This is a genomic window from Wolbachia endosymbiont of Armadillidium vulgare str. wVulC (assembly GCF_001027565.1).
Taxonomy (GTDB): Bacteria; Pseudomonadota; Alphaproteobacteria; order Rickettsiales; family Anaplasmataceae; genus Wolbachia.
Window position 1 is genome coordinate 403,700 of record NZ_ALWU01000001.1, and the last position, 57,671, is coordinate 461,370.

The 57,671-nt window shown below is 34.5% G+C and carries 54 protein-coding genes, 3 tRNA genes and 6 pseudogenes (2 of these 63 running past the window's edge); 23 read left to right on the forward strand and 40 right to left on the reverse strand.

Going from position 1 to position 57,671, the window contains the following annotated elements:
- Together cysS and wVul_RS10160 are read left to right on the forward strand one after the other, a co-directional pair.
- Nucleotides 1–420, forward strand: the final stretch of a protein-coding gene (gene cysS / locus wVul_RS02040) for a cysteine--tRNA ligase (protein WP_047758946.1). 945 nt of this gene lie to the left of the window's left edge; the window shows 420 of its 1,365 coding nt (coding positions 946–1,365); its start codon lies off the left edge, out of view; its stop codon occupies nucleotides 418–420.
- A gap of 6 nt (nucleotides 421–426) precedes the next feature.
- The gene (locus tag wVul_RS10160) at nucleotides 427–840 is read left to right on the forward strand and encodes a YqaA family protein (protein ID WP_114517227.1); all 414 of its coding nucleotides are present in this window, start codon (nucleotides 427–429) and stop codon (nucleotides 838–840) included.
- Nucleotides 841–1,069: 229 nt separating this feature from the next.
- Here wVul_RS10160 and wVul_RS02045 read toward each other — a convergent pair whose 3' ends face one another.
- From wVul_RS02045 to hemJ, 7 genes are all read right to left on the reverse strand, one after another.
- On the reverse strand, nucleotides 1,070–3,997 hold the full coding sequence (locus wVul_RS02045; RefSeq protein ID WP_047758947.1) for a YhdP family protein: 2,928 nt from the start codon (nucleotides 3,995–3,997) through the stop codon (nucleotides 1,070–1,072).
- On the reverse strand, nucleotides 3,990–4,427 hold the full coding sequence (gene rnhA / locus wVul_RS02050) for a ribonuclease HI (RefSeq protein WP_047758948.1): 438 nt from the start codon (nucleotides 4,425–4,427) through the stop codon (nucleotides 3,990–3,992). Before rnhA ends, wVul_RS02045 begins: the two co-directional genes overlap by 8 nt.
- A 175-nt stretch (nucleotides 4,428–4,602) precedes the next feature.
- Nucleotides 4,603–5,490: a heme o synthase gene (locus tag wVul_RS02055; protein ID WP_047758949.1), complete on the reverse strand. Its 888-nt coding sequence runs from the start codon at nucleotides 5,488–5,490 to the stop codon at nucleotides 4,603–4,605.
- A 1-nt stretch (nucleotide 5,491) separates the two neighbouring features.
- The gene (gene ctaD / locus wVul_RS02060; RefSeq protein WP_047758950.1) at nucleotides 5,492–7,042 is read right to left on the reverse strand and encodes a cytochrome c oxidase subunit I; all 1,551 of its coding nucleotides are present in this window, start codon (nucleotides 7,040–7,042) and stop codon (nucleotides 5,492–5,494) included.
- 15 nt (nucleotides 7,043–7,057) lie between these two features.
- A complete protein-coding gene (coxB, locus tag wVul_RS02065) occupies nucleotides 7,058–7,822 on the reverse strand; it encodes a cytochrome c oxidase subunit II (protein WP_047758951.1) in 765 nt (254 codons plus the stop codon).
- Between the two features lie 532 nt (nucleotides 7,823–8,354).
- Nucleotides 8,355–9,869: an HlyD family type I secretion periplasmic adaptor subunit gene (locus tag wVul_RS02070; RefSeq protein ID WP_047758952.1), complete on the reverse strand. Its 1,515-nt coding sequence runs from the start codon at nucleotides 9,867–9,869 to the stop codon at nucleotides 8,355–8,357.
- 182 nt (nucleotides 9,870–10,051) lie between these two features.
- Nucleotides 10,052–10,480, reverse strand: a complete 429-nt coding sequence (hemJ, locus tag wVul_RS02075; RefSeq protein WP_047758953.1) for a protoporphyrinogen oxidase HemJ — start codon at nucleotides 10,478–10,480, stop codon at nucleotides 10,052–10,054.
- Nucleotides 10,481–10,545: 65 nt separating this feature from the next.
- On the opposite strand from hemJ, the gene pdhA reads away from it, so the two are divergent.
- Together pdhA and gatB are read left to right on the forward strand one after the other, a co-directional pair.
- A complete protein-coding gene (pdhA, locus tag wVul_RS02080; protein WP_047758954.1) occupies nucleotides 10,546–11,526 on the forward strand; it encodes a pyruvate dehydrogenase (acetyl-transferring) E1 component subunit alpha in 981 nt (326 codons plus the stop codon).
- Nucleotides 11,527–11,724: 198 nt separating this feature from the next.
- Nucleotides 11,725–13,149, forward strand: coding sequence for an Asp-tRNA(Asn)/Glu-tRNA(Gln) amidotransferase subunit GatB (gatB, locus tag wVul_RS02085; protein ID WP_047758955.1), 1,425 nt, complete (start codon nucleotides 11,725–11,727; stop codon nucleotides 13,147–13,149).
- Nucleotides 13,150–13,351: 202 nt separating this feature from the next.
- On the opposite strand, the gene radC is transcribed toward gatB, so the two are convergent.
- Nucleotides 13,352–14,047 carry a RadC family protein gene (radC, locus tag wVul_RS02090; RefSeq protein ID WP_047758956.1) on the reverse strand — a complete coding sequence of 232 codons (696 nt, stop codon included), beginning with the start codon at nucleotides 14,045–14,047 and terminating at the stop codon, nucleotides 13,352–13,354.
- A 283-nt stretch (nucleotides 14,048–14,330) separates the two neighbouring features.
- Between radC and wVul_RS09425 the strand changes: the two genes are divergently transcribed.
- Nucleotides 14,331–14,525 carry a hypothetical protein gene (locus tag wVul_RS09425; RefSeq protein WP_047758957.1) on the forward strand — a complete coding sequence of 65 codons (195 nt, stop codon included), beginning with the start codon at nucleotides 14,331–14,333 and terminating at the stop codon, nucleotides 14,523–14,525.
- Here wVul_RS09425 and wVul_RS02100 read toward each other — a convergent pair.
- The 8 genes and pseudogenes from wVul_RS02100 to wVul_RS02130 all read right to left on the reverse strand — a co-directional run bounded on the left by wVul_RS02100 (nucleotide 14,466) and on the right by wVul_RS02130 (nucleotide 22,574).
- Nucleotides 14,466–15,543: pseudogene (locus tag wVul_RS02100) on the reverse strand (IS256 family transposase). The gene wVul_RS09425 and the pseudogene wVul_RS02100 sit on opposite strands and share 60 nt — an antisense overlap.
- 428 nt (nucleotides 15,544–15,971) lie before the next feature.
- Complete coding sequence (locus tag wVul_RS02105; protein WP_153295441.1) at nucleotides 15,972–16,250, reverse strand: transposase; 279 nt, start codon at nucleotides 16,248–16,250, stop codon at nucleotides 15,972–15,974.
- A 21-nt stretch (nucleotides 16,251–16,271) separates the two neighbouring features.
- A complete protein-coding gene (locus tag wVul_RS08330; protein ID WP_153295409.1) occupies nucleotides 16,272–16,409 on the reverse strand; it encodes a hypothetical protein in 138 nt (45 codons plus the stop codon).
- Nucleotides 16,410–16,446: 37 nt separating this feature from the next.
- Nucleotides 16,447–16,794 (reverse strand): hypothetical protein, encoded by a 348-nt coding sequence (locus tag wVul_RS02110; RefSeq protein WP_179943845.1) that lies wholly within the window; start codon nucleotides 16,792–16,794, stop codon nucleotides 16,447–16,449.
- A gap of 76 nt (nucleotides 16,795–16,870) precedes the next feature.
- Entirely contained in the window at nucleotides 16,871–17,092 is a 222-nt protein-coding gene (locus tag wVul_RS02115; RefSeq protein WP_255351234.1) for a diacylglycerol kinase, read from the reverse strand.
- 313 nt (nucleotides 17,093–17,405) lie between these two features.
- A complete protein-coding gene (carB, locus tag wVul_RS02120; RefSeq protein WP_047758958.1) occupies nucleotides 17,406–20,702 on the reverse strand; it encodes a carbamoyl-phosphate synthase large subunit in 3,297 nt (1,098 codons plus the stop codon).
- A gap of 305 nt (nucleotides 20,703–21,007) precedes the next feature.
- Nucleotides 21,008–21,772 carry an SDR family oxidoreductase gene (locus tag wVul_RS02125; protein ID WP_047758959.1) on the reverse strand — a complete coding sequence of 255 codons (765 nt, stop codon included), beginning with the start codon at nucleotides 21,770–21,772 and terminating at the stop codon, nucleotides 21,008–21,010.
- Nucleotides 21,759–22,574 (reverse strand): YihY/virulence factor BrkB family protein, encoded by an 816-nt coding sequence (locus tag wVul_RS02130; RefSeq protein ID WP_047758960.1) that lies wholly within the window; start codon nucleotides 22,572–22,574, stop codon nucleotides 21,759–21,761. Before wVul_RS02130 ends, wVul_RS02125 begins: the two co-directional genes overlap by 14 nt.
- Before the next feature lie 135 nt (nucleotides 22,575–22,709).
- Between wVul_RS02130 and wVul_RS02135 the strand changes: the two genes are divergently transcribed.
- From wVul_RS02135 to wVul_RS02145, 3 genes are all read left to right on the forward strand, one after another.
- Nucleotides 22,710–23,057 carry a TrbC/VirB2 family protein gene (locus wVul_RS02135; protein WP_047758961.1) on the forward strand — a complete coding sequence of 116 codons (348 nt, stop codon included), beginning with the start codon at nucleotides 22,710–22,712 and terminating at the stop codon, nucleotides 23,055–23,057.
- A 115-nt stretch (nucleotides 23,058–23,172) separates the two neighbouring features.
- Nucleotides 23,173–23,499 (forward strand): TrbC/VirB2 family protein, encoded by a 327-nt coding sequence (locus wVul_RS02140; RefSeq protein ID WP_047758962.1) that lies wholly within the window; start codon nucleotides 23,173–23,175, stop codon nucleotides 23,497–23,499.
- A 753-nt stretch (nucleotides 23,500–24,252) separates the two neighbouring features.
- A tRNA-Asn gene (locus wVul_RS02145) sits at nucleotides 24,253–24,324 on the forward strand.
- A 35-nt stretch (nucleotides 24,325–24,359) separates the two neighbouring features.
- Here the strand turns inward: wVul_RS02145 and wVul_RS02150 are convergent.
- The gene (locus wVul_RS02150; protein ID WP_047758963.1) at nucleotides 24,360–25,100 is read right to left on the reverse strand and encodes a leucine-rich repeat domain-containing protein; all 741 of its coding nucleotides are present in this window, start codon (nucleotides 25,098–25,100) and stop codon (nucleotides 24,360–24,362) included.
- 196 nt (nucleotides 25,101–25,296) lie between these two features.
- Between wVul_RS02150 and wVul_RS02155 the strand changes: the two genes are divergently transcribed.
- The 4 genes from wVul_RS02155 (at nucleotide 25,297) to wVul_RS02165 (ending at nucleotide 28,887) form a co-directional block, all read left to right on the forward strand.
- The gene (locus wVul_RS02155) at nucleotides 25,297–26,931 is read left to right on the forward strand and encodes a 2,3-bisphosphoglycerate-independent phosphoglycerate mutase (protein ID WP_047758964.1); all 1,635 of its coding nucleotides are present in this window, start codon (nucleotides 25,297–25,299) and stop codon (nucleotides 26,929–26,931) included.
- A 44-nt stretch (nucleotides 26,932–26,975) separates the two neighbouring features.
- Entirely contained in the window at nucleotides 26,976–27,152 is a 177-nt protein-coding gene (locus tag wVul_RS08335) for a hypothetical protein (protein WP_153295444.1), read from the forward strand.
- A complete protein-coding gene (locus wVul_RS02160) occupies nucleotides 27,145–27,819 on the forward strand; it encodes a JAB domain-containing protein (RefSeq protein ID WP_047758965.1) in 675 nt (224 codons plus the stop codon). Before wVul_RS08335 ends, wVul_RS02160 begins: the two co-directional genes overlap by 8 nt.
- A gap of 129 nt (nucleotides 27,820–27,948) precedes the next feature.
- On the forward strand, nucleotides 27,949–28,887 hold the full coding sequence (locus wVul_RS02165) for a hypothetical protein (protein WP_047758966.1): 939 nt from the start codon (nucleotides 27,949–27,951) through the stop codon (nucleotides 28,885–28,887).
- A 365-nt stretch (nucleotides 28,888–29,252) separates the two neighbouring features.
- Here the strand turns inward: wVul_RS02165 and wVul_RS08340 are convergent.
- The 6 genes and pseudogenes from wVul_RS08340 to wVul_RS08345 form a co-directional block, all read right to left on the reverse strand.
- Nucleotides 29,253–30,363: pseudogene (locus tag wVul_RS08340) on the reverse strand (IS256 family transposase).
- A 98-nt stretch (nucleotides 30,364–30,461) separates the two neighbouring features.
- Entirely contained in the window at nucleotides 30,462–31,805 is a 1,344-nt protein-coding gene (locus wVul_RS02180) for a hypothetical protein (protein ID WP_047758968.1), read from the reverse strand.
- Between the two features lie 88 nt (nucleotides 31,806–31,893).
- Nucleotides 31,894–32,391, reverse strand: a complete 498-nt coding sequence (locus wVul_RS02185; RefSeq protein ID WP_153295446.1) for an ankyrin repeat domain-containing protein — start codon at nucleotides 32,389–32,391, stop codon at nucleotides 31,894–31,896.
- A 348-nt stretch (nucleotides 32,392–32,739) separates the two neighbouring features.
- Nucleotides 32,740–33,621: a glycine zipper 2TM domain-containing protein gene (locus wVul_RS02190; protein ID WP_161794184.1), complete on the reverse strand. Its 882-nt coding sequence runs from the start codon at nucleotides 33,619–33,621 to the stop codon at nucleotides 32,740–32,742.
- Nucleotides 33,602–33,793, reverse strand: a complete 192-nt coding sequence (locus wVul_RS02195; protein ID WP_047758970.1) for a hypothetical protein — start codon at nucleotides 33,791–33,793, stop codon at nucleotides 33,602–33,604. The genes wVul_RS02190 and wVul_RS02195 overlap by 20 nt, the downstream gene beginning before the upstream one ends.
- Nucleotides 33,794–34,433: 640 nt before the next feature.
- Nucleotides 34,434–37,439, reverse strand: coding sequence for a leucine-rich repeat domain-containing protein (locus wVul_RS08345; protein WP_153295448.1), 3,006 nt, complete (start codon nucleotides 37,437–37,439; stop codon nucleotides 34,434–34,436).
- Nucleotides 37,440–38,064: 625 nt separating this feature from the next.
- Between wVul_RS08345 and wVul_RS02205 the strand changes: the two genes are divergently transcribed.
- The 5 genes and pseudogenes from wVul_RS02205 to wVul_RS10245 form a co-directional block, all read left to right on the forward strand.
- Nucleotides 38,065–38,271, forward strand: coding sequence for a hypothetical protein (locus wVul_RS02205; protein ID WP_047758971.1), 207 nt, complete (start codon nucleotides 38,065–38,067; stop codon nucleotides 38,269–38,271).
- A gap of 20 nt (nucleotides 38,272–38,291) precedes the next feature.
- Nucleotides 38,292–38,507, forward strand: a complete 216-nt coding sequence (locus wVul_RS08350) for an IS110 family transposase (RefSeq protein ID WP_153295449.1) — start codon at nucleotides 38,292–38,294, stop codon at nucleotides 38,505–38,507.
- Nucleotides 38,508–38,550: 43 nt separating this feature from the next.
- Nucleotides 38,551–38,865 (forward strand): transposase, encoded by a 315-nt coding sequence (locus tag wVul_RS08355; RefSeq protein ID WP_153295451.1) that lies wholly within the window; start codon nucleotides 38,551–38,553, stop codon nucleotides 38,863–38,865.
- A 4-nt stretch (nucleotides 38,866–38,869) separates the two neighbouring features.
- Nucleotides 38,870–39,052: a hypothetical protein gene (locus wVul_RS08360; RefSeq protein WP_153295453.1), complete on the forward strand. Its 183-nt coding sequence runs from the start codon at nucleotides 38,870–38,872 to the stop codon at nucleotides 39,050–39,052.
- Between the two features lie 754 nt (nucleotides 39,053–39,806).
- Nucleotides 39,807–39,899 (forward strand): annotated as a pseudogene (locus wVul_RS10245) (IS630-like element ISWpi11 family transposase); the annotation flags it as partial.
- 125 nt (nucleotides 39,900–40,024) lie between these two features.
- Here the strand turns inward: wVul_RS10245 and wVul_RS02215 are convergent.
- A complete protein-coding gene (locus wVul_RS02215; protein ID WP_047758972.1) occupies nucleotides 40,025–40,408 on the reverse strand; it encodes a TraR/DksA family transcriptional regulator in 384 nt (127 codons plus the stop codon).
- A 106-nt stretch (nucleotides 40,409–40,514) separates the two neighbouring features.
- Here wVul_RS02215 and wVul_RS02220 point away from each other — a divergent pair, with 106 nt between their 5' ends.
- A complete protein-coding gene (locus tag wVul_RS02220) occupies nucleotides 40,515–41,162 on the forward strand; it encodes a heme exporter protein CcmB (RefSeq protein ID WP_047758973.1) in 648 nt (215 codons plus the stop codon).
- Nucleotides 41,163–41,325: 163 nt separating this feature from the next.
- On the opposite strand, the pseudogene wVul_RS08370 reads toward wVul_RS02220, so the two are convergent.
- Nucleotides 41,326–42,445 (reverse strand): annotated as a pseudogene (locus tag wVul_RS08370) (transposase).
- 114 nt (nucleotides 42,446–42,559) lie between these two features.
- On the opposite strand from wVul_RS08370, the pseudogene wVul_RS02225 reads away from it, so the two are divergent.
- Nucleotides 42,560–42,745, forward strand: a pseudogene (locus wVul_RS02225) (IS110 family transposase); the annotation flags it as partial.
- A 29-nt stretch (nucleotides 42,746–42,774) separates the two neighbouring features.
- On the opposite strand, the gene pth reads toward wVul_RS02225, so the two are convergent.
- On the reverse strand, nucleotides 42,775–43,341 hold the full coding sequence (gene pth / locus wVul_RS02230; protein ID WP_047758975.1) for an aminoacyl-tRNA hydrolase: 567 nt from the start codon (nucleotides 43,339–43,341) through the stop codon (nucleotides 42,775–42,777).
- Entirely contained in the window at nucleotides 43,341–43,952 is a 612-nt protein-coding gene (locus wVul_RS02235) for a 50S ribosomal protein L25/general stress protein Ctc (RefSeq protein WP_047758976.1), read from the reverse strand. The genes pth and wVul_RS02235 overlap by 1 nt, the downstream gene beginning before the upstream one ends.
- Before the next feature lie 142 nt (nucleotides 43,953–44,094).
- Between wVul_RS02235 and wVul_RS02240 the strand changes: the two genes are divergently transcribed.
- On the forward strand, nucleotides 44,095–44,394 hold the full coding sequence (locus wVul_RS02240) for an ETC complex I subunit (RefSeq protein WP_047758977.1): 300 nt from the start codon (nucleotides 44,095–44,097) through the stop codon (nucleotides 44,392–44,394).
- A gap of 826 nt (nucleotides 44,395–45,220) precedes the next feature.
- On the opposite strand, the gene rsmH is transcribed toward wVul_RS02240, so the two are convergent.
- Nucleotides 45,221–46,105, reverse strand: coding sequence for a 16S rRNA (cytosine(1402)-N(4))-methyltransferase RsmH (rsmH, locus tag wVul_RS02245; protein WP_047758978.1), 885 nt, complete (start codon nucleotides 46,103–46,105; stop codon nucleotides 45,221–45,223).
- Between the two features lie 213 nt (nucleotides 46,106–46,318).
- On the opposite strand from rsmH, the gene wVul_RS02250 reads away from it, so the two are divergent.
- Nucleotides 46,319–47,530 (forward strand): MFS transporter, encoded by a 1,212-nt coding sequence (locus tag wVul_RS02250; protein WP_153295493.1) that lies wholly within the window; start codon nucleotides 46,319–46,321, stop codon nucleotides 47,528–47,530.
- Nucleotides 47,531–47,561: 31 nt separating this feature from the next.
- On the opposite strand, the gene map is transcribed toward wVul_RS02250, so the two are convergent.
- Together map and ftsA are read right to left on the reverse strand one after the other, a co-directional pair.
- Nucleotides 47,562–48,344 (reverse strand): type I methionyl aminopeptidase, encoded by a 783-nt coding sequence (gene map, locus wVul_RS02255; RefSeq protein WP_047758979.1) that lies wholly within the window; start codon nucleotides 48,342–48,344, stop codon nucleotides 47,562–47,564.
- A 117-nt stretch (nucleotides 48,345–48,461) separates the two neighbouring features.
- On the reverse strand, nucleotides 48,462–49,700 hold the full coding sequence (gene ftsA / locus wVul_RS02260; RefSeq protein WP_047758980.1) for a cell division protein FtsA: 1,239 nt from the start codon (nucleotides 49,698–49,700) through the stop codon (nucleotides 48,462–48,464).
- A gap of 130 nt (nucleotides 49,701–49,830) precedes the next feature.
- Between ftsA and def the strand changes: the two genes are divergently transcribed.
- On the forward strand, nucleotides 49,831–50,367 hold the full coding sequence (gene def / locus wVul_RS02265; protein WP_047758981.1) for a peptide deformylase: 537 nt from the start codon (nucleotides 49,831–49,833) through the stop codon (nucleotides 50,365–50,367).
- Nucleotides 50,360–51,142, forward strand: coding sequence for a uracil-DNA glycosylase (locus wVul_RS02270; protein ID WP_047758982.1), 783 nt, complete (start codon nucleotides 50,360–50,362; stop codon nucleotides 51,140–51,142). Before def ends, wVul_RS02270 begins: the two co-directional genes overlap by 8 nt.
- 38 nt (nucleotides 51,143–51,180) lie before the next feature.
- Here the strand turns inward: wVul_RS02270 and wVul_RS08380 are convergent, their stop codons facing one another.
- The 10 genes and pseudogenes from wVul_RS08380 to hemF form a co-directional block, all read right to left on the reverse strand.
- Nucleotides 51,181–51,336, reverse strand: coding sequence for a hypothetical protein (locus wVul_RS08380; RefSeq protein ID WP_153295455.1), 156 nt, complete (start codon nucleotides 51,334–51,336; stop codon nucleotides 51,181–51,183).
- Nucleotides 51,333–52,181, reverse strand: a pseudogene (locus wVul_RS10435) (transposase). The gene wVul_RS08380 and the pseudogene wVul_RS10435 overlap by 4 nt, the downstream one beginning before the upstream one ends.
- Nucleotides 52,182–52,441: 260 nt before the next feature.
- Entirely contained in the window at nucleotides 52,442–53,326 is an 885-nt protein-coding gene (gene sucD, locus wVul_RS02285) for a succinate--CoA ligase subunit alpha (protein ID WP_047758983.1), read from the reverse strand.
- Between the two features lie 3 nt (nucleotides 53,327–53,329).
- Nucleotides 53,330–54,490 (reverse strand): ADP-forming succinate--CoA ligase subunit beta, encoded by a 1,161-nt coding sequence (gene sucC, locus wVul_RS02290; RefSeq protein WP_047758984.1) that lies wholly within the window; start codon nucleotides 54,488–54,490, stop codon nucleotides 53,330–53,332.
- A gap of 30 nt (nucleotides 54,491–54,520) precedes the next feature.
- The gene (rpsU, locus tag wVul_RS02295) at nucleotides 54,521–54,721 is read right to left on the reverse strand and encodes a 30S ribosomal protein S21 (RefSeq protein WP_047758985.1); all 201 of its coding nucleotides are present in this window, start codon (nucleotides 54,719–54,721) and stop codon (nucleotides 54,521–54,523) included.
- Nucleotides 54,722–54,903: 182 nt separating this feature from the next.
- Nucleotides 54,904–54,977, reverse strand: a tRNA-Pro gene (locus tag wVul_RS02300).
- Nucleotides 54,978–55,098: 121 nt separating this feature from the next.
- Entirely contained in the window at nucleotides 55,099–55,794 is a 696-nt protein-coding gene (locus wVul_RS02305; RefSeq protein WP_047758986.1) for a 16S rRNA (uracil(1498)-N(3))-methyltransferase, read from the reverse strand.
- A gap of 32 nt (nucleotides 55,795–55,826) precedes the next feature.
- Nucleotides 55,827–55,898: transfer RNA gene (locus wVul_RS02310), tRNA-Glu, on the reverse strand.
- Between the two features lie 82 nt (nucleotides 55,899–55,980).
- Complete coding sequence (locus tag wVul_RS02315; protein WP_238580367.1) at nucleotides 55,981–57,222, reverse strand: hypothetical protein; 1,242 nt, start codon at nucleotides 57,220–57,222, stop codon at nucleotides 55,981–55,983.
- An 80-nt stretch (nucleotides 57,223–57,302) separates the two neighbouring features.
- Nucleotides 57,303–57,671 carry the 3' portion of an oxygen-dependent coproporphyrinogen oxidase gene (hemF, locus tag wVul_RS02325; RefSeq protein WP_047758987.1) on the reverse strand. The gene runs 456 nt beyond the window's last position, so 369 of the gene's 825 nt are visible here — the last part of the coding sequence; the start codon falls outside the window, past its right edge; its stop codon occupies nucleotides 57,303–57,305.

Here is a 57,671-nt window from a genome sequence, read left to right on the forward strand (position 1 = left end):
GAGTCGCAAGAAACTTTAAACAAGTTTTATCGATTATTACGTGGTACATGTGTTGAGGAAAGTAATGCGGAAGTCTCTAAAGATTTTATAGAGGCTTTAAAAAATGATTTAAATATTCCTGAAGCTTTGGCTACATTGCATGAAATGGCCACAGAGATCAATAAAACGAGTAATGAAAATGAGAGGCTAAAATTAACTGAAAGTTTTATCAAGACTGCACGATTTATTGGTCTTCTCGAATCAAGTTATCAAGAGTGGTTCACTGCTGGTGTGAGTCATCAAGAAATAGAAAGATTGATAGACTTAAGAAAAGTAGCAAAACAAAACAAAGATTATGATACTGCAGATAAAATAAGGGAGCAGTTGAAACAAATGGGGGTTACAATTTCTGACAATGAAGACGGTACAACGACTTGGTAAATTCATATGGAAAATTATCTGCTGTTGTTCACAGATAGACTAGTATCATCGCTTATCTTACCCATACATCAAGGTTTTGTACTTTACACTATGTTATGCTTTAGGTCACATTACAATCCACTACTTATATTACTTTTTGGAGTATTGGGATCCAGTCTTGGTGGAATAGCTAACTGGTATTTAGGTAGAATAACAATTTTTATCAGGAGATCATACCACAAATTAGAGAACGAAGATAAAACACCAAAAATCGTAAGGAATCTACTGATCTGTACAGTTGCATTATTTTCGTGGACACCAGCGCTTGGAAGTGTGATTGAGATTTTATCCGGTTACTTCAAGTTAAACCTTTATATTCTTGTTCCCTTAATTATTTTATCTAACTTCCTCTGTTTGTTGTATCTAATATTTACCATTTAGCGTAGTGATCAACTCGCTTGTAAACATATAGCTTCCTAATAAACATTTAAGAATTATTGAACAATCGAAAACATAATCAATAGCACAACTCAGCATCCTCCTACTTTATATGTTAAATTAAGTCTTACAAAGTAGTAATATAAAAACGTATAGAAAAAGAGGAACCGTTTTCTCCTACCTTTTATTATTTAGTGCATATCAAATCTACAACAAACAAATTTCCTTCCGGTCATATCGAGCTAAGTTTCTTTTTCACACTACCTTTTAAAATGCTTTCATTAGTTTTTGTCATAATACGATCAAATACTCCTAATAATCTCTTAAGTAAGCTTGGAGTTAGCGAAGAGATAGGATTAACAGATACGTTATTGTTCTTATCATCACCATTTGCTTTGTAGTCTATTGAAATAATCCCCCTACTTTTCCCACCAGTAAGAAGTTTTCCGATTATAGGGATTTTTAACAAAGATTTGTTAATTGAGTATGCTGGTATTACTTGTCCTTCAACCTGGAATTTATAATCCTTAATATCGAGCCTGCCACTAGTGCTAATGCCCAATTCCGCTCCTTCAAGCCAAGACTCTTCAATTTCAATAGTGCCATCTTTATATGAAAAAGGTGCATTACACTTATAAAAATGCACACCTTCGTTTTTTATAGCATTTACAATACCAGGCAGCGAAGACATCGATAGTAAAGTAGTAAGCAGTGAAGCATCTTTGATATAGAAATTGCTGATAGATAGCATGCCGTAATGTTCCCCTTTTTCTCTCTGAGAAGATAGATAAAAAGATAATTTGCCGTCTTTAATTGATTTACCAATACCTAAAGAACGCAAAAGCATACCCGAATTATCCGAATATATTTCAAGCCCTATTTCACTATATTCTGCTAGTATATTACTGTTATCTTCCAAAAACTGTCCTATAAATTGACTTCCATTGCAATTACCTTTAGTGCAGGTTACATTCAGCTTAGCATTTTTGATCACAATGCCTTCTTTCATGATGACATTGTCAACATTCATATTAATTTCTACATCTTTGTTTAATCCATGATTGTTTTTGCCAAGCAAACCTAAAATATCACTTAAGTTGATTTCCTTGCCATAAATAGTTACGGCGTTTTTCTCTTTACCCAGCTCAATTTCTACATTAAGATCGTTGCCTGGCAATTCAAATTTGCTAGAACTTAAATACAAATTTCCATCCTCTACTTTTCCGCTGAACTTCATGTCTAAGTCATTTCCTACAACGTCTAGTTTGTCTATTAACAACTCACTTGCTCCTTTTAACTTTACAGAGAACAAAACTTTATTGTGATCTTCAAAGCGATTTTTCCACCCTAAATAACTTGAACGTGATTTAAGCTCTGATAAATCTATACTACCATTAATATATCCCGTTTTATCTTGATTTACCACTGATTCTATATTTACATTGATGTAGCCATTATCGAAATTAAGTACTTGAGCAGGTAAATCTCCGATTAAATTCCAGGCGAAACTTTCATTTTTGTTGCTACTTTTCAGGTCAAATAATAGCTGTGTGTTATTCACCATGCCGCTACCATTTAAATCTATAAAGTCACTACCAAAATCGAGCTTAATATCATATTGACCAAGACTTTCATTATAAGCAACCAAATTGTCAATTTCAGAATGAAATTTGGCCAAAAAATCTACCTTTTTGTCACTAGAGTTTAGATTAAAGATGCGAAAATTAAATACAGATTTTGCTATTCCATCTATCTTGTCCCTTGTAACCTTAATCATGTTGTCCAGCTTAAATCTTATAGGCTCATACAACCCGTAAGCATCACTTGTGACCTTACCATTGATAACTAGAACTGACTCTTCCTTATCGAGAAAGTTCATTTCAACACTACCACCATCAATAGTGAAATTCTGAAACTTAGCGCTATTTACAGCAATTGTGAGGTTGTTATTTTTGAGAATTAGATCACCATTTAATTCTCTCACTTGCTCAAAATCTTCATCAAATCTGACGCTGCCGTTTTCTATATCGGCAACAATTACGACGTCTGATAGATCATCATTAACTAAGCTGTTAATTTTGCCGTTGAAACTTATGATTGTATTTACAATATCCCCATCAATATTATCACAATACCATTTTTTAAATCTATTGTTCACTATACCATCTGGTACATAAGTACATAAATCTTTTGCAACAAGTCTACTAATGTTAACTCTAAACAAAGCATGATTTGTACTAAAGTTCATTTTGCCCATTAAAGAGAGATACGTGCCGTTTAAGTTAAAATGAAAGTTTTTTACACTAATTACTCCATTACTATATGTCAAATTTACATTTACATTAGTTATAGCTAAGTTTTTATTCTGATGATTATCTGTGTTTAATATGTATATGTTCCCATCTACAACTTCATCCTTTCCATTAATTTTCATTGAAAAGCTTCCTTTGAAGCCTACATCTTTGTCTAAGTTTTGAACTAATGTGGAAAACTTGCTAAATAGTTTCAGTTTTAGGTTATAAAATCTCCCATACACATTCAGTAAATTATTGCGATTTTTTATCGTAATAGATAAATCATCTAGAAATCCCTTTTCACCTTTTGTATAAACACGAATGTCTAAAATATTAAAATCTTCTCTTTTTCCGATATATAATTTATCAATAAAAAATTCATCTTCTGTGTTTTCGTTGATAGCAATGTTAGTGATTTCAATTCTTGAGTCTGCATTTAAGTCAAAAAAGAATTTCCTTATTGTTTTTACTGAGTTTTGCAGATTGAAGTTTACTGCTTTAAAGTCAGCTTTTTTCTGATTGATACATACATGCACATTATCAGCTGAAACTTGAGAGAAATTTATGCTAGTTTTAAATAGAGAACTTAACTTAAAATGTGCGGAAAGCTCAGGTATTTTTATAGTAAAATCAGGATTTGTTATTTTTAAATCTGTAATGACTAGTTTGCCATCTTTCTGCCAAATAACCGAGGTACTCTCCATGTTGACATCCGAATTGGCAAATATTTTCGATATTTTTTTCTTTGTGTAAAAATTAATATAACTAATATTAATTTCTAAAGAATCCTCACCTTTAAAAAAGATAAAGAAGCAAAATATGAATAATAAAATTATAGAAAATGATATAGTGATTTTTTTAAGCATCGATTATTGCTTTTCTTGCTAAACTGTCGGCCTCCTCGTTATATTTATCACCATTATGCGCTTTCACCCACTTCCAGTTAATCTCGTGTTGCAAAGCAACATTGTCCAATTTTTTCCATAATTCAATATTTTTTACTGACTTCTTATTACTTGTCTTCCAACCGTTCATTTTCCACTTACTTATCCACCCTGTTATACCATATTTAACATAAAGGCTATCCGTATACAAACTGATATTACAAGGAAATTTTAATACCTTCAGTCCATTGATCACCGCTGTTAACTCCATTTTATTATTTGTGGTATTTTCTTCTCTACCATAAATATCCTTTCTATGATTTTGAAACAATATGATCGCTGCCCACCCTCCTGTCCCTGGGTTACCAGAACATGCTCCATCTGTGTATATTGTCACTTCCTTTTTATTCATCTTTAACTGTAATGAATTAATAAAGTATAACGTTGCTTCTATAAAATCACAATTTTTATAGATATAGAGGCAATTTAAGCCTAACCTTTAAATTTTATTGTAGAAACAAAAAAAAGTGCTACAACGAGCATTATTAGAAGAGAAAGTAAAAGATAGTTTTTGTGTTCTTTCATAATCAAAATAAGTCAATAGAACAAAAAATAATACTAGCAAACAGAAAAAATAGATAAGAAATTGAGTAAGAAAACATTTTTTTCTGCGAGCTATGACTCTTAAGCCTTATAACGGATGCAGCAAACCAAATAAAAACACAACCTTCAATAATTGCCATACTTAGGTAAATCAGGGTCTTTTTCAAAAATAATGCTGGAAATAAGCTAATTAATACCAGCAACACGCTGTAGATTAATATATACTTTCTTGTTTTTTCCGGGCCATGGATAACATTAAACATTGGAATCGATGCTTTTGCATAATCCTCAGATCTATTTAAAGATAGAGCCCAAAAATGTGGTGGAGTCCACATAAAAATTATTAAAAATAAAACGAAACTTTCCCAACTTACAGAGTTAGTCACAACTGCCCAACCTATCATTGGAGGAAAAGCACCTGCTGCACCACCGATAACAATATTTTGTGAAGTGCGCCTTTTGAGCCAAACTGTATACACGAAAACATAAAATAATATGCTAATTGCAAGCAGAGTAGCAGAAACATAGTTCACTGCTATTGCCATGATAAATACTGACAATATCCCAAGAGTTATACCAAACTCAAGCGCGCTCTCTGCAGAAACTCTACCTGAAGGTATAGGGCGATTTTTTGTTCTCTCCATAAGTAAGTCTATGTCTCTGTCATACCACATATTTATCGCACCTGCAGACCCTGAGCCAAGAGCAATGCATATCAGAGATATTAGTGCAAGAAAAGGATGAATGCTACCTGGCGCAGCAATGATTCCAGCAACTGCAGTAAATACTACAAGGTACATTATCCTTGGCTTCAGCAAATGCCAAAAGTCCAATATTGTCGATTCAACGCTTAACAAAGCACTTATGTACACTTTATTTTACCACTGGTGGCTTTTCAAAAGTATGAAAAGGTGGTGGTGAAGATACCGTCCATTCCAAGGTATCACCTCCCCAAGGATTATTTCCAGTTTTTTTACCCCATTTAAAGAGATGTATAACTATAAATATAAAAAACATAACTGAAACAAAGGACATATATGAGCCAATTGAGGATATATAATTCCAAGGAATAAACGCATCAGGATAATCTGGTATACGCCTTGGCATACCAGCTAAACCAAGAAAATGCTGAGGTAAAAAGGTAATGTTAGTGCTAATGAAAGTGAGCCAAAAGTGGATTTGACCTAAGCGCTCATCATATTGTTTACCTGACATTTTGCCTATCCAATAATAAAAGCCAGCGAAGGTTCCGAATAAGGCAGCCAGTGACATAACATAATGGAAGTGAGCAACAACATAATAGGTATCGTGCAAAAGCTTATCTATTCCACCATGAGCAAGAATTATTCCGGTTATGCCACCACCAACAAACATAAAAATAAAACCTAGTGCAAATAGCATTGGTGTCTTAAATTCAATCGCCCCACCCCACATAGTTGCAATCCAACTAAAGACTTTTACACCAGTTATAACACCAATGAAAATTGTGCTGGTGCTAAAAAATATAGCAGCATCTTCGCTAAGCCCAACAGTAAACATATGGTGAGCCCAAACCATGAAGCCAAACGCTGCTATGCCTATCATTGCATAAACCATTCCTTTATAGCCAAATACTGGCCTATGGGAAAAAGTTGATACGACTTGGCTTATGATGCCAAATGCAGGAAAAATAATTATGTAAACTTCTGGATGACCAAAAAACCAAAACAGATGTTGAAATAACACAGGATCACCGCCACCAGCAGGATCAAAAAAGGAAGTACCTATATTACGATCAGTGAGCAGCATAGTTATAGCACCAGCAAGTACCGGTAAGGCAACAATTAACATAAATGACGTTAGTAAAACAGACCAAACAAATAGTGGCATCTTAGTGAGTGACATGCCTTTTGCACGCATATTGAATATAGTGACTATAAAGTTGATCGCCCCAACAATTGATGACATACCAGCAACATGAAGTGCAAGTATAGCAAGATCAACTCCTGCACTTGGGTGAGACATAATTTGCGACAAAGGTGGATATAAAGTCCATCCTGTTCCAGGACCTTCACCTGCAAACACCGAGAGGATGAGCAAAATAAAAGATGACACTAATAACCAAAAACTTAAATTATTCATACGAGGAAATGCCATGTCTGGCGCACCAATCATGAGAGGCACAAACCAATTACCAAATCCTCCCATTAGAGCTGGCATTATCATAAAAAACACCATTATTACTGCATGTCCTGTAACCATCACGTTATATAATTGATAGTTACTGTTAAGTATATTAATGTGCATTAGTTGAGTACGAATAATCACTGATAATAATCCACCAATAATTCCAGCTAATATGGAGAAAACAATGTACAGTGTTCCTATGTCTTTATGGTTAGTAGAAAATAGCCAACGTCTTATACCTTCTGGTACATCACTCATATTTATACTCCAAATTTAACTCACTAATTTTTTATTTTCGATCCACTTATTAAAATCCTCTTTACTCACTGCCTCAACAACAATTGGCATAAACCCATGGCCTGGACCACACAATTCATAACATTGCCCATAATAAATACCGCGCTTTGTAACATTAAACCATGCCTCATTTAGCCTACCTGGTATTGCATCAATTTTTACACCAAAAGCCGGTACTCCCCAGCTATGTATTACATCTCCTGCTGTCACTTGCAAACGAACGTTAGTATTGACAGGTAAAACAACGTTATTATCAACAGAGAATAGTTTCAAATCCCCTTCGATAAAGTCGTCTTTTCCTTTAATATAGCTGTCAAATGAAACACCTTGATATTCTGGGTACTGATAACTCCAATACCATTGATGGCCAATAACTTTCAGTGTAATGTCAGCTTTTGGCACTTTCTCCTGTAGTTTAATTAATTCAGCATTTTTAAAAGCCAGTACTCCAACAATAATCGTTGGTATAACAAACCAGACAATTTCTAAAAAGATATTATGACTCGTTTTACTTACATTTTTCACTTTACTCTTACGAAAACGAAATACTACATAAGCAAGCAGTGTCCATACAAAAAGCATGATTGCAATCATTACACTCATCACAAACGAATGTGACTTAACTACAACCTCCATTATCTCAGTTGCAGGTGCAGGAAATCCAAATTGCCAAGAAATAGGAGCAGAAGCAGCTGATATGTTTGAGTAAAACATTATCAATAATGCAAATAACTTCACCATATTTTTTGCTGTAAAACTAACTATATAATAGTATATATAAACTTACTATGCAAATAGAGATTAATGATGATTAATGTTTTTTTAGCATTTAATAAGTATAATAATACAATACTAACTTGAGGAAAAAAGCATTTACATGAATCTATTTTAAGTTAAAATATTATAATGTTTTTGATTAAGTATTTACTTTAAGGAAATTCTATAATAAGTTTAATAGTGTCTGTTACTGCTAATAACCCTCTAGCCTCACACCTAAAAGCAGTAACAGACACTATTAAACTTTATTGCAAATTTACTTATCTATAATTTATTGAGATAAAAACCTTAATAACCCCTTTTAATAACATTATTCCTTAGTTATATTATATACTTGAGTTTACTAACTAACCTTTAATATTCACGTTAGCATCTACATCTTGAACCAAAGTTTTACATATTATAGAAAATAATTATAAAAGGATACACTACTTGTATATAATTTTTTTTTGCATATTAAACTGTGTAAGCAAACTTTTTAGAAAAGCCAAATAAACTACCTCTCTATGAAAGACTTGTCGACTGTTGCAAGTATAGGCGTAAACAAGAATGATAAAAGAGTACGAGATTGAGTAACTATGTACACTTCTGCTGGCATACCAGGGTATAGGTATACATTTTTAAATTGAGCAAGCTCTGACTTCGGTATCACTACGCGCACTGAATAATAACGCCCTAGTCTTGGGTCATCAAGAGCATCAGGAGAAATATGACTTACTATACCACTAATTAAACTTAAACGACGTGCACTGTAAGCACTCAGCCGGACTTTAACCTTTAGTCCTTCTAGCCCATCAATAGAGACTATGTTGCTATCTTTCTTTTGTGCTGACAGTATCTCTTCTATGTTTCTGGTCTGAATTTTAGCATCTATTATTAGGTCATCATTCGATGGCACTACGCTCATGATCGGAACTCCAGATTGTATAACACCACCTTCAGTATGGTATCTTATATCTGTAACTATCCCATCTTGAGGAGATTTAATTATCGTACGTGCTAATGAATCTTCAGCAACCATCAGCCTCTCTTTCAAGTCTGCAATAGATGTGCTAACTTCCTTAAGTTCAGCGTTTGCTCTTTCTTGAGAATCGTTTGTCACGTTTATAATTTCTAATTCTTTCTCTCCAATTTTTTGCTGCGCTTGAGATATTAGAGTACGGTAATGCCCGACTCTGCCCTCAATTTCAGCAAACTGCTTTTCTAAAGCTAAAATGTGCGGTTTGCTTATATGGCCACTATCAAGTAATTGTCTTTTTGTTTCCAACTCCTCAGTTATCAAGTCATATTGCTTATGAGCTGCATTTAGTTGAAAGTTTAGCCCTGCCAATTCGTCATTTAACTGCTTTATACGCTGTTGTAATATATCTGTTTTTCCTAATATGCTCTTTCTCTGAGAGTTGAATAACTTCACTTGATTTCTTATCACTTTATTTACAAGCTCATCGTCAGATAATCTTTTAACCTCATCAGAAAATTCGAGTGTGTCTAAATCTACTCTGATTGCAAGAAGCCTTGCCTCGGTTGCCAAAAATGATAAAAGCTTTTCTTTGATAATACTTAAATTCGCCTTCTCATTAACATCGCTTAATAAAACTAAAGGCTCATCTTTTTTAACTGCTTGGCCCTCTTTTACTAAAATTTTGCTTATTATTCCTCCACCCAAGTGTTGAACTATTTTCCTATTTGAAGATACAATAACTTCTCCACTTGCATGCACTGCCCCGTCAATTGGAGCTATAGCCGACCAAATACCGCCTATTCCAAAAAAGATGAGTATCACCACTAAACCAAAAAACAGTGGTCCCCATGTGACTTTCAGTACTTCATTTACGTTATTACTTTCGCGTTTAAAAATAAAATTTACTATTGCATCGATCCATGCAAACGTCTTATCCAAAAATTTTGGATATTTTTTCTTTCTATTTCCTGCTCCTTGCATATCTATATCATCACTGCCAATCAGGCCTGTCAAAGAAAATCCAGCACCAAGCTTTTTTAACTTACTCATTATAATACTACTGTGAATTCGTGTTAACTAGGATAACACACAAAAACAAAGAATCTATAATTTAAGCACTTTACTTAGACTGTGAAACATCAGAATAAACTATTTAGTAACAATTATTATGTTAGCGTTCGAGCTCTTATTAAGCTAGCACAAGCTAGGCTAGTAAACGTAAAGAGTAAAAATCAAAACGGTTTTACAACAACCATAATAACTATAACTATTATTAACACTGTAACTGCCTCATTTAAAACGCGAAAGTAAACGTGGGTTTTTTCATTTGAACCCATTACAAAACTTTTCCTATGCATTGCAAGTAGCCCATGAATAGCAAACATAAAGAGTAATGCTAGTGCTTTTACATGGAACCACCCTTCGCGGTATGCTTCCCTGATAACCATTAGTGTAATTCCAAGACCAAGTGAGAAAAGCATTGCAGGGTTTATGATATATCTAAGTAGTCTCTTTTCCATTGTTTGAAGCAAGCTATCATTTTCTGACCCTGGTTTTACAGATGCATGATAAACATAAAGTCTTGGCAAATAAAGCATACCTGCCATCCACATAATGACGGAGATAATGTGAAAAGCTTCAAGCCAGTGGTAATAACCCATTGAAATTTATTACAAAATGTTAAAAACTTCTGATATTATTTTAGTTTAATGAAAAAGAAACCAATATGAAAGCAGAAAATTTCACTAAAGAACAGATAATTGGATTCTACAGGAAAATGCTACTCATACGCAGATTTGAAGAAAAAGCAGGACAATTATATGGAATGGGATTAATAGGCGGGTTCTGTCACCTATCAATAGGGCAAGAAGCAGTTGCAGTTGGGACTCAAGCTGCATCAAAACCTGGTGATGCTTTTATCACAAGCTATAGAGACCATGGCTTAATGCTCGCATGTAATTCTGATCCGAATGTCGTGATGACGGAGCTAACTGGCAAAGAAACGGGATGCTCAAAAGGCAAAGGTGGTTCTATGCACGTATTTGACGTTGAAAAAAAATTCTTCGGTGGGCATGGAATAGTAGGAGCGCAAGTTCCAATTGGCACAGGAATAGCATTTGCTAATAAATATAAGAAAAAAGATAACGCGGTATTCACGTATTTTGGTGACGGTGCTGCAAATCAAGGACAAGTATATGAATCATTTAATATGGCAGCTTTATGGAAATTACCTGTAATTTACATCATAGAAAATAATGAATATGCAATGGGAACTTCTGTGCAAAGATCAACTTTAGTAACAGAGCTGTATAAAAGAGGAGAAAGTTTTGGTATTCCTGGAAAACAAGTTGATGGAATGGATTTTTTCTCTGTTTATGCGGCTACAAGCGAAGCAGTTGAATACACACGCAGCGGAAAAGGGCCTATCCTGCTTGAAATGAAGACATATCGATATCGTGGCCATTCAATGTCAGACCCTGCTACTTATCGCTTAAAAGAAGAAGTTGAAGATATGAAGCAAAATCATGACCCTATAAGCACTTTAAAAAAGTACATGATAAATAATAAATTTGCTTCAGAAGAAGAATGCAAAGCTATTGATAAGGAAATACGAGATTTAGTGAAAAAGTCAGAAGATTTTGCTAAAAATAGCAAAGAGCCAAGCATTGATGAATTGTATACTGATGTTTATAAATTTATTAGCTAATCAGTTGCCCTCAAAATTATGTTTTGGCCTACTATAGATAGTTTTTGACAGCGTGTAACTTTATCCTAGCCAATAGAACCTGTAAAGTAATTTTTGTATTCTTGATATACACTGCTCTTAAATCATAGGCTGAATGAGTTTTATTTGACTTTTTGTGCTAGTTTGCAGAATATAGAGGTTATTGCTTGAATCAAATACATGACAAAAGAGGATTGGGAAACAGTAATTGGACTTGAGGTGCACGCTCAAGTTTCTTCTAAGACTAAGCTATTTTCTAGTTCACCGATGGAGTTTGGTGCTGAACATAATACTCAAGTTTCTCTAATTGATGCAGCAATGCCAGGTACACTACCAATATTAAATTATCGCTGCATAGAGCAAGCAATATGCACTGGACTTGCACTTTCTGCAGAAATTAATAAATGCTCTTACTTTGACCGGAAAAATTATTTTTATCCTGATTTACCACAAGGTTATCAAATAACCCAGTTCTTTGAGCCAATAGTTAAAAATGGCAAAGTGTTTATCAATAATAATGAAAAAGAAATAAGAATCGCAAGAATTCACTTAGAGCAAGATGCAGGAAAGAGTATTCATGAAGAAAGCAAAACTTACATAGATTTAAATCGTGCAGGTGTTGCTTTAATGGAAATTGTTTCAGAGCCAGATCTTCGTTCATCTGCAGAAGCTGCAGAATTCATGAAAAAATTGAGGCAGATTTTGCGTTACATCGGTTCATGCGATGGTGATATGGAAAAGGGCTCACTTCGCTGCGATGCAAATGTTTCTGTTCGTCCAAAGGGTAGTAGTGCATTTGGTACCCGCTGTGAAATAAAAAACTTAAATTCAATACGTTATATCGTACAAGCTATAGATTATGAAACACAAAGGCAGATCAAAATTTTGGAAAGCGGAGGAGAAATAAGTCGAGATACCTTACTGTTTGATGTCACTTTAGGAAAAACAAAAGTGATGAGAAGCAAAGAAGATTCAAGTGACTATAGATATTTCCCTGAGCCTGATTTGTTACCTGTTGAAATAAGCCAAGACAAAATTGATTCTATTAAATCATCTTTACCCGAGTTGCCAGATCAAAAAAAACTGCGATACATTGAGGAATTAGGTATCAATGAATACGATGCAGACGTTATCACTTCTGATAAAGAAATTGCTGATTATTTTGAAAAATTGGTAAAAAAGCACGATTCAAAGATTGCAGTTACCTGGTTAACCGTCGAGCTTTTCGGTCGTTTAAACAAAGCAAATATTGATATTGTTAGCTCCCCAATCAAAGCAGATGCTTTATCCGAGCTCCTCGACTTTATCGTCGATGGAACGATCTCTGCTAAACTTGGTAAACAAGTTTTTGATATTATGTTTAAAACTGGAAAGTCTGCATCCGTTATTATAGAAGAGCAGGACCTAAAACAAATAACCGATAGAGGTCAAATATCAGAAATTATCGACAAAATCATCAATAGCAATCAGGATAAAGTTCAAGAATACAAAAGCGGTAAAACAAGATTATACGGATTCTTTGTCGGCGAAGTCATGAAATTCACCAAAGGAAAAGCCAGCCCTGATGTCGTGAACTTGGTTTTGAGTGAAAGATTAAGTAATTAGTCACATTTTTTTATTCGCATCGGTAGTACATCTTGTAGATATTCTCAGATCTATTCTATGATATATGTGTGTAATAACATAAAAGAAACCCTGTTAGCCAGTTATTCACTATCTATTTTTTAAATTGGCGTTTTTTATTGTCTTAAATGCTTTAACAAGCGCATTTTAGCTTAACCTTCATAATAAGGAAGTATAGCTACATTTAGATCTGTTTCCCCTGCTGTAACAACAGCCTATTTTCCTTGAAACTAAAATAGCTACTGAATGTAATAATAATGTGATCTATTAATTCTATCCCTACATTTTTGCAAGCTTCTGCTAATTGTTTGGTGAGAGAAATATCGTTGCTTGAAGGCTGTGCATCTCCGCTTGGGTGATTGTGGGATATTACAATGGACGTTGAGCCAATTAAAAGTGCACGTTTTATGATCTCTCTAACATAAAGAGGAGTTTGATCTACTGTACCAAAGTTTTGCAGATCTTCCGCTATTAGACGATATTTTTTATTCATGTAGATAACGCGAAAATTTTCTTTATTGAGGCTTCCTATACTTACTTTTAAATAATCAAGGAGTTTTTTCCAATTATTGATTATAGGTAGGTCCTTTATTTCTTCTCGTGCAGAGCGAACAAAAGCCTGTTTTACACAAAAGATAGCCGATATGGCTGCATTATTAACTCCTTCAATATTCTGCAGTGTTTCTAAATCGGCATTAAAAACTTTATTCAAACTGCCAAAATTTTCTATCAAACTCTTTGCCACTGGCTTTACATCAATTCTACTGTATGCTGAGTATAAAATGTGTTCTAAAACCTCATAATCAAGCAACGATTGTCCATTATCTGAAATGATTCTCTCTCTTAAGCGCTTTCTATGCCCTTTTTTGTAATCTTTCATTGTTTATAATAAGAAATAAAGATGCTGGGCCCAAAATTTACACCATTATCTTTAGATTCGGCATGTCTGGTAACTTGAAATATTTTAATTATATAGAATGAAGTGCATTAAAAGTCAATCGAAGATCTTTAAAGACATGATATAAAATATATATTGCAGAATTGGATGGTTAAGTATATATGACATAGAATATTTAAATGTTTATTAGGTATGGTTAAAACCCAAGATAAAAAAAGTAATTAATACAGTATCTAAGTTTGGCTTAGGAGTTACTATAGCGTTAATGACAATAGTAGTAACAACAACAGCAGCTATTGAGCCATTAGTGGATAAGCGCTATTATTGGTTGGTAGAAGTCATAGTCCTATCCCCCTTGTTTGAGTTGGGAGTGTTAAATAAACTGTGTCAAACCGAATTTTTAATTCAACTCGATTTTCAATCTACCAGGAAAGAAGATGTCAAGTTGAGACATAGTTAAAAGGCAAAGCTGTAGTTCACTTTTGCTCTACTTTTTTTATAGCACAATATACCTGCTTATACAAGGCATTTGTGTTGGTAAATTTTCTGATCTGCCTATGCAGCCCCTCAATAGGATTAGTAGTATAAATTAGCTTCCTAACTGGCCCAGAATATTTGAAATAACTGGACAAATTTTCCCAGTTGTTCTGCCAAAACTAGAGGATACTTTTCTCCCCATTTTTCTTCCAACTCAAGCAAATAATTCTCGGCAATTTCTCTGCTTGCAGCACGGTATACTTTTTTCAGATCATTCATGAAAACTTTTACATCTTTGCTCGATACATATTTTAGAGAATTTCTTATCTGGTGTACTATACATTTCCGTATTAGCTATTTATCGCTGTAGGAAAGCTTTTTAATACATGCAATCCTCTACTCCTCTCTCTTTAAGGTCATTTAGCACTCCCAACCAAAACTTCGCTTTCAGCCAAATAAAACTTCTTTTCTGCCATTTTGCTAATATGTTATACATACATTTACTTACACAACTCCTTAAAAAACCATAAACACTATTGGATATACAGATTGCAGCAGACGACTGCGCCATTCATTGATTACTGGCAGTAGTAATGTTTGATATTTCTACTAGCGATATTTTATGATCATAGATTTCTTCTATATGTGATACTATATCTCCATGCCGCTTGCAAATGTGCTTAAGACCTTTGCTTCAAGTTCGGTTGTTTGTCTTTTTCTAACTATTTGGGGTTCAAAGCTTCCTTCTCTGTCCCTTGGTGTTAACAGTTCAAATGAACCTGCACTCGTGCGTAAAGTTTTTCCCATTTCTTCGGTTATTTTCTTCACTTTTAGCTGACATGTGGCTTTCTATTTCACCTTCCAGGCTTGCCTCCAGCAGCTTTTTTATCAATGGTGTTATCTCTTCCTGTTAGTGGTCTTCCTTCTCGTTATAGACGACAGGTTTCTAATTCTTTATAATCTACCAACCCGGCAGTTCTATTTGCTATTTTTTGACTCATGTCAAACCTCCATTTTTTTATCAATTTATTACTTTATTTCTCGGTTTGACACAGCTTATTTAACACTCCCTTTTGTGAAACATTCTTTCTATTAGATTTCTTTTTTTATATAATTCTTTATCGTACTCTCTCGGTGTTTTCCTATTAGAACGTGGTGGAATAACTGATTCAGCATTCACAGTTCTGCTGCTTTAATCATATAATTTGCATCATATCCTTTATCAGCAATAAGTGCTTCCATTTTCTTGCCTTCTATTAGGTCTAAAGCTTTTACATAATCTGATCTTTGGCCAGCAGTAACAAAAAACCTTAGCCTAGAGCATCACAAACAGCGTTGTAATTTGCTTGAAAATCCACCTTTAGATCGCCCCAATTCCTGTTCTTGCACACCATATTTTTTCCTTGCACCAACTGCATGCTGATGCGCTCTAATTATTGTCGAATCTAATCATAAGCCACTCTGTGTCTTCATCCACTGCTAGGGTGTTAATCATTTGCCATACACCCGATCTTGCCCATCTTATAAACCTTTTATGTACACTCGACCATTTTCCATATTCTACAGGCAAAGCTCTCCATGGTGCTCCTGTTCTGCCTATCCACATTACTGCTGCTATGAACTTCCTGTTATCTTTTGCACTTCTCCCGCTATCTCCCTCCTTTCCTGGTAAGCTATCTTTTATCCTCTCCCACTGCTCGTCCTTCAAGGTCCGGTAGAGATCATAACTTTAAATCCTCCTATTAGGTTTAGTTGCTATGATCCCCCCAACAGAACCGTACTTGCGAATTTCCCGCATACGGCTCTTCAGTGTAGCATTCACAGCATCTTTGATTACTGCTATCTGATTTAGTTTTCCTTGCATCATATCCCAACCTCTGTTGTGTTGGTGTAACAATCCCTAACTATACCGCTGATCGCTTCCCCTTGTTTCCCACACTCTGAGTACTATCAATCAGTCCGACTTCCTTTGTATCTTCCGTTAATTCTCGCCTTTGTTGACTTGTTCCAACGTACCTTAGTAGGAATACAAAGGATCTCCCAAGTTCATTTAGAATCCATCTCAACACATGACACGGCCTCCGATCCCAGTGATAACTTGCCTTATCGTTACCCTTCATGCTGTCTTCCATCATATGAAAAATGTCGACCTCTATGATATTGAAGATTTCGGAACTCAATACCTTCACTTTCGTTGTACCCTGCATTGTCCATTCCATTAGCTTTACTACGCTCGTTACCTTACGCAGCATAATGGTCTGTTCTAGGCTGCTGGCTAGACTTTGCCTAGGTTGACCAACTGTCTTCTAAACGCTTTTCTTGGCACACTCATATAGCATCTTTTACTTTTCGCAAAAGTACTATTATAATTCTATTATCTTGAATGTCTACACTGTCTAGATTACTTACATCTAAAACAAACAAAATTGAAATACATACTATAAAAAGCAGTAACTCCTGTCTGAACGCAACTTCTGATACAAAAGCTGATTTTATTCCTTCACAAGAATATTGGATTGCTTTTATTAGACGAATAATGCTTTTCTTCATTATCAATTTAAAAACTCAATGAATTACACTTATTGCACTCAGGTAAAAAATGCATGAAAACACCTTTCAGTAATGATCACTTACAAAGTAGGAATCATGCTATAAATACGCAGATTTTTACAGTTAAAGTCTGCACATTATTTGAATTAGGAAAATTAATACAAAGCCTTTCAACGAGCAACCAAATACTCAAGTAATTATATATCGACAACCATAATAAAAAATCCCTTTAATTAAATTTCTCACTCACTTGAATTTGCTACGTTACAAAATTCTTATTAAAGTAGAGTAATAATTTATTTAGTTTTAATATTTAAACGTTTTGTACTTGCTGTAATGACTTCACTTCCAAATTGCTATTCTTTACATATTGAATTGCAAGCACTAATGCTTTACCTCCAGAAGCTGTGGTGCTGTAAGCTATATTTTGCAAAATAGCAGTTCTTCTGATATCTTTGCTATCTGAAACTGATTTTACACCTTTTGAAGTATTGATCACTAGATTTATTTTTCCATCTTTGAGCATATCAACTATGTGGGGTCTGCCTTCTCTCACTTTATTTACAGCTTTTGCAACAATGCCGTTATTATTCAGATACAAAGCTGTGCCTTTGGTTGCATATATTTCAAAGCTCAGTTCTTTCAACATCCGTGCAACAGGTAATATATACTCTTTATCATCATCTTTTACTGAAACTAAAGCTGTTCCTTCTGTTGGTAATTTGTATCCTGCAGCTATGTGCACTTTTGCAAGTGCTGCCTCGAAGGATAAGTCGATTCCCATCACTTCTCCTGTTGACTTCATCTCAGGACCAAGTAGGATATCAGTTTCCGAAAAGCGCATGAATGGAAAAACTGCAGCTTTAATAGCAAAGTGATCGAGAGATTTTTTCTCTTGATCTAATTTTTTGCCTAAAATAACTTCAGTAGCGAGCTTTGCAATAGGAACATTGATTACTTTAGAAACAAAAGGAACTGTACGACTAGCTCTAGGATTAACTTCAAGTATGTATACGTCACTCCCTTGAACAGCAAACTGAATGTTTATCAGGCCTTTCACTTTTAATGCTAATGCTATTCTCTCAGTTTGGAGCTCGATCTCTTTTATTACTTCGTCACTCAATGTATTTGTCGGTATTGAGCATGTTGAATCGCCAGAGTGGATACCAGCTTCTTCAATATGCTCCATGACCGCTGCAATGAAAACTTTTTTCCCATCACACACAGCATCAACATCAATCTCAACTGCATTGACTAAAAATTTATCAAGAAGCAGCGAACCATACTCAAAGATTTTAGTGTGATTCAGGACGTACCTTTTGAAACTATCAATATCATGCAGAATTGACATAGACTGACCGCCGAGGACATATGATGGCCTGACTACTAGTGGAAACCCCACCTTTTCTGCGTTGGTTAACGCTTCTTCCACTGAATAGCAGATAGAGTTTTCAGGTTGTTTTAAATTAAGCTGCAAAGCAAGATTTTTAAACCTCATGCGATCTTCTGCAAGGTCAATAGAATCAAAAGATGTACCCAAGATATTAAAACCTCTTTCATTCAGCACTTTGGCTAACTTTAAAGGTGTTTGACCACCTATTTGAACTATTACACCAACCAGTGTGCCATCTTCTTGCTCTTTACTTAGTATTTCAAGCACATCCTCTGCAATGAGTGGTGCAAAATATAAACGATCAGCAGTATCATAATCAGTTGAAACGGTTTCTGGATTACAGTTAATCATTATTGTTTCATATCCCATTTCTTTGGCTGCAGAAACTGCATGTACGCACGCGTAGTCAAATTCAATACCCTGACCAATGCGGTTTGGTCCACTACCTAAAATGACAACTTTTTTTCGATCCGAAATATTCGCCTCACATTCCGTTTGATTTTTAACATCACCCTCATAACAACCATACATATAAGCAGTGCTTGATTCAAATTCAGCTGCACAGGTGTCTACACGCTTATAAATTTGTTTAATGCCAAATTTTTTCCTTATTGCTTCAATTTGCTCTGATGTCATTCCAGTGCGTGACACTGGAATCCACCTATTTTTTTCTTGGATCCCAGTATCAAGTACTGGGATGACAGAGGTAGGTCTATTACTTAATTTTGCTAATCTTGCGTCTGAAAATCCCATTTTTTTCAGCTCTAATATTTCATGTGCAGTTCCAGGAAGGCCATTTTCCTTGATTTTTTGTTCAGCCACGATGATTTGCTGTATATTTTGCAGAAACCATAAGTCATATCCTGTAATCGAATTTATTTCTTCTATGCTAATTCCGTGGCGCATTGCATCAGCAGCAATCAGTAATCTATTTGGTAGCAATTTTGCTAACTGAGATTTAACATCTGTGTCTTCAGAAAACACTTCATCAAGTCCTGTTAGCCCTGTTTCAAGTGAACAAAAAGCTTTCTGCAGTGACTCATTAAAAGTGCGGCCAATTGACATCACTTCTCCCACTGATTTCATGGAGGTTGATAATTCACAATTTGTCCCCTTAAATTTCTCAAACTCAAATCGAGGAATTTTAGTGACGATATAATCAATCACTGGTTCGAATGCTGCTGGTATTATTGGAGCGCAGTCGTTACGTATTTCATCGAGCGAATAGCCAATAGCAAGTTTAGTTACAACTTTTGCAATAGGATAGCCTGTTGCTTTTGAGGCAAGTGCAGAAGAGCGAGAAACCCTTGGATTCATTTCAATCACAACGAGGCTTCCATCTTCTTTAGGATTCACTGCAAACTGAACATTTGCACCACCGGCGCTAACATCAATTTCTCTCAACACTGCTATAGATGCATTTCTCATTTGTTGATATTCAGCATCACGCAGAGTCAAAGCAGGAGCAACTGTGATACTATCTCCGGTGTGCACTCCCATTGGATCAACATTTTCTATTGAACACACTATTATACAGTTATCCTTGCAGTCACGGATAACTTCCATTTCATATTCTTTCCAGCCAATAATTGATTCATCTATCTGAACTTCATTTATTGGCGAAATTTTGAGAGCACTTTCTGCGATATTGAAAAACTCCTCTTTATTATATGCTATGCCGCTACCTGCACCACCAAGGGTGAATGATGAGCGGATGATTGCTGGTAATCCAACGTAATCCAAAGCCTTTTTTATTTGTTCTTGATTTTTTATAATGACACTTTTGGGGTATTTTAGCCCTATTTTATCCATGGATTGGCGAAATAATTCCCTATCTTCTGCTTTTTTTATTGCTTCTCTATTTACTCCTATTAATTCTACGTTGTATTTGTCTAACACTCCATCATCTGCAAGTTTTATTGCACAATTAAGTGCTGTTTGCCCGCCCATTGTTGGCAATATTGCATCTGGTCTCTCCTTAATTATAATTTTTTCTATGATTTCAGGCAGTACCGGCTCAATATAAGTTGCATCAGAAAACTCAGGATCCGTCATTATAGTTGCAGGGTTGGAGTTAACCAAAATGACTTTATAACCTTCACTTTTTAATACTTTACAGCTTTGCGTTCCAGAATAATCAAACTCGCATGCTTGACCTATAACTATTGGGCCTGCTCCTATTACTAATATAGATTCTATATCTGTACGTTTTGGCATAATTACAATAACGGTCTCTATTCAAGTAATGTTACCAATCTTTCCTGTATATGTGAATTTTTATTAAACCTAACTACTTTTAGGCTTAACGTATAACTGTAGGAACATTGCAATTTGAGTCCACTAAGAAGGATGTCATCCCAGTGCCCAGACACTGGGATCCAGCTTCTTTTTTTCTAGATTCCAGTGTCAAGCACTGGAATGACACCATAGAGGCACTGGGATGACATCCTTCTTAGTGGACTCAAATCACAATGTTCATACAGTTGTGGGCTTAACGGTATCTTTGCAGATACTATGGTAATTTATTCAGGAGATTTGCTAAGTGGTAAGATTTTTCCTGATACGCTGCAATCGTTAGAAGCAAGCTCCACAAATTTGTCTGTTAGTTCATCAGGTGGCACCAATTCAGATGTGTCTTTTCCGGGAAACGCTTGCTTATACATTTCACTATCGACAGGCCCTTCCAAATACACAGCATTTACGCACAAATTCGTATGTTTTGTCTCAGATGCATACATCTGCACCATTATTTCTAGTGCAACTTTACTTGCAGCATACGGCATCCAATATGGATAGGAGGAAGGAGAAAGTGTCACCTCTGAGGTCATGAATATCACTCTTCCAGCATTAGACTTTTTTAGCATTGGATCTAAGTTTTTTAGTAAGTACCAATTGGCAGTAAAATTTGTATTCATTACGTTCTGTAGCTCTTCAATCTCATAGTCGTGAATGGGGTTCAGTTTTCCTAAAATTCCAGTACACGCAACTAGTATATCAAGTGCTCCAGATTCTGATAATTTCAGGTTTTCTATCATATTTGGCAGTACTTTTACGCTTTCAAAATCCAAAAGATCAAGCTGAATTAGTTTCACAGAGCCTTCTCTAAACTTTTCAATTTCATTATATAGTGGTACGAGATTATCAAGAGATCTGGAAATCAGAATCACAGATGCACCTTCTTTTACAAGTTTTTTTGCGACAGAAGAGCCTATTCCACCTGAAGCCCCGGTAATTAAAGCTACTTTACCTTCTAACTTACCCATTTCTTTATCCTTAGCGAGATTCATTGAAGTATTTTAGCTGAAAATTAAATTTTGCTCCATATATAAAAATCAAACTTAGCACATAAAAAAATAGTAACGACACCACCACACCACCTAAACTTCCATATATCAAATTCAGTTGGTCAAAGGAAGCTTTTAAGTATTGCTTGAAAGCTGAAGCGGAAATTGTCCAAAGAATAACAGCCACACAAGATCCGGGAAATACGTCTGATAAGTTTTGTTTTATGTTTGGCAACATAAAATATAGCCAAGAGACTACTGTGAAAAGTACAAATTCAATGAGGAGATATTTAGTATAACTAATCCCCTGATAGGAAAAATCAATTAGCATCGGCACTAATGTAGAGAACACTATAGTTAGAGTTATAATAAGTGTGATCACTAAAAATTGTAATATACTGAGTACCCTTCTCCATATATAAGGCGGCGAAACCGGAATTTTATAAGCTTTGTTCAATACTGTTCTTAGCCCTTCAATTGTTGACGAGGCGGTCCAAACAGCGCCTACAATTGCTAAAGTTAGTAAGCTTTGCGGCGGGCCTGATATTATCTCTCTAATACGCGGCATCAAAGATGATAAAATATCCTGTGGCATGTTATCAATAATGAATGCCCAGCCGACGTTGTATTGGTCTAAGAAACTTGCGAATGTTGACGCCACAGCCATTAAAACAATAAGAAAAGGAAATATTGATAACAGGATTAAAAATGACAGATACCCTGCGTGCTCCACTCCATCATTGTAAATTGTGTCAATCAAAGCACGATAAAGGCAATAAACGATGCTATAAAATTTCTGTAGCACTGTAATATAAATAAACTAAGAAAAGTATTCTAAATGAAATAAAGGATATTTTTAAGCAAAAAATCCTCACCATTTACTTAAACTTAATCAATGTGATAGATAGTTAAATATGAAACAGAAATTATCGGAGGCATAATGAAAAATTTTCTTCTACTTGTAGCTTTAATTCTCTCCTTTGCGTTTGATGCAAGTGCTGCTGGTCTAGACGCAACATCAGCAGTAATCTGCAAAATAATGGGTTATACTCACAGCTTAGGTGGGCCGATGATCACAATAGTGATAATAGGTGCAGCCTTGCTTGCGATATTTGGGAGAATGCCGTGGCCAGCACTTTTTGCACTAGGTGCATTTACTGCTGTGTTTTTTGGTGCCCCTGTCGTTGTTTCAAAAATAGCGCCAGATGCAGCAAGTAAGTGCGAGACATGTCCTGCTGGACAAACATTGAAGCCTGATGCAGATGGAGTATACACGTGTAAGTCCTGATGCAAGTGGAGGATACACGTGTCAGTAAAAAGTATTGAGTAAATGATACAACTTGTATCATTTACTCAAATTTAATTAAAATGATAGATAATCCAGCGTTAAATACGGAGACATAATGAAAAACTTTCTTCTACTTGTAGCTTTAATTCTTTCCTTCGTATTTGATGCAAATGCTGATGAAACATCAGCAGTAATATGCAAAATAGTAAACTATACTCACAGCTTAGGTGGGCCGATGATCACAATAGTGATAATAGGTGCAGCCTTGCTTGCGATATTTGGGAGAATGCCGTGGCCAGCACTTTTTGCACTAGGTGCATTTACTGCTGTATTTTTTGGTGCCCCTGCAATTGTGAAGGCAATAACAGGACAAGCTGCATGTACTAGTAACAATTGCCCTTCTGGTAAAGCATGGGATTCTAATCAAAGTAAATGTGTATAGGTATTACAGGCTTAGAAAAATCTTAAGTAAATGGTGCTTTTTAAAGGAGCATCATGAACTTGTGATTTAAGTCACCATGAAGGTGTTATTTGAGTAATCTCTCTCTTGTCATCCCAGTCTAGGATCCAGAAAAGTTTGCTTGTGAGCAAGCAAATCAATTTTATGTTTAACTTGATAAGATTGTGTGAGTCCAGCATCAAGTGCATACCTGCTGGAATATGGCTATCATCCCTTTCTTTGTCATTCAAGTAGCCTCTATCTCAGTGCCCCTTCGGTGTCATCCCAGTGCTTGACACTGGGATCCAGCCTTTCTTACCAACAAAAACCTAGCATAACTTTTGTGTTCAAAAAATTTCTGGATTCCAGCGTCACGCGCTGGCCTGAAGCTTTAGCTATAAATATTAAAAAATTTACCAAGCGAAAAAAAGGCAAAAGAATCCCCGTATAGCGAGTTTTGACCCTATAATAATTTAAATTGGCGTTGTAATAATGTGCTAACGCTTATTTTAAGCGCGTTTTGGCTGAATGTAGAAAAAATAAAAAGACATGCAGCCGCTATAATTTTTTGTAATTTGCCAATAAATATCTGAGTTTTTTACTGAATTTTGTCGTTGAGCCCAAAAACAAGGATGAATACTCTTATTGGTATGATAAGGGAATTGGCGGAGTTTGTAAAGGAGTTTTATGGGTTTAAAGTCTACATAAAAATCGTTTACAATCGACGTTCAATATGATAAGTTGAAAAAGGTTTATTCCTCGGTAGCTCAGTGGTAGAGCAGTTGGCTGTTAACCAATTGGTCGCTGGTTCGAATCCGGCCCGGGGAGCGTTGATTTCTGTTGTAATATATATTTACAGCCCACTATTCTCTTCTGTCACTTGTTTTCTTACTATTAAAATGCAAAGATGTCTGTGTATCACTTAGCCTACTCTCTGGCTCCCCTCCTATTTTTCTTTTATTACACTTCCTTTTTAATTCAGGCAGAATATTTTTAGGCAACGTGCTATCAATACTGCAATAATTGAAAATAAGTGAAGTAAGACGTACCAAATTTCCATTAGCTAGAGTTTTTGCACCTCTGTAATTAATGCTGTTATCATATACTTTAAGTGTAATAAGGTTTGTAAGATTTCCACTCGCTAAAGCCTTTGCACCTTTGTCACTAATTTCATTCCATCCTAAACTCAGTAAAGTAAGTTTTTTAAGATTTCCACTTGCTAAAGCTTTTGCACCTCTATCGCCAATTTTATTATCATATAATTTAAGCTCAGTAAGGCTTGTAAGATTTCCACTTGCTAAAGCCTCTACACCCTCATCATCGATTTCGTTTCCTCCTAAATCAAGTGAAGTAAGATTTGTAAGATTTCCGCTTGCTAAAACCTTTGCACCTTCTGTATCAATACAACAGCAACTCAGATCAAGTGAAGTAAGATGTGAAAGCTTAGCTAGTTCTTTTATAACTTCATAATTAATGCTTGAACATCGTAAAATAAGCTTTGTAATGTGTGTATTGTGTTTTAAAAAGTTTACGAATTTGTTTATATTAATTATAGTGCTTGATGTTGCTAAAATATTAGCTTTTACATATTGGGTAAAACTCATTTGACTTTCTTATTAAAAGTAGGAAGTGTTTTAGTAAAAACTTCAGCAACTGTCAATCACTTTAATGAAATATTTTATGAAAAACCTCATATACCATTGCCTATAAGCAGCTTTTTCTATCTCCTACTTTAACGCAAAAGTTGTGAGGAGAGTTTGTTTTTGGTATCATATTAAATCTATAAAATTCTAGTATTATATGAACTTTAAATCGGTTGTTTTATGCATACTAGATGGCTGGGGGAATGGAATAGAAAGCAGTAAATACAACGCTATCAGCAATGCAAATCCACCCTGTTGGCAATATATTAGCTCTAATTACCCAAAATGCAGTCTATCCACTTGTGGAACTGATGTTGGATTACCAGAAGGCCAAATAGGCAATTCAGAAGTTGGCCATATGAATATTGGCAGTGGTAGAGTGGTAATGCAAAGTCTGCAACGCATTAATCAAGAAATCGAAACGATAGAAAATAATGTAAATCTAAAGAATTTTATTGATGATCTAAAAAGTAAGAACGGTATATGCCATATAATGGGATTAGTTTCAGATGGCGGTGTCCATTCGCATCAAAAGCACATTTCAGCTTTAGCAAATAAAATATCACAGCGCGGAATTAAAGTAGTAATACATGCATTTTTAGATGGCAGAGACACATTACCAAATTCAGGAAAAAAATGCATTCAAGAATTTGCAGAGAGTATAAAGGACAATGACATAAGAATTGCCACTGTCTCTGGGCGTTATTATGCTATGGACCGTGATAATAGGTGGGAAAGAACAATTGAGGCTTATGAGGCTATCACATTTGCAAAGGCACCTCGCCACGATGATGTAGTATTGCTTATTGATGAAAATTATCAAAATAATATAACTGATGAGTTTATCAGGCCTGCAGTAATAGGTGATTATCAAGGTATACAACCAGAAGATGGATTGCTATTGGCTAACTTTCGTGCTGATCGAATGATACAATTGGCAAGTATTTTGCTTAACAAAACAGACTATATAAAATCCTCTGTCATCCCAGTGCTTGACACTGGGATCCAGAAAGAAGAAAATATATGGATTCCAGCGTCACGCGCTGGAATGACACCAACCAGCGCTGCTAATCTTTCATTAAAACAATGGTCATGCGAGAAATTCACTGAAGTTGCAAAATTCTCATCAATTTTAAGCATGATGCAATACAAAGCAGACTTAAAAATTCCTTATCTTTTTCCTCCTGAATCTTTCGCTAACACTTTGGGGCAGGTAATAGCAGACAATAAATTATGGCAACTGCGCATTGCTGAAACTGAGAAATATGCTCATGTGACTTTCTTTTTCAATTGCGGAAGAGAAGAACCTTTTTCCGGTGAAGAAAGAATACTAATTCCTTCACCAAAAGTTAAAACTTATGATCTGCAGCCTAAAATGTCAGCCTTCGAGCTCACAGAAGAGCTTGTGAAAAAAATTCATTCTCAAGAATTTTCACTGATAGTTGTAAACTACGCTAATCCTGATATGGTGGGACACACAGGTAACATAAAAGCAGCCGAGCAAGCTGTGCTAGCTGTAGACGATTGCCTTGCAAGAGTGCTGAGTGCTGCTGAAGAAGTTGGTAACACCGCACTCATTATTACGGCAGACCATGGTAATGTAGAATGTATGTTCGATGAAGAAAACAACACACTTCATACAGCACACACTCTAAATAAAGTTCCATTCGTTGTATCTTGCGAAAATCTAAAATTAAGAGATGGAAGACTATCTGATATTGCCCCTACTATTTTACAGCTACTTGGACTCAAAAAGCCAAATGAAATGGCGGGTAGTTCGTTGATTGTATAATTTTTCGCATTATTCTCTAACTGGATCTGCACAGCTGTTGTAATTTGAAATATCGTAAGGGTGTCATTCAAGTAGCTTCTTATGTGTCATCCCAGTGCCCAAGCAACAAGGACAACATTGCAAATTTAGAGTTCAAAAGGGTTATTCCTCGAGAACTATTGCGTCAGAAAGCTGGCGCTGAATTTGTATATAATGTTGATCTTGGAGGTTTTTATGAATAATAGTGAGGATAAAAGAAAAGAGAAATTAGAAACTCGTATTTTATCAAGCAGAGGTAGATCTTTACTTGACCATGAACTATTGGAACTTATACTGTATTCTGTATGCGAAAAAGGAGAAAGCAGAAATGTTGCAGAGAAACTAATAGCGTTGTTCAATAGTGTGGGAAAAGTAATTAGTGCTGATCTTTATGAGCTAAAAAGCGTTGTAGGAATGAATGATGCATCTGTAGCAAGTATTCAATGTGTGAGAGAAATTATAAAAAGGATACTGAAAGGCAAATTAGAAGAGTTATCAATTATGGATAATAGAGAAAAGCTAATAGAGTACTTGAAGGCAACAATAGGGCAGTTCAGAAAAGAAGGCTTACGAGTGATATACTTGGATCCAGGTAACCGTTTGGTGCACGAGTATGTTCAAGACACCGGAACTGTAAACAAAACACCTTTTTACATAAGAGAAATAGTCAAAAGGGGATTATTGGTCGAAGCAATGTCTGCTATAGTAGCACATAATCATCCGAGCGGAGATCAAGAACCATCTGAGGAAGATGAAAAGAATACACGGAAATTAGAGTTGGCATGTGATAATGTAGGAATCAAATTAATGGATCATGTAATAATAACAGAAAAAAGTCACTTTAGTTTTTATGATAATGGCTTAATGTGATACTAGAATTGAAATGGGGTGGTTTCACTTCACCCTTTTTCAAACCTTTGTTTAACTCTCTGTGGAAAAGAAAATTGTTTCAGTTTTCATGAGAATGGGTTACTGTAACGGTAAAGTTAAGGTAAAGCAATGGAGTTTTTATCATATAGTTCTGAGCAGCTCAAGCAATATTTTTTAGCACTAAGCAATGAAGAAAAAATTACTAACTATAGAAGGTTGCTGAAAGAAGCAAAAATTTTACTTGAAAAAGAAAGTAGTGATATAAATCAGCTTAAAAAGCTAAGCAATGCAGCCGTTGCTATAGAAGAAACTACTGAGCAAGAATTACTGAAGGAATTTAATGATGACCATCCACTGCGAGGAGTGAATGTTATAGTCTATCCTAAAAAAGATGGTAGTGAAGTAAATTACTTGTTCAGCTTGAGCGATTCATCAGAATTGTATGATGTGAAGGAAGATAGAGAAAAAGCGTTGTACCAGGCAATAAAATCAAGTGATATTGAGATAATAAAGCATTTGCTAATAATTGTGTTACCTGATAACGCTAAAAAGGTACGCAAGCTAAACTCAGATTACTTAAAAGAGCTAGAAACATTTCTATCAAAAGGCTACAAAGAACTGGAAAAAAATCTTTCAAAAGATATGAAAAATTACCTTGAGAAGAAGATAAGGTTTGTCAGCTTTTTATGCGATTTTAAATATCAAGAAAATCCAATAGAGTCATTTGCATCCCAAGCAGATGTTGATTATCAAATAGATAAATTTTTACTTTCTTTGATTGCAGAAAATACCAAAGAGAAAGAGCTATTAAGTAAAATAAACGAAATGATGGAACTTTTAGAAAAGCATGAAAGATTTGATGAATTAGAATACAAAGTGAGGAGACTAAAATCAGAGCTTGAGGGAGGAAAAAGTAAGTACTTAGCAGAAATTATGGGAGCAAGCATCAAAGAACGAGAAAGGGAGATGAGGGAAATTGAGGAAAAATATATACGGCCGCGTAATTTAATAAATGAAAGGAATGATTTATTAAAGCAGACATTAGCTTTTAAAAGGTACATACATTAACTTTAAGTTTTAATCTTATTGTTTTCCCTACCGAAGGTTATCTCACCTTGAGGCAAAGGAAAGGCTAGAATAGTCGCGTATGCTAGCACACCAAGTGCGATATGAAAGCCTACCAAAATACTGAAAAAGGGCCTTGGACCAAATGTAGATCAAACAATTGCCAAAGCATGTATAAATATATCTTGCACCACTTGTCCACATGACTATTATATAGCCAGGCTTGGCGTAGCAGGTTTTATGAATAATAGTGAGGATAAGAGAAGAAAAAAATTAGAAATTCGTATTCTATCAAGTAGAAGTAGGTTCTCTAATTGCATGAAAGTCAATAATAGGGAGTGTTAAATAAACTGTGTCAAACCGAATTTTTAATTCAACTCAATTTTCAATCTGTTGGGAAAGAAAATGTCGAGCTGAGATATAGTCAATGCCCAATCATGTACAGGCATAGTCCATTTCTCCTCCACTTTCTTTATAGCACAATATACCTGTTTATACAAGGCATTTATGCTAGTAAATGAGCCCTTGGTTTTGGTGAATTTCCTAATTTGCCTATGTAGCCCCTCTATGGGATTAGTAGTATAGATTATCCTCCTAACTGGGTCGGAATACTTAAAATAACCAGATAGGTTTTCCCAATTATTCTGCCAAGATTATAGGGTACTTTGTGCCCCATTTTTCATCTAATTCCAACAGATAATTCTCGGCAATTTCCTTACTTGAAGCTTTTCTTTAAATCACTCAAAAAACTCTTTACTAGCTACATACTTCAGTGAGTTACGTATCTGATGCACTATACACATTCTGCATTAGGGAACACACCGTTTATTGCTGCAGGAAAGCTTTTTAGCCCATCTACACATGCAATTAGAATATCTTCCACTCCTCTCTCTTTGAGATCATTTAGTACTCCCAACCAGAACTTCACTTTCAGCTAAATAAAACTTCTTTTCTGCCATTTTGCTAATATATTATACATACATTTACTTACACAACTCCTTAAAAAACCATGAAAACTATCGGATATACAGACTGCAGCGGACGACTACGCCATTCGTTGATTACTGTTTGTCAGTAATACTTGATATCTCTGCCGCCGATATTTTGTGATCGTAAATTTCCTCAATATGTGACGCTATATCTCCATGCCACTGGCAAATGTGCTTAAGACCTTTGCTTCAAGTTCTGTTGTTTGTCTTTTTCTAACTATTTGGGGTTCAAAGCTTCCTTCCCTGTCTCTAGGTGTTAACAACTCAAATGAGTTGTACGTAAAGTTTTTCCCATTTCTTCGATTATTTTCTTCACTTTCAGCTAATAAATGGTTTTCTATTTCACCTTCTAGACTCGCCTCCAGCAGCTTTTTTATAAATGGTGTTAATGCTCCCTCCTTTCCTGTCAACGGTCTTCCTTCTCGTATAGACGACAGGTTTCTAATTCTTTATAATCTACCAAACCGGTAGTTTTATTTACTTGACTCATGTCAAACCTCCGTTTTTTTATATCAATTATATTTTTATTTCTTGGTTTGACACAGTTTATTTAACACTCCCACTGAAATACTTAAACTCCTACTATTTTCACTTCACTTGTTGCTGCACTGAGTGACTTGAGTTCATACTAGCACCCTGATTTTCTGCATAACTTTCTCTACAGGAATTTGACGAAGAGTTTACTATATCGCCATACTCTAAATCTTTTACTGCTTCCAATGCTGCTTCCTCAATTTTTTCAGATAAGCTAACTCTTTCAGAAGACTGACAAAGCTCTCTAGATCGTTCAAAATACCCTTGTTCTATAGCTTGATTAACTGATAAACCTCCTAATAAGCAATTTTGCCCTATTTCTTCTTTACAACTTTTCAATTTCTCTAACTTTTCTTGATCTCTTACTTCTACCCCTATGAGATTTTCATCCTCCTCATCAAGATATAATTCAACTTCTAACTTCCCCAAGCTGGTGTAGAAAATTAACACTATACCGTCACTACCTGCAATGTCAGTGTAATTTCTTTCTTCTTTTTTAAATTCAACTATTACTTTACTTCCTCCTATCTCCAACTCGCAGACTTCTAATTCTAGATGTTCTACCTCCAATTCATTTGTAATTTTTACAATCTCAACAATACTACCTTGTGGATACTTTATATAAAAATATATATTATCTATGTTTATTTCTAACTCATCTTGAATTTGTTTGTTTTTGTTCACAATGCTTTCACGCGCAGCTCCTTCTAGCCGGCTTCTAATTTTTTCACATTCACCAGAAAGATAGTTATCAAACTGTTCATTACGAAGATTTATGAATCCCATAGTCGCATGTGACATCCTATCGTTATAGAAAAGACATCGCTGCACTTTCCCGCCTTTTAATAGTAAATCTTCAGCAATATCTAGTATAATGCTCACATTTTCTATTGCTGGATCTGGATCTTTACTACAATGAATCTCTCTGCCAGGGTTTACTTTTTCAAGAACATCTTGCATTTTCCTAAATATTAAATTCACTACAGTTGTTCCATTGTCGTCACAATATGAGTTCAATTTTATTCCCTTTTTAAGATACTCATCTACTACATCTTTAATATCTTTTAGAGCACTCTTTGCCCAGGCTTTTTCTCCTTTAATTTTCTTATACTCTTGTTCATTTTTTTCCTCTATATCATTCATCTTCTGATGAAATTCGTCGTTTAACAAACTCTCTTCATCAGTCAATGGTATTTCTTTTTCTGCTAAAGGTGAATCTCCTTTTAAAAAAGGAAGAGAGTTACCTAAATCACAGCTTGAGTTTGAGTCTTTCTCTGAGTTTAAATTGCTTAGATCAATATTTGGCTGTGAATCCCAATACTCTGAAAAATAATAACTTTTTGAGCTAGTTTGTTCTGCATATTCCACAAACTGCTTGTTTTTTATCTCACTATTCATAGCATACACCTCATCTTCAATACTTATTGTAACATGCAAGCGAAAATTAACAAGAAAATATACTGCCTATAGCTTAACAGAAAATGCCTCAATAGTTTCTATCCATTCCTGGTCTGTATAAGTTCTCCACGTTCACATCATTCATGTTGCCATTAGGCCCTTGCATTGCAGCTTGCTGCAATAAATTGACTACTTTCCCGTGTCCACAGGACTGAGCCAAATACAAAGGAGTACGTCCTTCATTATCTATTGCATTAACACGTGCTCCTCTCTCTAACAGAACTTTCACCATTTCTGGATAATCACTGCGAGCAGCAATATGCAAAGGAGTTTTTCTTTCAAAGTTTTCTGCATTAACATCTGCTCCATGCTTCAATAGTAATTTGACTACTTCTAAATTACCTTTCAAAGCAGCAAGATGCAAGAGAGCACACCTCTCAGAGTCTTCTGGATCAACGCCTAATTCATGTTTCAATAGTGCTTCAGCTACTTCTAAATTACCTTTCAAAGCAGCAAAATACAAAGGAGTATTTCCTTGCTCATCTGCGGTGGGCTCTACCGCTTTATCTTTATTACGTGGAAACATGTTACCTCGAACTTAAGTTTTTACAACAGCTTTTACTGTACGAGAGGTTAATAAATAAAGTCAAGACAATAATTCAATAAAAATATACTATAAATTAGTGTCATGAAAGGTTTAATTGTTTACTTTTTCTAAAAGCATAAAAATAGTGCGTATATTTGTGAGAACAATTGAAATAAAAGTGGTGTTGTGAAAACAAAGGTGTGAAATTTTTGCAACGAAGCTCAACAAATTAGTTCATATATAGATGTGGCGAAAGTAGACTAAAATGGCTGATTTTGCGTTATAATAGGGTAGTACAGAAAAGAGCTTTTTTTCTATACTACTTTTTTATACATTTAATAGTTTGGATTAAACCTTCAATCCTGGTTTAGAATGTTCAGTGATAGATATACCAAAAAATATATTCTTAACAGCAGTAAATCTACTTATATCAGGATCTTTTTGCTTCTCTTCACAAAATTTTCCAATGCCATAGCCTACTAATGTACCAACAGCAGCAGACACAATAAACACTGCAATAGCAACACTATGTGGCATTAAAGCTGCTGCTCCTGCAAGGTATGCTATTACCACACCAACAATTGCCCCAACACCTAAAGCGCTATACAAAGGTATGTTATTACGCTTAGATTTTTCTTGTGGAGTTAGTATTTCTTCTGGTTTATCATTGATACCTTCTCTTAGTGTAGCGTGTGATTGATCATTAATTTCTTTACCTAGGTAATTTTTTAATCCTCCACATGACTTATAAGATTCACGCTCTCTTGATAGGGTGTTGTGTAATTCCTCTTTTAAGGTATTGAGATTTTTATCTTGAGAGTTCTGTGTTGGCTGTTTTCCTAATGTTACTAACTCTTTTACTTTAGATTGTATATAATCTATAGCACCAGGAATTTTTCTTTCTAATCCAGCTATTCCAGTACCTAAATTATGTTTTCCTTTGTTATCACAGGGTATGACAACACATCCACCTTCTTTTACCCAAGTTTCAATAGGTTCAAATTCCTTATCCATTAGAACTTTAAACTCATTTATGCTAAGAGTATACTTATCACTATTATAGAAAGTAGTGGTTATTCCTATTGCATTGCCATTTATCCCACCGTTGCTTGGCAACCTATCATACGGTCCAGCAGCTGGTCTTGTAATTGCGGCTTGTTTACTACCTCCTGGATTGTGATTATCTGTTCTATATTTTGCGTCATCGTTATCACCAAACAAAATCACCAAACAAAAATAGAAGATCAGGATTATTTTTTATTTGCTCTTCAGTATACCAACCTAATGATTGATTGTTGCCCTCACCTTCATGGAATAATACTACTCTATTATTCTCATCTGGTTTAGGTTGTAATTTATCACTTGATCCTGACTTAGGAATGTTTTGAAAATTATAAGACATTTTATACCCCCTATATTTAATTTATTAAATTATATAAATTTATCAAGCTTGTTTTCCATAGCACTATCCCTAAAACATTGGAGAACAAGAACATTACTAATGGTAGTATGTACGTTCACACTTAGATCTCTACCGAATATATTAATCCCCTGATCAATAATATTTTTAGTATAACACTAATACTGATAGATGTAAAACTTTTTAACCAAGAACCTTGCTACATCAGATGTACTATACCTGCAGTCATTTTTCACGTGATTAACTCAGCGACTAAAGAGCAAATACAAAACAAGGGACGTAAATCATGGCCTAACAGCATAAATTAAAATTCAAAGAAACTTATAGGTATTATTTCTATGCCACTATTTCATTTTACAGCGTATGTATTTAGAAAGAATAAGATGTTGAATTAGCGTCACACAAGATTCAGTTATTTACTTTTCCCAAAATCGCAAAATAAAGTACCTACCTTTGTGAGAACACGTTGCATAAATATAGGGTTGTGAAAACAAAGGTGTGAAATTTTTGCAACGAAGCTCAACAAATTAGTTCATACAAAAATTTAGTCTAAATTAGCCAATTAATCACTTAAAATCCAATATGGAATGTTCTAAAAAGAAATCTTTCTCTGCCATTTCATTTAAGCCTCTAAATGTCTCTCATTAGTTACAATTGTGGCATCACTGTTTTTAAGTGAATTTGAAGGACTATTACAACAATATATGATCGCAGCAGCGACAAGACAACAAGCTCCAACTGCTATTCCCACTGCTAACATTTCTAAGTAAACTGCAATAGCTACACCTAAAGCAACTCCAGCTATTGCTAGCGTGGAAGCAGCTACAATAGTTTTCTTTTCAATTCGTGGACTTGGCTGTCGATTATTATTTTGAATACCATTTGTTTGATCTGTTGCTATAACTGAATTTTCTGGTTGTAATCTTTCTGGAACTAACAGTGTTTTGCTTTCCTCTGGAAAAATTGACTCATTAGCATCATAAAATTCTTCATCTGTGTCGCTCTCACTAATAGTTGCATAACTGTTACTATTATCTTCTGCATCAAAATCACTATTTTCATCAATTTGAGCTTCCGTTTCTCTTGTGATATTCTCCTGAAGATTAGATGGCTCTTGTGCAAAGCGTTGCATTACTTCTATCTCTGACAATCCCTCGATAACAAGAGCGTATTCACCTCTACTTGGTATACTTCTATTGTAATTCGGTAAAACACCCTTAATATTTTCGCTAAAATATTTACTTATCTCTGCTAAAATCTTTTGTTGTTTAAACGTAACTTTCTCAGGATCATTAATATCTATACATTCTATGCGTAATAAGTGATGTTGCAAAACCTCTTGTAACTCTGGATTATCCTTGACATATTGAATTAATCTGTCGGCTAAATTTTCTATAAACGGTGTAATGTTCTCTTTTGTAATAACATCTTTTTGTGCCTCCAATTTTTGTTCTTTTTCTAAATAGCAATCATATCGTTCCACGATTTCCGAGCTAATTTCTTCTATACTACTAATAATCTGGGTCCATGTCCCTTGGATGCAGGCACTGCTATTTTCACCATACGTTGTTGCTGCTGTATATATTTGTTTTAGAAGAACGAACTCTTTTTGCTCTCTCCAGACCTTTTCTATATCTAGACCACTGATTTCTTTAAACAACTTATTTATTTTTTTATCATCATCTATACCATTTAATAATCCGTGTAGTTCTGTTTTCTTAAATTGTCCTTCATTGAGGATGTCACTATTTCCGAGTTCTTTTCTAATTATAGACAATTTTCCTCTTACTAACTCTGAGTTTTGTTCCATAAGAGTAACTAGCAACTCCTTTTTTCCTTTCAGTGGAACGGAAAAATTATCAATAAGTAATTTTATATAACCTATAGATTCAGGTATAGTAATTTTTGCATCATCTCTCGTATAATCATATTGCAATTCCTGTGTTGGGTATTCTTGGTCATACTCACCGTGGCAGTTCTTTTTTAAATACTGCTGTTTTAGTGCTTGCTCGGCTTTATCAATGACAGTCTTAATAAATTCTTCATCACCTGGTATAGGATCAGTCTCGCGTAATGTTTTTTTCATCACACTTCCTTTTTCATTGTCAGTTAAACTAAGAAGCCTTAGTCTTATCGGATCATTATGATATTGTTCAAGTAATTCAGGTATATTTTCCACGTAAGAACCTGCAGCTTGCTTCAATTGTTCTTTGTCAACTTTTACGGATTCAACTAGCTTCTTAGTAAAAAAATTTATCCGTTTAACTATTGGACTTGCATGGACAGATTGACTATCTCGTGCAATGCGTTCATCTTCTCTTCTTTGATTCCTTTCTTTTTCAGGGACTATGCCACGTTCAAAGAAAAACTTTTGCATCTCAGGGGAGTGAGTATAAAAATGAGATAGCGTGTGCCCTTCCTCATCTCTTGAATTAATTAGAAAAGGATATTTATCAGGATCATTCAGCAGAAGCTTTATTCCCTCTTCGCAATGATTTTGTTGCGCAAGATCAAAAAACAACTTCTTTACGCTGTTTTCATCTAGCTTGCCAACATTACCGTTAGATCTTGCTCTTGCTTTAGACCATGATGCTTTCAGACATTTATAAAAAACTAGAGAGCTGCCTAGACATGTATAACCAAATTCATCTATGAATTCCCAGTATTCCTCAGATTCAGCCAAAGCTTTTACTTCTTTTATACCAATGTTGTTACTATTCAAATCAAATTTAATAAATTTTGTAAGATTAACTAAAGCTTTTACTCCTTCAGCACCAATATTGTTACTCCCCAAATTAAGTTCAGTAAGTTTTGTAAGCTTAGCTAAAGCTTTTACTCCTTCAGCACCAATATTGTTATTCCACAAATTAAGTTTAATAAGGTTTGTAAGCTTAGCTAAAGCTTTTACTCCTTCAGCACCAATGTTGTTACCACTCAAATCAAGTTTAGTAAGGTTTGTAAGTTCATCTAAAGCTTTTGCTCCTTTATCATCAATATTGTTATTAGCTAAATTAAGTTCAGTAAGGTTTGTAAGTTTAGCTAAAGCTTTTGCTCCTTCTTCACCAATTTTGTTATAACTCAAATTAAGTTTAGTAAGGTTTGTAAGTTTAGCTAAAGCTTTTGCTCCTTCTTCACCAATTTTGTTATAACTCAAATTAAGTTTAGTAAGGTTTGTAAGTTCATCTAAAGCTTTTATTCCTTTATCATCAATATTGTTATTAGCTAAATTAAGTTCAGTAAGGTTTGTAAGTTTAGCTAAAGCTTTTGCTCCTTCTTCACCAATATTGTTACTCCCCAAATTAAGTTCAGTAAGGTTTGTAAGTTTAGCTAAAGCTTTTGCTCCTTCTTCACTAATTTTGTTCAAACTCAAATCAAGAACAGTAAGGTTTGTAAGTTCATCTAAAGCTTTTGCTCCTTCTTCACCAATATTGTTATTCCACAAATCAAGTTTAGTAAGGTTTGTAAGCTTAGCTAAAGCTTTTACTCCTTCTTCATCAATACTACAATCCCCGAGAAAAAGTTGTGTAATACCTCTGTTCTCTTGCAAAAAGCTTATCAATTCCTTGATATCTACTTTTTGATAATACAAATGTAATCTGTCGCCTTGAACATGCTCGTTGAAATTCATTTTTACCTTACTAAATATTATTGTTTTAGCAAATATTTTAATACTTTTCAAGTAATATTTATAAAAAATACTGATTTCGTAGTGCCACAAAAAATTTATTTATTTACTTTTTTAAAAAAGCATAAAAATAGTACGTATATTTGTGAGAACAATTAAAATAAAAGCGGCGTTGTGAAAAGAGAAGCTTGAAATTTTTGCAATCAAATTAAGCAATTTGGTTCGTATGTAAATTTAGCAAAAGTAAGCTAATATAGCTAGTTTTAGCGTATAGTAAAGTTACTATATTGAAAAGTTCGAACGTATCACATGGTAGTGCACAGAGGGTTAATTCTTAACTAGATTGTACAATCAACATAAAAAGCCATATTCCACTGCTGCTATGAGAAAACTGCTTATTCTTACTAACTCTTTGGTCAGAGATGATAGGGTTTTTACTGAGGAATATAACTCTCAGTCAGTTTCTATCTAAGCTAACTCGTAGCAGTAGCTGTCACAAACTATAAGTACATACTGTAATTGCTATTGAATGATGGAGAGACATACTCCATTATTTTAGCACGAAGTAACAAATTCAATGAATTAGTTCTTCAAGAATAATTTAAACTTTTACAGTAGGAGTAGTCTCATGAAACATTATAGCGGGTTAGATGTCTCACTCAAAGAAACTTTTATTAGTATCATTGATGAGAAAGGAAAAATTGTTAAAGAAGGGGTTGTTGCAAGTGAAAGCAGTGCAATAGCTGATTGGTCAAAACAAAAAATACGAGTCCATAGGAATAGAAAGCGGGCAATTATCAATATCGATGTGCAAAGAGTTTTGGATTACCAGTAACTTGTGTAGATGCAAGGCATATGGCAGCAGCATTATCTGCGAGAATCAATAAGAATGATAAAAATGATGCAAGAGGCATAGCACAAATGATGAGAGTTGGGCTATTTAAGGAGGTATTAGTAAAATCAGACGAAGCTTGTCAGGTTAAAATAATACTTGGAAGCAGAAGACAATTAATACGTTGCAGAGAGCAAATTGCGGGAACAATAAGGGAAAATATACGGGATAAAAGTTAATCAACGTCTTAGTTCTGCAAACTTTGCTTTAAAAGTGCAAGAAATGGTTAATAATCTAGATGAAATTAGCCAAACCTCAATTGAATCATTAGTACATAGTTTAGAAATAATAGAAGAATCAACAAGAAAACTTGATAAAATGCTCTCAGAACAAAGCAAAAAAGATGAGGATTGTAAATTATTAACTACTGTTCCAGGAGTTGGTATTATAGTAGCAATGACATATAAAGCTGCAATAGATGATCTGCATAGGTTTGAAACATCTTATACAGTTGGAGCCTATATGGGATTAAGTCCAAGACAGTACGCTTCTGGTGAGATTGATCGACACGGAAGTATATCAAAAATGGGACTGTAGGAATATGTTATATGAAGCCGCGCAGGTCTTACTGGTAAAATGTAAAAGGACATTTAAATTAAGAAGCTGGGGATTGAAGCTTAAAAAGAAAAAGGGCATGAAAAAAGCAATTGTTGCAGTAGCAAGAAAATTAGCCGTGATTATGCACAAGATGCTAATCGATAGAAAAGAGTTTTGCTATCAATAAACACTAAAGAAGTATAAAACAATAATTTTACTGAAAGTAAATGCCGATGGAAGGGATAAGCAAGAGGATAAGTTGAAGCATAGACTTCGTGGCCGTCCACTTCCGCCTAACAAGTATAGTGCTACAATATAAATTAGCCATATTAGACCGCGGAGAGAACAATGGAAGCATGCTACTTTTAACTTATATTAAGACTATAGAGGAAAAGAATGATACCTTAGTTTTTATAAGCTTAATGAATATGTGGTTTAAGTTTGTGTGGACGCACATATTCATTGGCTACATAGTTTAAAAGAGATTAATTGGAAATTAGTGTTGATGTTTTTATTGCCAATAAAACCTCTTTTGATTGAATAAGATAATACAATAATAAATAAAAGGTTGTATTAGAGCTGAATTTTACATCAAAAAATATTTTTCATGATACAAAAAATTATTGTTGACTTTTATGCAATTAGAGAACTTATTCATAGCTACACTAAATATTTAAATTAAGGATTATAATATATTAATTTTTTATAAATCCACTGAATTGAAAATTTTTCGATATTTTTCATTTTTTTTATTAACACAACTGCTCTTTTCCCATTTCATTGAAAAATTTGTTGAGGTCTTTTGATAGGCAAGTTATTTTATTCATCGTTACTTCTCTCACTAAAAACATATCTGTGAGAACTTGTTATTCTATCTCCTCATATCTTTTTCCTTAACTTGACTCCTATGGTTTATTTAATACTCCCATAATGCAACTTTTCATAAGTCTAAAAAGATTGTCAAACTTGCCAAAAGCGTTGGTATAGAAATTCTGTATCCTCCTGCGTATTCTCCTGATTTTAATGACATTTAACACCATTGATTTGTTATCAAAAACAGAGCCAAAGAATATTTCTCTGTTTCAATCTTTTCGCCAGGCTGTCAATTTTGCTTTCCTTCATTTGTTTTCACTATTATGAGAAAAGCTATACTTGTAAATTAATCATTAATGTTATACACGTTCTTTTCTTTTTCTATTCTCTCTTGCTCTTCGATACAATATATAGCAAGCGGATTAGCTTTCAGTCTTTCAACTCCTATTTCTTCTCCTGTTCCATCACAGTAACCATAAGTGCCTGATTTTATTTTTTCTAACGCCTCCTTAATTTTTTCTTTTCTATCTTTGCGGCGCTTAATTAATTCCCCATTTCCACTATCTCCATCAGAATAAATACTACTATCTTCTAGATCTTGTTTCTCCAGGTCAGCAAGTATTGATTGTAACTTTAAGCTAAAGTATTCCAGTTGTTTTACGTTCATATATTCTTCATTTTCTGAAGGAGTGTAATCTTCCGGTAACTTTATTTTCATTAACTTCTCCATAGCATTATCAATAAAATATATTAAAACTTATATAACTTGTGAACAAAAAATTATACTACCCTCAAAGTAAACACTATAATTTATAATAAACATNTAAAATCCTGGTATGATAGATTTAGTAAAAAAATTAGTAATAGATGATAATAATGTTACTTATATAGTATGTATTTTTATTATAATGTTAAGTTTATCTTCATATACACTTGAAAACAACAATAAACAAGAAGTTATGTTAACATTAACATGGATATGTGCTACATTTGTTTTACAGATCTCTACAAACAATTTGTTTGCATCTGATCATCATGATGGAATATTAGAGCAAATCTTTGTACAGCCACTCTCTTCTAGGCTTATAATTGCTTATAAAATTTTCGCTCACTGGTTATTATTTGGGTTACCGATTTCAGTAATTTCTTCCATATTCAGCTTTGCAGTTCTAGGCAACAGTATTGAACACTCAATAGCAGTTGGAGTATCTTTATTATTTAATACGCTGATAATCATTAATATTTCAGCTACTGGAAATGCATTGATGATTGGTCGAAACAACTTAGCATCAGGAGTATCGCAAATTCTTGTTTTGCCAATGATAATGCCAACTTTTGTATATTTCAAATTGCTAACTCAATTTGAAAGTTTATCCTTGAATATTTATACACTACTAATCACCATTTTAATTTTTGTCATTTTGATTGTTAACAGCACCATAACTACTCACATGGCATTAAAATTTGCTGTGGAACAAGATTGAAAAACCTTACTGTTATTGAATAGACTTCTTGTATCTGTTCAGGCAATGGCGTCAACTTAAGGAAAGATGTTAAGGAGTAAAATACTACAAGAGACAGCACTTTTGTTTCTATTTTACTTTTATTTCTCGGATTGACACAGTTTATTTAACCATAGGCTTCAAGTTAAGAGATTGTGAGAAAATTTAGAGAGGTTAAAGTGGATAAGCCCTTCTACGTTTAATGAAAATTGCGACCAAGTTATAGTAAATTTTCTAAGAAATGCTAGTATAATCTTTAGTTAATACTAAAAATAACTCTCTAATCCGCCTTTTTAGCTCAATAAATGCCTTTATTAAACTGTATTCTTTTTTAGTTTTGTACAACTCATGAGAATTGCACATAATTTAGCATATAATTCACACTGTGTGGCTTCCCTATCAAGTCTTATATAGCTCTTGTATAGTTTAACTCAATTTGCCACCTTACTCTGTTGCTCAGCACTAATTTTATCCTCTGGAATATTAGTATTGACCAGTTCAACAATTTTTGATTCCTTTTGGAAGATATGTGACTTTGCTAATTTATTAGCTTTTCTTCTTCTAGCCATATCCAGTTAGTTTTTGACATATAATTCTTACCTGAATTTTTACTTCCTTTCCTAATTTTTTTCTGAAGATAATTGACCTTCCAAATACTCCAATAGCTCTATTTTTTGATTTATCATATATGTTGGTATCAACGACTTATGAAAAAGCTCCTATTTCATTAATTTGTTTAAAAGAACTAGGCACAAAGTAGCCAAAATCAAAAAATCATTGGCTGTTCAAGATAATCCCTATAACCTTGATCTGACCTCCATTAAATTTAATTTATCTAGCGCTTGATTCAGGTAATCAAAGACTAACTGTAGCTTTATTCTTGATTTAGTATTACTCTCACAATCTCTATAGCTATCCTTGTACATATCTTCCATGCTACCGGGTAGGCTAATGTAGCTGCTATCCAATAATTTAACGCTTCCTAATTGCTGTAAAATTTTGCAATCAATCCGTAGTTAAATAAACATAAAATACATTTGTTTCATAAACTCAACTGCTTCTTTAGTAAACCTAAACCCTGTTTTGTAATTTCTATCGAGTCTTCATTTAGCAATTGGCACATTGTTTCTATGCTGCAGTTTTCAATTACCCAAAATTATAGCTTTTATGAATGATGAACCGCCTCTTCCTTTTCTGTTTCAATTGATTGCCATTTCATTGAAAAATTTGTTGAGGTTATTTGATAGGCAAGTTATTTTATTTATCGTTACTTCTCTCACTAAAAGTATATCTGGGAGAACTTATACCTTATTATTTTCCTTCACTCTTTACTTACACTTTTCCTTAACTTGACGCCTATGCTTTTTTGAACATTCCCTATGGGTGGCAGATTTTATGCTCGAAAAGCATTATACATGTCTGCTGTGGTTGCAATGCATCATAATAAAAAAATGAAAGTATTTTACCAGCGTTTAGTTGACTCTGGCAAAGTTGCTCTAATGAGGAAAATCATCATTTGTTTAAATGCTATAATAAAAAACAATAATTTTTATCTTGATGTTTAAGATGATAGATGTCCTATTCGATTGCTATACTAAAGTTTATTTAACATACTCCCAACCGAGTTGATAAAAGCTGTGTTATCTCCTTGCAGCATTAAGTGTATATTTTTTGCTATTTTTTCTACTAAGAGGGTAACGTTATCAAAATTTGAAAATTTTGATAACACATAATCTGCTAAGCTTTTCTGATTTTCAGACCTACCCACTCCAAATCTCAAACGCCAATAATCATTACCAATGAGGCTATCTATAGACTTGAGTCCATTATGTCCAGCAGAGCTGCCGCCTTTTTTTACTTTTATTCTTCCAAATTTCAAATCAGCATCATCATGTATGACAACAACATTATCTAGCGATAATTTGTAAAAATTTTTTATTTTTGTAATAGGGATACCTGAATTATTCATAAACGAATAAGGTTTTATCAGCATGATTTTATTATTATTAATTATGCCAGAGGTTATCAAGTAACCGGCTTTCTTAGAAAATGACTGAAAATTCCAATATTTGTAGATTGCATCAACGATGATGAAGCCAATATTATGATGAGTTAATTCGTATTGACTACCAGGATTACCAAGCCCAGCTATTAAACGCACTACTCCTCTGTTTCTGCTTTAGGCTCTTCAACATCACTATCAGCAGCAGAAATTGTCACAATGGTAAAATTTTCTTCCTCATGAGCTGCAAGCTTAACACCTTCTGGTAATTTTACATCATTGATATGTATAGACTGATTAATCATTTTGTCAGATAAATCAATTTCTATGACTTGAGGTATTTTATTAGGAGAACATTTAACAGTAATAGAACGACACAAAACATTAAGCACCCCACCTAATTTAATTCCTGGTGATTTACTTTCATTTATGAACGATAAAGGTATATCTATTTTAATTTCACTACCTTTATCAACAAACTGAAAATCAACATGTTGCACAGTATCCTTTACTACATGCCATTGAATATCACGAACAAGAGCATATTCTTTTTTCCCTGAAATATCCAGTTCTATTAAATGTGCAGAAAGAGCACCTGATTTATATTGTTTAGTAAATTCCTTTGTAGATAGTGTCAAATTTACGTTATCATGCCCTTTGCCATATATAACTGCAGGTATACTTCCCTTCTCCCTCAGAGCCTGCATCGCTTTCTTTTTTTTTACATCACGTAACTCTGCATTAATTGTTACCATTTCTTGCTGTGCCATCGATTACTCCTATTCAGCTAATCCTTTTTATATAATTTAATAATATAACATAAAAATATTTATTTCAAACTTCATTCTTTCACACTAATTCTTTGTGGAAAAATTTATTTAGATATATACTTAAGATTACGTAGTAAGGACTATGAGTATTGACGATCAAGTAGTTTTTAAGATTTATAAGCCAACAAAAACTGCAACACAATCTGGTTTAGGTAATACAAAATTCTGGCACCTAAAAATTGAGCCTTGTTCTTACTATATTGAACCTTTGATGGGGTGGTTTGGATCAAAAGATCCCCAAAAACAGATTGTATTAAAGTTTGATTCTCTTGAAAAAGCAGTATCTTACGCAAAGAAACATAACACAAAATACATAATTGAAATGCCAAAAGATGTTAAAAGGCTGCCAAAATCTTATGCAAATAATTTTATACTAAAGTAAATTTTATTGTAGTGTGTTTACCTAAAAGCTTAAATCTAAGAACATATCTTGAAAGGACTTAAGTGGTTAAGCATATATTAAAGAGTTCTTGAAGTAAGGAGAGCACGCTCATACGTCAAGCAAACAACGTTTACCTAAAATTCTTTGACATTGGCAGCTTTCTTGCCCCGTTTTCAGTAAACAGTGATTTTGTAATTCTTCTATATATTAGAAAATTTTTATTTTAATTAGCGTTAAACAATAGGCGCCTATTGGTTTTTAGCTAAAGTAAAGGTCAAGTATCTGGAATTCTGGACATAAAATCCTCCTGTGTAAAAAAGATTAGAAAAAAGTGCAGCGTACATACGACAGAAATTAAGCACACTTACATGCTCTGAAGAATACGCTTTTTGATTGAAAGTTTGACTGAAAAGTCTGCAGACAAAGATAGATTTTGAGCTCTTAAAATATCTCTAACTGTAATTATAATCAGATTTAAAATATATGGAAGCAATTTTTTACGTTAATATTTCAAATTTCCCTTTCAAGATAGGTTCTAATTGTTACTCTAGGTTTTAAATTGTGCTAACGCACTGCGGCTATTTAGAGAGTTGAACCTGGCTAGCTAGTATCAAAGAGTTATTTTTTAGGTATTTCTCCGTAAGACTGCAAGTTTTTTTGGATTACTCAAATAACTTCATTCTGCTTGAAGAACTTTTATGTTGCTTTGCACTAAATTAATTTCACGTTTTATTTGTGTTAGCTATTTATTTAGTGAGTGGACATGTAATTTTACCTTAATAACCCTATAATAAAAACATAGTTATTGAAATAATACAGAAGGTCCTCATGACAACCTCTGTATAGCTCTTAGTTTTGCTGAACGCGCACGCGGATTTGCATTTATTTCTTCTGCACTTGCTTTCATCACTTTTTTGTTTAAAAGGGAGAATGTCTTGGTAGATCCTGGTTCACACAAATCTTTAAAAAGGGTTTTAACTATACGATCTTCTAAAGAATGAAAAGTAACTACAATTAATTTGCCGTTCTCACTTAAAATTTCAGACGCAGCTTTAATACCCTTTTCAAGCTCTCCTAGCTCATCATTTACCCATATTCTGATTGCCTGAAATGTCCTAGTTGCAGGGTCAATCTTGCTTTTTCCACGAAACACTACAGAACGTACGATATCCGCAAGTTCAAATGTAGTTTTGATAGTTTTCTTCTTCCGCGCATTTACTATTGCTCTTGCGATTCTACGAGAATGACGCTCACCTCCGTAATTGTATATAGTGTTTGCAATCTCTTCTTCACGTAAAGCGTTAACAAACGTTGAAGCATTCATATGAGAATAGTTATCCATGCTCATGTTAAGCGGACCATCACGTAAAAATGAAAATCCTCTATCTCCATTGTCGAGTTGCATAGATGAAACTCCAACGTCAAAAACTATGCCATCAATGCCTTCAATATTGTTGCTATCTAATAAATTTTTAATATTACTAAACTTTTCAATAAACAATTTTATTCTATTAGGATATTTAACGTTCAGATCATCATAAAATTCGGTAACTGTTTCATCTCTATCAATTGCATACACTTTGCAATCAGCGGACTCTAATATTGCTTTGCTATATCCTCCAGCTCCAAATGTGGCATCTACATATATGCCATCACTTTGTGGTGATAAGTGCAATAGCATCTCTTTTAACAAAACTGGAGTATGTGTCATATCAAGAGACTTTGTGTACTTAAATTAAAATAACTTTCTCGCCAAAAAATATATGGAAATATACAGGTATAGTATAAGGATATTTAAATATAATCAACGATATAAAAATATTAAAATTTAATAAGATAGTATTACTAATATAATATTTACATAATTAACGTTTGAAAAAGTAAGTAATATTACTATAATATCAAACAGATTATGGAAGATTTTGTGCAACAAATGACAAAAGTAATACTATCAAGTTTAATTTGTAATACTTTGTTGTGGTATGACCACATGCTTTTTAGTCATCTAATAAGCATAATCGGAGATGTGTTTTTTCCGTCAGATGACAAATTAGTCAGCATACTTAAAGCTTTTGGAGTGTTTGCAGTGGGTTTCCTAATAAGACCAATTGGTGCTGCTATATTTGGCCACATTGGCGATAAATATGGAAGAAGGATTGCTCTATTTCTCTCTATTATATTGATGACTCTATCAACTGTACTCATTGCCTTTGTTCCGGGTTATCAAAAAATTGGAGTACTAGCATCAATACTAGTGATATGTTTAAGATTATTACAGGGTATATCTCTTGGAGGAGAGGCAGGAAATGCACCATTTCTAATAGAGCATGCTCCTAAGAATAAAAGAGGATTCTTTGGCAGTATTGAAGTTTTAAGCGCAATTCTTGGTTCAATATTGAGTCTGATAGCAGTGCTCATATGTAAGGAGGTATCCGATTTTGAATCTTGGGGATGGAGATTGCCTTTTATTTTTAGTTTTGTAATGGGATTAATCAGCATATATATGAGGTATATACTTGATGAAAGCCCAGAGTATAAAAAGCAGGAAAAGCCACATGAATTACCGTTAAAAGAACTATTAAATGGCTATAAAAAACCTTTCTTAATATCAGTGGGAGTTGACATAGTTGAAAATGCATCTCTTTACATATATCTAGTGTTTTTCAATGTACTTGCATCAACAATCAACACTCACTTTAACCACATAGTGGAAGTATTGAACCAAATTGCACTTGGAGGACTGACTATACTATTTGCAATACTTTCTGATAAGATAGGAAGAGAAACAGTCATGAAATTTGCATTTGTGACTTTTATAGTAGTAAGTTATCCAGTTTTTTCAATGATACTAAGTGGTAATAATTTGCTAGTCATAATGGCACACGTTCTTTTTATAATCCCAATAGCTGCATCGCTTGGTCCTGTTAGCGCGTTTATGTGTGAATTATTTCCAACAAGGGTACGATACAGTGGATTTGGTTTATCAAGAAATATAGCTTCGGGATTTTTTGGTGGCTTTGCACCATTTATATGCACAACTATTATCAAAGTTACAGGACAAGGAGCTTTAGCAAGTTTTTACATGATTTTCTGTGCACTAATTGGGTTAGTTGCTATATCACAAGTTAAGAGTTAGATTTTTTCGAAAACCAAGTGTTTAAAAAAATCTAATCATAAGGTGGAAAATGCCAATCCTTAGGTGATAATGTAAATATTTCAGCGCCATCTTTTGTTACCCCAAGCGTATGCTCAAACTGTGCAGAAAGTGAAAGGTCACGTGTTGTCACTGTCCAGCCATCTAGCTTACTAAGCAGAGTTTCATGATTTCCAGCATTGATCATTGGTTCTACTGTAAAAAACATGCCTTCTTTTAAGACAAGATCCTCATCTTCATCATAAAAATGTACAACATTTGGTGGAGCATGAAAAACCTTTCCTATGCCATGTCCACAATAATTGCGTACGATAGAATATCCAAAATCTCCAATATATTTTTCTATAGTCAGTCCTATTTCATTTAACTTATTGCCTGGACTGACTTGTTTTATTGCTTCCATCAATGCACCATAAGTAGCATCACACAAACGCTTTGCTTTTATTGAGGGTTTACCAGCCCAAAACATACGACTTGTATCACCATACCAGCCATTTAAAATCACTGTAACGTCAATATTTAAAATATCTCCATCTTTAAGAGGTTTATCATCAGGAATACCATGACATACAACAGCATTTTTTGAAGTGCAAATTGATTTCGGATATCCCTTATAATTCAGTGGTGCTGGAATTGCACCTGCATTGATTATAAAGTCGTGACATAGATCATTTAACTCATTAGTTGTTACACCTACCTTGACGTATGGTGCAATGAAATCAAGAGTTTCAGCTGCAAGCCTGCCAGCTTTACGCATAAAGTCAAAATCTTCTTGTGAATGTATAGTTATGTTCATATTTCTTATGTTTTTATTGTAATTTTCTGCTTCTCTTGTGAATACATAGATGTAAAAATACTATAAAAATGAGCTCCTAGATCAAGTCATTTCAGCGACAGAAGGTAAAACAGAAATCTAAACCGTGACTTTCGATTTAACCCAATGGTATAATTTACTTATTTTGCCGTCGTGACCAAGCATTCCAGAATCATTTTTATAAAAAGTGTCAGTTATTAGCTTTATAGAGCCTATAGCAGCAGAAAATACAGGACTTTTATCATATTCGCCATCAAGACCGCTACAAGACTCAGGGCATCCGATACGGACTTGTTTGTTGAATATATAGCCTGCAATTTCCTTCATGCTTGTGAGTTGACTGGTTCCACCTGTGAGCACTACTTTATTGATTGGATCTTTTTGTTCTTGAAATTGTTCTCTTACCAGTTCAAATATCTCCTCAACTCTAGGTCTTATGATGTCAATAAGTTCGGACTTGGGTACTCGAGTCGGTTCATCATTTTCACTGTTTTGCAGTGTAATATATTCGTTCTCATCTATTGAAGTTACGACAGTGCTACCGTATAGTATTTTTATGCGTTCAGCATGCTCTATACTTGTGCATAGTCCATAAGCTATATCTCGAGTGATGTGAATGCCACCAATTGGAATGCTGCTTGCGTATATAAGCTTTCCTCTCTTAAAAATTCCAATTGCAGTGCATCCACCCCCTATGTCAACAACGGCAGTTCCTAGCTCTTTTTCATCTTCACTTAAACAGGCAAGGCCTGCAGAATATGCAGAAGCAATACAACCGGCCATACTTATCCCGCTATTATTAGTTATGCAGTTTTCAATATTGGTAAGCGCTGGACGCGAAGCAGTAACGACATTAACATCAGCAGATAATCTCTTTCCATACAATCCACTTACCTCCTTTATATCAGTCATATCATCTAAATGATACTTCAGTGGTATGTTGTGAATGATAACATTTTCTTCAATATATTTCTCAAATGTCTGAAAGACTACACGTTTTATATCTCGGTCTGAAATTTCGTGATTAGCTGCAATTATTTCGTTATGTACGTTAAAAGATGAGATTCCACATCCGGCTACATTCACATATATCTGGTCTATAGTTTCTTCTGATACTTGCTCAGCTAAACCTACAGTTGATGAAATAGAGTAACTTGCATGCTTTGCGTCAGTTATTGATCCACCGCTTATACCTTCTGCACTTTTATAACCCGTTCCTATTATTTTATAGCTGAAATTGCTATTGATCTCAACAATGAGACAGATAATTTTTGTTGTACCTATGTCTAAAACAGCAAAAACATTCTGCTTTGGTTTTATTATTACTGCAGAGTACATTAGTTGACCTTATGATGCAATTTCATTTAAATTGTAGCTTCGTTTAATAATTTATATTTCTATTAAAAATACAGCAACATTTTAATATACCTGGACAAAGGGGAAAATAAAACATAAAGTTAAAATTTTTATGCCTAAATTGCCAATTGTAATTGCACCCGATGAAAGGTTAACTACACGCGCCAGTGAAGTAACAGATATAAACGATAAAATTAAAGAATTAGTAAACGATATGTTCGAAACTATGTACGATGCGGAAGGTCTTGGTCTTGCTGCAGTTCAAGTTGGAGTGCTAAAGAGAATTTTTGTCATGGACGTTCGGCCAGAGAAGGCTGAAGATGAGCTAGTAGGGTATGATTCAGTTGGCAAGTTTTGCATGATTAATCCTGAAATTAAGGAATTATCCGATGAACAAGTGATTATGAGTGAAGGGTGTCTTTCAATTCCAGAGCAAAGCCATGAAATTAAGCGTCCAAAATATTTAACTGTGAAATATAAAAATTTAAATAATGAAGAACAGACGCTAAAAGCTAGTGGTTGGCTTGCAAGATGTATTCAGCATGAGCTAGATCATTTAAATGGCATATTATACATTAGACATTTGTCTAAATTGAAATATGATATGGCTATGAGAAGGGCACAGAAGGTTAAAAAGAACTATGAGTAATGAAGATCTAGAATTGTTGAAGTTCTATCATGAAGTGGGAGTTGATTGCACGCTAACTGAAGGTAAAGAGGAAAAAAAAGTGGAAAATGAGAGAGCTGCACAGTCTCCTGTCATCGAGCAGAAAAAAAAACAACAAACCATGTTCCCAAGTGACTGGATCATTGAAGCAAGGAAGCTTGCAAGTGAGTGTAGTAGTGTAGATGAATTAAGAAGTGCAGTTAAGTCATTTGAGGGTTGTGAAATAAAAAAAACTGCAACTAATACTGTTTTTTCCGATGGTAATCCAAATGCAAAAATCATGCTTGTTGGTGAAGCACCAGGAGCAAATGAAGACCTTAAAGGCATACCATTTTGTGGTGCAAGCGGAATGCTGCTCGATAAGATGCTCAGTGCAATTAATCTGGACCGCACTAAGGTATATATAAGCAACACCTTATTTTGGCGTCCACCTGGTAACAGAAAGCCAACTGATTTGGAGCTTGATATGTGCAGGCCGTTCGTTGAGAAACATATCGCGCTAGTCTTGCCGCAAATTCTAATTTTAGTTGGAGGAATTGCATGTTATAGCCTTCTTGATAACACAAAAACTATATCGAACTTGCGTGGCAGGTTTCATACGTATACTAACCAATATTTATCTCATTCAATTACTACAGCCGCTATATTTCATCCAGCCTACCTACTTCGTCAACCAGCACAAAAACGTTTAGCTTGGGAAGATTTAAAGAAGATTAGGGGATATCTTGATAATACCAATAACCACACAGACGTTTAGCTTACTACTCGTTATCATCTCAGTACCGGCTAATTGCATTAAATATTAAAAAATTTACCAAATAGAGAAAAAGGCAAAAGAACTCCCTGTGCCCTTTTTCCTGTCATCCTATTTCTTGTCATCCCAGTACCCAGACACTGGGATGGCTTTGTTGCATCGCTTATCGGATAGTGGGTAAAGCATAATAAATTCATGAAACTACCTCAAACTTAGCCATGCCAATATCAGTAAATTTATTGAGCAAGTAGCATTTTATTAGCAATTCTTTTTCTCGATTTATCTCATTCTAAAACTAAACCCAAATATTTGCTTGAGAAAAATCCTTCAATATATGACCTTTTCCCATAAGTTGCTTCCTTTTTCCACTCTTTCACACCTTCTTTACCACATAATCTAATGGCGGCATTTCTCTCAGCCATATAATCCAATTTTGTATGTTCTGCTGCACAATTTTTCGGTAGAACTTTTGTCTTTATATCATTACAATTTATAAAGCTTGTGCCTATCGTATGCTCTATAATGCTTTTATAGCGTGCTAAAATCTTCGAGCAAGTCGCAAGTACCGTAATGGTTGACCATTGCTATATTTTGCAGCAATAGCTTTTTTACTATTTATATTCAACATTACATCTTACCTGTTTATAACTGCGATACTTTCCTATTTTCCTTACTGTAGCCAGGGGTGTTATTATAAATTTGTGCTGTCTATGGCAATTGCAATATCTTCCATATTGTTTTTATCAACTCTGCAATCATCGATCTTAATATTGAGTTTTTTAAACCTTCTTGAAGCCTGCGAATAGCTATTTCCTACTTGCTGCAAATATCCTTTTATAAACCCCACCGTTTGCCAATTCTAAAGAGACTAGCGACTATATGCACTAAAATCACAACTTTATCACTATAAATATAATTGCCACCTCGCATTTTGGGGCTATTTTCGTACCAATTTTCCATTAATAAAATGAAAAATATTTCCTCTTTCTTGGAGAAATTTGTTATATTCATAGCAGTTGCTGAACTTCATTTTAGTTGGCATATTTTTCTTTCGTAGGTTAAATGCTTGTTTTATAGTGAATTTTGTCAGTAACTGCCAGTTCTTTTTATTGAGCTATGCAACAAAGCCCACTGGCATCCAGATTGCAAGTAATGCATTGGGTTTGGTGAGTATGGGTTTTGCGTTATAGAATGAAGCACTTTTGGTAAATAAAACTGGATCCCAGTGTCAAGCACTGGGATGACACCATTTATTTCTATGTTTTTGTCTATCTTATTTTGCCACCTTGCTGAACGGATACCCTAGGCGAGACACTGACTCATTACTTCTAACACCTTTTTACCAATTACTGCAGGGGTTTCTGCAATTGCAATTCCAGCACTCCGCATAATTTCTAATTTTGCACCAGCACTTCCTCCACTAGAAGAGATAATAGCCCCAGCGTGCCCCATACGTCTTCCTGGAGGTGCTGTTTGGCCTGCTACAAATCCAATAATTGGTTTTTTAGTTTTTTCCGCCTTTATAAAATGTGATACATCCTCTTCTTCATTCCCACCTATTTCACCAATAACTACAATACCATGAGTATCATCATCTTTTAAAAACAACTCCATACAATCAACAAACGTCATACCATGAACAGGATCCCCTCCAATTCCTATACATGTTGATTGACCAAGACCAACAGCAGTTGTTTGTGCTACCGCTTCATAAGTTAAAGTTCCAGAGCGAGACATAATTCCTATATGTCCACGTTTATGAATATGTCCTGGCATAATTCCTATTTTGCATTCTTCGGGTGTAATAATTCCTGGACAGTTTGGCCCAATCAATCGACTTTTTGAACGAATAAGTGCATGCTTAACTTTTACCATGTCAAGTATAGGAATACCCTCTGTAATACAAACTATTAGCTCTATCTCTGCATCTATTGCTTCAAGTATTGCATCAGCTGCAAATTTAGCAGGTACATATATAACCGTGGCATCCACGTCAGTTTTTTCTTTAGCTTCTGCTACAGTATTAAAAACTGGTAAATTAAGGTGAGTGCTACCACCCTTACCAGGAGTTACACCACCAACCATTTTTGTTCCGTAGCTAATTGCTTGCTCTGAATGGAATGTACCTTGCGCACCAGTAAAACCCTGACATATTAACCTTGTATCTTTGTTTACTAAAACAGACATGCTCTACTTCACCTCTTGTACTATTTTCTGTGCAGCCTCGTCAAGTTCGTCTGCAGCAATAATATTTAGCCCTGACTCTTCTAGAATTCTTTTTCCTTCTTTAAAATTAGTGCCTGACAATCTAACCACTAAAGGAACCTTAATACCTATTTCTTTTGCGGCTTCAACAACCCCATTTGCAATGATATCACAACGCATTATACCACCGAATATGTTAACTAAAATTCCTTTTACATTACTGTCAGACAGTATAATCTTAAATGCTTCGGTAACAGTCTCTTTACTTGCTCCACCACCAACATCCAAAAAGTTAGCAGGCTCTGCTCCGTAGTACTTTATTATATCCATTGTTGCCATAGCAAGACCTGCACCGTTCACCATACAGCCAATATTGCCATCCATTTTTATATAACTGAGCCCATGCCTTGAAGCCTCTATTTCTTCCTTTATTTCTTCATCATAATCACGGAGCTGCACAATTTCCGGATGACGATATAAAGCGTTGTCATCAAAATTAATTTTAGCATCAAGCGCAACAAAATCCCCAGAATTTGTTTCAACTAGTGGATTAATTTCTATTTGGCTCGCATCGGTTGTAATAAACGCATCATATATATTTTTTGCAATATTTGTTATCTTTCCTATTTGTTCTGAACTCAGATTAAAACTATTGCCAAGTTTACTGTTATCAAGACTTGTAAAACCAGTAGCAGGATCAATATCAAATTTCACAATTTTTGTAGGAGAATTTTTTGCCACTTCTTCAATATCCATTCCACCTTCTGAGGAAAATATAAATACTGGCCTATTGAGCTTTGGATCAACTACGAGACTTAAATAATACTCTTTTTTAATGCTTGAACCTTCTTCAATGTATACTCTTTTTACCTGCTGTCCACTTGGCCCTGTTTGATGAGTAACTAAAGTCATGCCAAGCATATCCTTTATAAGCTGCTGAGCTTCTTCAGTTGACTTTGCTAGCTTCACTCCACCAGCTTTGCCCCTACCACCTGCATGAATTTGAGCTTTCACTACAAACACGTCAGATTTTAACTGGCTTATTTGAGTCTTCACTTCTTCTGCAGATATAGCAACAAAACCTTTTGGCACTGGAACATTAAATTTATGTAAAATTTCTTTTGCTTGATATTCGTGAATATTCATAAGATAACTAACTATTAACCTTAGTAAAAATTACCAACCATAACGTTGTCTTCTGCATTCTTGCTGATACCTCTTTTTTCTCGCTTCAGCTTTCTTTTTAACTCTTTTTTCTGATTTTTTTTCATGATATTTTTTTTTCATTTTCAACCCTCTTCCTTCCTTTTGAATTATTTTTCTCAATACTGGAAGAGCTCTGTCTACATCACCATAATGAACTGATACTTCAATCAAACTCTATACCTCCTTGGATAATCATCTCAAAATCTATTTATAAATTAGAAAATTAACATTGTCAATTATTTTATAAACTTGAGCGCTAAAATATAATATGCCATAATTTACATGATAAAGGTGTCATTCTGGCATCAACAATTTGCTTAATGATAGAGATTGCTCTTATAATTCCTCTAATCTCGGGGCGGAGAGATTTGAACTCCCGACCCTTTGGTCCCAAACCAAATGCGCTACCAGGCTGCGCTACGCCCCGACTTCTTTACTCAGAGTATCAAAATTCAAGCAAAATGCAAGATTCATTTGTTTACTTTAGGAAAAATGTAGTATTACTAAATCAAATTTCTCAAACTAAAGATCTTAGCCATATAAAAAATCTAGCTATACCAATTGGTGAAAGTTAATGCAGCAACTACAGCAGTGTCAACTCTCAAAATTCTTTTGCCTAGACTCAATTTCTGACAAAACTTATTGGCAAGATCAAGTTCATAAGATGAAAAACCACCTTCAGGACCAACAATAATAGCAACGTTTTTCTTGCCTTTTAGCACTTTATTAGGAGGTTGTCCTTCACCTGTTTCATCACATAAAACAAAATTTTTACTCTGAGAATCAGGTAATTCACAAAAATTAATGGGAAGCAAAATCTCTGGTATACTTATCCTACCAGATTGTTCCGCAGCTTCGATTGCCTGTAATTTTGCTCTACTTAGGTTAATGTTTTTTACTACTGTACGCTCTGTTGAAATAAATTGAATACAGGTTACTCCCATTTCAGTTGCCTGTCTTACTATGTTGCCTAAAGCACCGCTTTTCACCATAGCGCAATACAAGTACAAGTTTTCCTCGTATTGCTGTTGTTTAGTACATTCTTTGAGTGTAACTTTTGTCAATTTACGTGATACATTAACTACTTCCCCTAACCACTCTCCATCCTTTCCATTAAAAAGAGAGAGGTTATCATGCTTCTTAAGCCGCATTACATTGCAAATATAGTGACTTTGTTGTGAATTAAGTGCTAAACTCACATCTTGTGATAAAGCTTCTCCAACATAAAGCCTAATTTTTCTCATTCAAAACTTTAATTATTTGCATTCTGTTTGAGTGACTCTTACGGGATTTGAACCCGTGTTACCACCGTGAAAGGGTGGTGTCCTAACCACTAGACGAAAGAGTCGACTTGAATCTAACTGAGTTATATCGATTATACATACAAAGTCAATTCAATTATTTTGAATCACATAGTTAGAGTAGTGATTTTATATCGACAGCCTCCTTACTCCATGCTCAATGCTCACTGAACCTATCTCAGATTTAGGAGATTTAGATCCCAATTCTAATTGCTGTTCAACTTTTGTATCGGAATCATAGCCAGAATCGTATCCAGAATCTCTACGCTCAAAATTTTGCCTTATTTCTTTTACGCTAAATCCAGCCTTGGTCTTGATTTGTTGACTCGCTGGCTTATTAGCACTTTGCCCATTTGGTTTTACTTGCAAATTATTCACTTTATCCTGCACTAGCCCGTAGTAAGTTCCAGAATTGGCCTTTATATCCTTTGCTTTCCTTTCTGCTCTTTTTTTGAATGAATCCACTTTAGCATAAATAGGTTCTTGCTGCTCTTTATGATTTAAGTTAGCGGACTTTTTTTGCTCTGAAAAATTATCTACATCCTCACAGATAGGTTCTTCTGATATACTAGAATAACCACTATCTTCCAATGATAAATTTTCATTAGATCTTTTATATGAATCATATATCTCAGCATAAATGGATTCCTCCGACACACTCAACTCTTCTAATGAGTTACTAACCTTAGAGTAAATTGGTTCTTTTGAAAGCAAAGCATCATTTTGTGGCTTATATTCGAAAGTTCTAGGGGGTTTTTTAGGTGGTATTACATTATTCCTCACTTCAGTATGTATGGTTGTTGGCTCATATTCAAAGGTTCTCGGAGATTTCTTAGGTGGTATCATGTTGCTAACTGAGTTAGTCTCAAATTTCAGCTTTGCTACTTCTTTAAACTCATTAAAGCCATCTGTTTCTTTGAAAATGTCCAATATTTTTTCCTTTTCTGCAGCATTTTGAGGCATTACACCATTTGCTACTAACTCACCAAGCATTAAACAACATTTTTCCTTATAGTCTTTGAAATACTCCTTACCAAAGATCGGCATAACCTCTTTCTCATGAGCAAGAGCTCTATCATATTTATAAATTACACTTCCTATGCTGTCGCTACCTATTGCGTTAACATTTGCTCCAGCATCAGTAAGCAATTTCATTACATTATGATCAAGATTTGTTACTGCGTATTCTAAAGCCTGGGTTAAAGTTTGATCACCACTTACATTAAATGATGCCCTGTCTCTAAAAGGATTAATTTTAGAAAAGAACTTCTCAAAGCTGTTTTTTATATTATGAAGACTTAAAGCTAGCTTCACATCTCCTAGGCTGCCACTTTTAGTAGATTTAATTAAAAATTTATCTATTATGTTCATGATTGTACCCCTCTATATAAAAGTTCACCATTGTGGTACAATTTTAAACTATAATGATTTATTTTCTGCTAATAGCAGCTCTATACCCACTTAACAAGAGGTGGCATTGACATCATGATTGCATCTGGGTTACCATTAGTCATTAAACCAAACCTTGTACCACGATCATAAAGAAGATTGAACTCTACATACCTGCCACGTTTTATCAATTGTTCTTCTCGTTGTTCTTTTGTCCAAGATTTTTTCATATGTTTGTGTATGATGTGCAAGTAAATTTCTAAAAAGGCTTTACCTACTGCTTTTGTTAACTCAAAGTCATTTTCCCAGTTACCAGAACTCAGATTATCATAAAAAATTCCACCAATACCACGTGGCTCTTTTCTATGTTGTAAGAAAAAGTAATCATCACATTGCTTTTTAAATTTCGGATAATATTCGATGTTGAACTT

Bases quoted from the DNA above. Each gene is read 5' to 3' on its own strand.
- sucD (WP_047758983.1), bottom strand. From the start codon at position 53,326: ATGTCTGTTTTAGTAAACAAAGATACAAGGTTAATATGTCAGGGTTTT.
- wVul_RS08380 (WP_153295455.1), bottom strand. From the start codon at position 51,336: ATGAATTTATTATGCTTTACCCACTATCCGATAAGCGATGCAACAAAG.
- wVul_RS08330 (WP_153295409.1), bottom strand. From the start codon at position 16,409: ATGATGCAAGGAAAACTAAATCAGATAGCAGTAATCAAAGATGCTGTG.
- wVul_RS02205 (WP_047758971.1), top strand. From the start codon at position 38,065: ATGAAACATTATAGCGGGTTAGATGTCTCACTCAAAGAAACTTTTATT.
- wVul_RS02315 (WP_238580367.1), bottom strand. From the start codon at position 57,222: ATGAACATAATAGATAAATTTTTAATTAAATCTACTAAAAGTGGCAGC.
- def (WP_047758981.1), top strand. From the start codon at position 49,831: ATGCCTAAATTGCCAATTGTAATTGCACCCGATGAAAGGTTAACTACA.
- coxB (WP_047758951.1), bottom strand. From the start codon at position 7,822: ATGGTGAAGTTATTTGCATTATTGATAATGTTTTACTCAAACATATCA.
- wVul_RS02220 (WP_047758973.1), top strand. From the start codon at position 40,515: ATGATAGATTTAGTAAAAAAATTAGTAATAGATGATAATAATGTTACT.
- wVul_RS02110 (WP_179943845.1), bottom strand. From the start codon at position 16,794: ATGCTGCGTAAGGTAACGAGCGTAGTAAAGCTAATGGAATGGACAATG.
- carB (WP_047758958.1), bottom strand. From the start codon at position 20,702: ATGCCAAAACGTACAGATATAGAATCTATATTAGTAATAGGAGCAGGC.
- wVul_RS02070 (WP_047758952.1), bottom strand. From the start codon at position 9,869: ATGAGTAAGTTAAAAAAGCTTGGTGCTGGATTTTCTTTGACAGGCCTG.
- wVul_RS02135 (WP_047758961.1), top strand. From the start codon at position 22,710: ATGAAAAATTTTCTTCTACTTGTAGCTTTAATTCTCTCCTTTGCGTTT.
- hemJ (WP_047758953.1), bottom strand. From the start codon at position 10,480: ATGGGTTATTACCACTGGCTTGAAGCTTTTCACATTATCTCCGTCATT.
- wVul_RS02045 (WP_047758947.1), bottom strand. From the start codon at position 3,997: ATGCTTAAAAAAATCACTATATCATTTTCTATAATTTTATTATTCATA.
- wVul_RS02235 (WP_047758976.1), bottom strand. From the start codon at position 43,952: ATGGCACAGCAAGAAATGGTAACAATTAATGCAGAGTTACGTGATGTA.
- ftsA (WP_047758980.1), bottom strand. From the start codon at position 49,700: ATGTACTCTGCAGTAATAATAAAACCAAAGCAGAATGTTTTTGCTGTT.
- wVul_RS02180 (WP_047758968.1), bottom strand. From the start codon at position 31,805: ATGAATAGTGAGATAAAAAACAAGCAGTTTGTGGAATATGCAGAACAA.
- wVul_RS02185 (WP_153295446.1), bottom strand. From the start codon at position 32,391: ATGTTTCCACGTAATAAAGATAAAGCGGTAGAGCCCACCGCAGATGAG.
- wVul_RS02165 (WP_047758966.1), top strand. From the start codon at position 27,949: ATGGAGTTTTTATCATATAGTTCTGAGCAGCTCAAGCAATATTTTTTA.
- ctaD (WP_047758950.1), bottom strand. From the start codon at position 7,042: ATGAGTGATGTACCAGAAGGTATAAGACGTTGGCTATTTTCTACTAAC.
- wVul_RS08355 (WP_153295451.1), top strand. From the start codon at position 38,551: ATGGTTAATAATCTAGATGAAATTAGCCAAACCTCAATTGAATCATTA.
- map (WP_047758979.1), bottom strand. From the start codon at position 48,344: ATGAACATAACTATACATTCACAAGAAGATTTTGACTTTATGCGTAAA.
- wVul_RS02160 (WP_047758965.1), top strand. From the start codon at position 27,145: ATGAATAATAGTGAGGATAAAAGAAAAGAGAAATTAGAAACTCGTATT.
- wVul_RS02150 (WP_047758963.1), bottom strand. From the start codon at position 25,100: ATGAGTTTTACCCAATATGTAAAAGCTAATATTTTAGCAACATCAAGC.
- wVul_RS10160 (WP_114517227.1), top strand. From the start codon at position 427: ATGGAAAATTATCTGCTGTTGTTCACAGATAGACTAGTATCATCGCTT.
- wVul_RS02240 (WP_047758977.1), top strand. From the start codon at position 44,095: ATGAGTATTGACGATCAAGTAGTTTTTAAGATTTATAAGCCAACAAAA.
- wVul_RS02125 (WP_047758959.1), bottom strand. From the start codon at position 21,772: ATGAATCTCGCTAAGGATAAAGAAATGGGTAAGTTAGAAGGTAAAGTA.
- wVul_RS02115 (WP_255351234.1), bottom strand. From the start codon at position 17,092: ATGAAGAAAAGCATTATTCGTCTAATAAAAGCAATCCAATATTCTTGT.
- gatB (WP_047758955.1), top strand. From the start codon at position 11,725: ATGACAAAAGAGGATTGGGAAACAGTAATTGGACTTGAGGTGCACGCT.
- pdhA (WP_047758954.1), top strand. From the start codon at position 10,546: ATGAAAGCAGAAAATTTCACTAAAGAACAGATAATTGGATTCTACAGG.
- rsmH (WP_047758978.1), bottom strand. From the start codon at position 46,105: ATGACACATACTCCAGTTTTGTTAAAAGAGATGCTATTGCACTTATCA.
- wVul_RS08350 (WP_153295449.1), top strand. From the start codon at position 38,292: ATGGCAGCAGCATTATCTGCGAGAATCAATAAGAATGATAAAAATGAT.
- wVul_RS02270 (WP_047758982.1), top strand. From the start codon at position 50,360: ATGAGTAATGAAGATCTAGAATTGTTGAAGTTCTATCATGAAGTGGGA.
- wVul_RS08345 (WP_153295448.1), bottom strand. From the start codon at position 37,439: ATGAATTTCAACGAGCATGTTCAAGGCGACAGATTACATTTGTATTAT.
- wVul_RS02195 (WP_047758970.1), bottom strand. From the start codon at position 33,793: ATGTCTTATAATTTTCAAAACATTCCTAAGTCAGGATCAAGTGATAAA.
- wVul_RS08360 (WP_153295453.1), top strand. From the start codon at position 38,870: ATGTTATATGAAGCCGCGCAGGTCTTACTGGTAAAATGTAAAAGGACA.
- wVul_RS09425 (WP_047758957.1), top strand. From the start codon at position 14,331: ATGACAATAGTAGTAACAACAACAGCAGCTATTGAGCCATTAGTGGAT.
- wVul_RS02155 (WP_047758964.1), top strand. From the start codon at position 25,297: ATGAACTTTAAATCGGTTGTTTTATGCATACTAGATGGCTGGGGGAAT.
- sucC (WP_047758984.1), bottom strand. From the start codon at position 54,490: ATGAATATTCACGAATATCAAGCAAAAGAAATTTTACATAAATTTAAT.
- wVul_RS02305 (WP_047758986.1), bottom strand. From the start codon at position 55,794: ATGAGAAAAATTAGGCTTTATGTTGGAGAAGCTTTATCACAAGATGTG.
- radC (WP_047758956.1), bottom strand. From the start codon at position 14,047: ATGAAAGATTACAAAAAAGGGCATAGAAAGCGCTTAAGAGAGAGAATC.
- rnhA (WP_047758948.1), bottom strand. From the start codon at position 4,427: ATGAATAAAAAGGAAGTGACAATATACACAGATGGAGCATGTTCTGGT.
- wVul_RS02140 (WP_047758962.1), top strand. From the start codon at position 23,173: ATGAAAAACTTTCTTCTACTTGTAGCTTTAATTCTTTCCTTCGTATTT.
- wVul_RS02215 (WP_047758972.1), bottom strand. From the start codon at position 40,408: ATGGAGAAGTTAATGAAAATAAAGTTACCGGAAGATTACACTCCTTCA.